This window comes from Albidovulum denitrificans, assembly GCF_002973535.1.
Taxonomy (GTDB): domain Bacteria; phylum Pseudomonadota; class Alphaproteobacteria; order Rhodobacterales; family Rhodobacteraceae; genus Albidovulum; species Albidovulum denitrificans.
The window spans coordinates 55,299-109,955 of sequence record NZ_PVEP01000003.1 but is presented as its reverse complement, the minus strand read 5'-3'; the positions used below and the strand labels follow the sequence as shown (position 1 = coordinate 109,955).

The 54,657-nt window shown below is 65.8% G+C and carries 61 protein-coding genes (2 of these 61 running past the window's edge); 31 read left to right on the top strand and 30 right to left on the bottom strand.

What is annotated here, in order from left to right; all coding sequences use genetic code 11:
* The 9 genes from LX70_RS09300 to LX70_RS09260 all read right to left on the bottom strand — a co-directional run.
* Positions 1-701, bottom strand: the 5' portion of a protein-coding gene (locus LX70_RS09300; RefSeq protein ID WP_105514397.1) for a DMT family transporter. It extends 265 nt beyond the left edge of the window; the window shows 701 of its 966 coding nt (coding positions 1-701); it begins with the start codon at positions 699-701; its stop codon lies off the left edge, out of view.
* Positions 702-793: 92 nt separating this feature from the next.
* A complete protein-coding gene (locus tag LX70_RS09295; protein ID WP_105514395.1) occupies positions 794-1,684 on the bottom strand; it encodes a DUF2167 domain-containing protein in 891 nt (296 codons plus the stop codon).
* Between the two features lie 69 nt (positions 1,685-1,753).
* Complete coding sequence (gene leuB / locus LX70_RS09290) at positions 1,754-2,860, bottom strand: 3-isopropylmalate dehydrogenase (protein ID WP_105514393.1); 1,107 nt, start codon at positions 2,858-2,860, stop codon at positions 1,754-1,756.
* A gap of 110 nt (positions 2,861-2,970) precedes the next feature.
* Entirely contained in the window at positions 2,971-3,951 is a 981-nt protein-coding gene (locus LX70_RS09285; RefSeq protein ID WP_105514390.1) for an FAD:protein FMN transferase, read from the bottom strand.
* The gene (locus LX70_RS09280; RefSeq protein WP_105514388.1) at positions 3,932-6,139 is read right to left on the bottom strand and encodes a PepSY domain-containing protein; all 2,208 of its coding nucleotides are present in this window, start codon (positions 6,137-6,139) and stop codon (positions 3,932-3,934) included. Before LX70_RS09280 ends, LX70_RS09285 begins: the two co-directional genes overlap by 20 nt.
* A gap of 15 nt (positions 6,140-6,154) precedes the next feature.
* On the bottom strand, positions 6,155-6,622 hold the full coding sequence (locus LX70_RS09275; RefSeq protein WP_105514386.1) for a DUF2271 domain-containing protein: 468 nt from the start codon (positions 6,620-6,622) through the stop codon (positions 6,155-6,157).
* 36 nt (positions 6,623-6,658) lie between these two features.
* Complete coding sequence (locus tag LX70_RS09270) at positions 6,659-7,042, bottom strand: hypothetical protein (RefSeq protein WP_105514384.1); 384 nt, start codon at positions 7,040-7,042, stop codon at positions 6,659-6,661.
* A 167-nt stretch (positions 7,043-7,209) separates the two neighbouring features.
* Positions 7,210-7,866 carry a cytochrome b/b6 domain-containing protein gene (locus LX70_RS09265; RefSeq protein WP_105514382.1) on the bottom strand — a complete coding sequence of 219 codons (657 nt, stop codon included), beginning with the start codon at positions 7,864-7,866 and terminating at the stop codon, positions 7,210-7,212.
* Positions 7,832-8,134: a PepSY domain-containing protein gene (locus LX70_RS09260; RefSeq protein ID WP_105514380.1), complete on the bottom strand. Its 303-nt coding sequence runs from the start codon at positions 8,132-8,134 to the stop codon at positions 7,832-7,834. Before LX70_RS09260 ends, LX70_RS09265 begins: the two co-directional genes overlap by 35 nt.
* 150 nt (positions 8,135-8,284) lie before the next feature.
* On the opposite strand from LX70_RS09260, the gene LX70_RS09255 reads away from it, so the two are divergent.
* From LX70_RS09255 to LX70_RS09205, 11 genes are all read left to right on the top strand, one after another.
* Positions 8,285-8,944, top strand: a complete 660-nt coding sequence (locus LX70_RS09255; protein ID WP_105514704.1) for a response regulator transcription factor — start codon at positions 8,285-8,287, stop codon at positions 8,942-8,944.
* Positions 8,941-10,284, top strand: coding sequence for a sensor histidine kinase (locus LX70_RS09250; RefSeq protein WP_105514378.1), 1,344 nt, complete (start codon positions 8,941-8,943; stop codon positions 10,282-10,284). Before LX70_RS09255 ends, LX70_RS09250 begins: the two co-directional genes overlap by 4 nt.
* Positions 10,285-10,695: 411 nt before the next feature.
* Positions 10,696-11,652: a TAXI family TRAP transporter solute-binding subunit gene (locus tag LX70_RS09245; RefSeq protein ID WP_105514376.1), complete on the top strand. Its 957-nt coding sequence runs from the start codon at positions 10,696-10,698 to the stop codon at positions 11,650-11,652.
* 122 nt (positions 11,653-11,774) lie between these two features.
* Positions 11,775-14,537: a TRAP transporter permease gene (locus LX70_RS09240; RefSeq protein WP_105514374.1), complete on the top strand. Its 2,763-nt coding sequence runs from the start codon at positions 11,775-11,777 to the stop codon at positions 14,535-14,537.
* Between the two features lie 12 nt (positions 14,538-14,549).
* Entirely contained in the window at positions 14,550-14,972 is a 423-nt protein-coding gene (locus LX70_RS09235; protein ID WP_105514372.1) for a universal stress protein, read from the top strand.
* Between the two features lie 52 nt (positions 14,973-15,024).
* Positions 15,025-16,002: a carbon-nitrogen hydrolase family protein gene (locus tag LX70_RS09230; protein WP_105514703.1), complete on the top strand. Its 978-nt coding sequence runs from the start codon at positions 15,025-15,027 to the stop codon at positions 16,000-16,002.
* Positions 16,003-16,068: 66 nt separating this feature from the next.
* Positions 16,069-18,801: an aminotransferase class I/II-fold pyridoxal phosphate-dependent enzyme gene (locus LX70_RS09225; protein WP_105514370.1), complete on the top strand. Its 2,733-nt coding sequence runs from the start codon at positions 16,069-16,071 to the stop codon at positions 18,799-18,801.
* An 18-nt stretch (positions 18,802-18,819) separates the two neighbouring features.
* Positions 18,820-20,280, top strand: a complete 1,461-nt coding sequence (locus tag LX70_RS09220) for a biotin carboxylase (RefSeq protein WP_028031988.1) — start codon at positions 18,820-18,822, stop codon at positions 20,278-20,280.
* Positions 20,280-21,269, top strand: coding sequence for a C45 family autoproteolytic acyltransferase/hydrolase (locus LX70_RS09215; RefSeq protein WP_105514368.1), 990 nt, complete (start codon positions 20,280-20,282; stop codon positions 21,267-21,269). Before LX70_RS09220 ends, LX70_RS09215 begins: the two co-directional genes overlap by 1 nt.
* A 37-nt stretch (positions 21,270-21,306) precedes the next feature.
* Positions 21,307-22,629, top strand: coding sequence for an aspartate aminotransferase family protein (locus LX70_RS09210; RefSeq protein WP_105514366.1), 1,323 nt, complete (start codon positions 21,307-21,309; stop codon positions 22,627-22,629).
* Between the two features lie 9 nt (positions 22,630-22,638).
* Complete coding sequence (locus LX70_RS09205; protein ID WP_105514363.1) at positions 22,639-23,193, top strand: carboxymuconolactone decarboxylase family protein; 555 nt, start codon at positions 22,639-22,641, stop codon at positions 23,191-23,193.
* Positions 23,194-23,199: 6 nt separating this feature from the next.
* On the opposite strand, the gene ychF is transcribed toward LX70_RS09205, so the two are convergent.
* Together ychF and LX70_RS09195 are read right to left on the bottom strand one after the other, a co-directional pair.
* Positions 23,200-24,297 (bottom strand): redox-regulated ATPase YchF, encoded by a 1,098-nt coding sequence (gene ychF / locus LX70_RS09200; RefSeq protein WP_105514361.1) that lies wholly within the window; start codon positions 24,295-24,297, stop codon positions 23,200-23,202.
* 61 nt (positions 24,298-24,358) lie between these two features.
* Positions 24,359-24,772 (bottom strand): CopD family protein, encoded by a 414-nt coding sequence (locus tag LX70_RS09195; RefSeq protein WP_105514702.1) that lies wholly within the window; start codon positions 24,770-24,772, stop codon positions 24,359-24,361.
* 117 nt (positions 24,773-24,889) lie between these two features.
* Between LX70_RS09195 and trpA the strand changes: the two genes are divergently transcribed.
* A complete protein-coding gene (gene trpA / locus LX70_RS09190) occupies positions 24,890-25,681 on the top strand; it encodes a tryptophan synthase subunit alpha (protein WP_105514358.1) in 792 nt (263 codons plus the stop codon).
* Positions 25,682-25,797: 116 nt separating this feature from the next.
* On the opposite strand, the gene LX70_RS09185 is transcribed toward trpA, so the two are convergent.
* Positions 25,798-26,571: a ZIP family metal transporter gene (locus LX70_RS09185; protein ID WP_105514356.1), complete on the bottom strand. Its 774-nt coding sequence runs from the start codon at positions 26,569-26,571 to the stop codon at positions 25,798-25,800.
* A 118-nt stretch (positions 26,572-26,689) separates the two neighbouring features.
* Between LX70_RS09185 and LX70_RS09180 the strand changes: the two genes are divergently transcribed.
* Entirely contained in the window at positions 26,690-27,853 is a 1,164-nt protein-coding gene (locus LX70_RS09180) for an alpha-hydroxy acid oxidase (RefSeq protein WP_105514354.1), read from the top strand.
* On the opposite strand, the gene LX70_RS09175 is transcribed toward LX70_RS09180, so the two are convergent.
* Positions 27,844-29,001 (bottom strand): MFS transporter, encoded by a 1,158-nt coding sequence (locus LX70_RS09175; protein WP_105514352.1) that lies wholly within the window; start codon positions 28,999-29,001, stop codon positions 27,844-27,846. The two genes, LX70_RS09180 and LX70_RS09175, sit on opposite strands and share 10 nt — an antisense overlap.
* Positions 29,002-29,201: 200 nt before the next feature.
* Here LX70_RS09175 and LX70_RS09170 point away from each other — a divergent pair, with 200 nt between their 5' ends.
* Both LX70_RS09170 and LX70_RS09165 read left to right on the top strand, forming a co-directional pair.
* Positions 29,202-29,834: a 50S ribosomal protein L25/general stress protein Ctc gene (locus tag LX70_RS09170; RefSeq protein ID WP_105514350.1), complete on the top strand. Its 633-nt coding sequence runs from the start codon at positions 29,202-29,204 to the stop codon at positions 29,832-29,834.
* 182 nt (positions 29,835-30,016) lie between these two features.
* Positions 30,017-30,265: a sulfurtransferase TusA family protein gene (locus LX70_RS09165; RefSeq protein ID WP_105514348.1), complete on the top strand. Its 249-nt coding sequence runs from the start codon at positions 30,017-30,019 to the stop codon at positions 30,263-30,265.
* A 42-nt stretch (positions 30,266-30,307) separates the two neighbouring features.
* On the opposite strand, the gene mobA is transcribed toward LX70_RS09165, so the two are convergent.
* Both mobA and LX70_RS09155 read right to left on the bottom strand, forming a co-directional pair.
* Complete coding sequence (gene mobA / locus LX70_RS09160) at positions 30,308-30,934, bottom strand: molybdenum cofactor guanylyltransferase MobA (RefSeq protein WP_105514346.1); 627 nt, start codon at positions 30,932-30,934, stop codon at positions 30,308-30,310.
* Positions 30,924-31,382 carry a GNAT family acetyltransferase gene (locus LX70_RS09155; RefSeq protein ID WP_105514701.1) on the bottom strand — a complete coding sequence of 153 codons (459 nt, stop codon included), beginning with the start codon at positions 31,380-31,382 and terminating at the stop codon, positions 30,924-30,926. Before LX70_RS09155 ends, mobA begins: the two co-directional genes overlap by 11 nt.
* An 81-nt stretch (positions 31,383-31,463) precedes the next feature.
* On the opposite strand from LX70_RS09155, the gene LX70_RS09150 reads away from it, so the two are divergent.
* The 8 genes from LX70_RS09150 to LX70_RS09115 all read left to right on the top strand — a co-directional run bounded on the left by LX70_RS09150 (position 31,464) and on the right by LX70_RS09115 (position 39,878).
* Positions 31,464-31,964 (top strand): DUF2478 domain-containing protein, encoded by a 501-nt coding sequence (locus tag LX70_RS09150; protein WP_105514344.1) that lies wholly within the window; start codon positions 31,464-31,466, stop codon positions 31,962-31,964.
* Between the two features lie 71 nt (positions 31,965-32,035).
* Entirely contained in the window at positions 32,036-33,079 is a 1,044-nt protein-coding gene (locus tag LX70_RS09145; RefSeq protein WP_105514342.1) for an N-acetylneuraminate synthase family protein, read from the top strand.
* Positions 33,072-34,229, top strand: coding sequence for a capsular polysaccharide export protein, LipB/KpsS family (locus LX70_RS09140; RefSeq protein WP_105514340.1), 1,158 nt, complete (start codon positions 33,072-33,074; stop codon positions 34,227-34,229). Before LX70_RS09145 ends, LX70_RS09140 begins: the two co-directional genes overlap by 8 nt.
* On the top strand, positions 34,226-35,356 hold the full coding sequence (locus LX70_RS09135; protein ID WP_170076163.1) for a rhamnan synthesis F family protein: 1,131 nt from the start codon (positions 34,226-34,228) through the stop codon (positions 35,354-35,356). Before LX70_RS09140 ends, LX70_RS09135 begins: the two co-directional genes overlap by 4 nt.
* 52 nt (positions 35,357-35,408) lie before the next feature.
* Positions 35,409-36,131: an FkbM family methyltransferase gene (locus tag LX70_RS09130; RefSeq protein WP_170076162.1), complete on the top strand. Its 723-nt coding sequence runs from the start codon at positions 35,409-35,411 to the stop codon at positions 36,129-36,131.
* A 12-nt stretch (positions 36,132-36,143) separates the two neighbouring features.
* The gene (gene neuC / locus LX70_RS09125; protein ID WP_105514335.1) at positions 36,144-37,277 is read left to right on the top strand and encodes a UDP-N-acetylglucosamine 2-epimerase; all 1,134 of its coding nucleotides are present in this window, start codon (positions 36,144-36,146) and stop codon (positions 37,275-37,277) included.
* Positions 37,274-38,548, top strand: a complete 1,275-nt coding sequence (locus tag LX70_RS09120; protein ID WP_105514333.1) for a 3-deoxy-D-manno-octulosonic acid transferase — start codon at positions 37,274-37,276, stop codon at positions 38,546-38,548. The genes neuC and LX70_RS09120 overlap by 4 nt, the downstream gene beginning before the upstream one ends.
* Complete coding sequence (locus tag LX70_RS09115) at positions 38,541-39,878, top strand: 3-deoxy-D-manno-octulosonic acid transferase (protein ID WP_105514331.1); 1,338 nt, start codon at positions 38,541-38,543, stop codon at positions 39,876-39,878. The genes LX70_RS09120 and LX70_RS09115 overlap by 8 nt, the downstream gene beginning before the upstream one ends.
* On the opposite strand, the gene LX70_RS09110 is transcribed toward LX70_RS09115, so the two are convergent.
* The 3 genes from LX70_RS09110 to LX70_RS09100 are packed head-to-tail and all read right to left on the bottom strand — an operon-like array spanning position 39,865 to position 42,282.
* On the bottom strand, positions 39,865-40,656 hold the full coding sequence (locus tag LX70_RS09110) for an SDR family NAD(P)-dependent oxidoreductase (RefSeq protein ID WP_105514329.1): 792 nt from the start codon (positions 40,654-40,656) through the stop codon (positions 39,865-39,867). The two genes, LX70_RS09115 and LX70_RS09110, sit on opposite strands and share 14 nt — an antisense overlap.
* A complete protein-coding gene (locus tag LX70_RS09105) occupies positions 40,649-41,356 on the bottom strand; it encodes an acylneuraminate cytidylyltransferase family protein (protein WP_105514327.1) in 708 nt (235 codons plus the stop codon). The genes LX70_RS09110 and LX70_RS09105 overlap by 8 nt, the downstream gene beginning before the upstream one ends.
* The gene (locus LX70_RS09100; RefSeq protein ID WP_146111574.1) at positions 41,356-42,282 is read right to left on the bottom strand and encodes a Gfo/Idh/MocA family protein; all 927 of its coding nucleotides are present in this window, start codon (positions 42,280-42,282) and stop codon (positions 41,356-41,358) included. Before LX70_RS09100 ends, LX70_RS09105 begins: the two co-directional genes overlap by 1 nt.
* A gap of 337 nt (positions 42,283-42,619) precedes the next feature.
* On the opposite strand from LX70_RS09100, the gene LX70_RS20730 reads away from it, so the two are divergent.
* Positions 42,620-42,778: a hypothetical protein gene (locus tag LX70_RS20730; protein WP_170076160.1), complete on the top strand. Its 159-nt coding sequence runs from the start codon at positions 42,620-42,622 to the stop codon at positions 42,776-42,778.
* A 13-nt stretch (positions 42,779-42,791) separates the two neighbouring features.
* Here LX70_RS20730 and LX70_RS09095 read toward each other — a convergent pair whose 3' ends face one another.
* The 11 genes from LX70_RS09095 to LX70_RS09050 all read right to left on the bottom strand — a co-directional run bounded on the left by LX70_RS09095 (position 42,792) and on the right by LX70_RS09050 (position 49,877).
* Entirely contained in the window at positions 42,792-43,601 is an 810-nt protein-coding gene (locus tag LX70_RS09095) for a division plane positioning ATPase MipZ (protein WP_105514323.1), read from the bottom strand.
* A gap of 105 nt (positions 43,602-43,706) precedes the next feature.
* Positions 43,707-43,928, bottom strand: coding sequence for a 50S ribosomal protein L31 (gene rpmE / locus LX70_RS09090; protein ID WP_105514321.1), 222 nt, complete (start codon positions 43,926-43,928; stop codon positions 43,707-43,709).
* Positions 43,929-43,939: 11 nt separating this feature from the next.
* Positions 43,940-44,314 (bottom strand): 50S ribosomal protein L19, encoded by a 375-nt coding sequence (gene rplS / locus LX70_RS09085; protein ID WP_105514320.1) that lies wholly within the window; start codon positions 44,312-44,314, stop codon positions 43,940-43,942.
* Positions 44,315-44,596: 282 nt separating this feature from the next.
* The gene (gene trmD, locus LX70_RS09080) at positions 44,597-45,325 is read right to left on the bottom strand and encodes a tRNA (guanosine(37)-N1)-methyltransferase TrmD (protein WP_105514318.1); all 729 of its coding nucleotides are present in this window, start codon (positions 45,323-45,325) and stop codon (positions 44,597-44,599) included.
* Between the two features lie 68 nt (positions 45,326-45,393).
* Positions 45,394-45,903 (bottom strand): ribosome maturation factor RimM, encoded by a 510-nt coding sequence (gene rimM, locus LX70_RS09075; protein ID WP_105514316.1) that lies wholly within the window; start codon positions 45,901-45,903, stop codon positions 45,394-45,396.
* The gene (locus LX70_RS20725; RefSeq protein ID WP_170076159.1) at positions 45,893-46,045 is read right to left on the bottom strand and encodes a hypothetical protein; all 153 of its coding nucleotides are present in this window, start codon (positions 46,043-46,045) and stop codon (positions 45,893-45,895) included. The genes rimM and LX70_RS20725 overlap by 11 nt, the downstream gene beginning before the upstream one ends.
* Before the next feature lie 14 nt (positions 46,046-46,059).
* Positions 46,060-46,464, bottom strand: a complete 405-nt coding sequence (gene rpsP / locus LX70_RS09070; protein ID WP_105514314.1) for a 30S ribosomal protein S16 — start codon at positions 46,462-46,464, stop codon at positions 46,060-46,062.
* Positions 46,465-46,523: 59 nt separating this feature from the next.
* A complete protein-coding gene (locus tag LX70_RS09065) occupies positions 46,524-46,820 on the bottom strand; it encodes a chorismate mutase (protein ID WP_105514313.1) in 297 nt (98 codons plus the stop codon).
* Positions 46,821-46,950: 130 nt separating this feature from the next.
* On the bottom strand, positions 46,951-47,460 hold the full coding sequence (locus LX70_RS09060; RefSeq protein WP_105514311.1) for a GNAT family N-acetyltransferase: 510 nt from the start codon (positions 47,458-47,460) through the stop codon (positions 46,951-46,953).
* A 76-nt stretch (positions 47,461-47,536) separates the two neighbouring features.
* On the bottom strand, positions 47,537-49,057 hold the full coding sequence (gene ffh, locus LX70_RS09055; protein WP_105514309.1) for a signal recognition particle protein: 1,521 nt from the start codon (positions 49,055-49,057) through the stop codon (positions 47,537-47,539).
* Positions 49,058-49,286: 229 nt separating this feature from the next.
* Positions 49,287-49,877 carry an FMN-dependent NADH-azoreductase gene (locus LX70_RS09050; protein ID WP_105514307.1) on the bottom strand — a complete coding sequence of 197 codons (591 nt, stop codon included), beginning with the start codon at positions 49,875-49,877 and terminating at the stop codon, positions 49,287-49,289.
* A gap of 107 nt (positions 49,878-49,984) precedes the next feature.
* Between LX70_RS09050 and LX70_RS09045 the strand changes: the two genes are divergently transcribed.
* From LX70_RS09045 to gloA2, 3 genes are read left to right on the top strand one after another with little or no spacing between them, the layout of a single operon-like run.
* On the top strand, positions 49,985-50,875 hold the full coding sequence (locus tag LX70_RS09045) for a LysR family transcriptional regulator (RefSeq protein WP_105514306.1): 891 nt from the start codon (positions 49,985-49,987) through the stop codon (positions 50,873-50,875).
* Between the two features lies 1 nt (position 50,876).
* A complete protein-coding gene (locus tag LX70_RS09040) occupies positions 50,877-51,758 on the top strand; it encodes a DMT family transporter (protein ID WP_105514304.1) in 882 nt (293 codons plus the stop codon).
* A complete protein-coding gene (gloA2, locus tag LX70_RS09035; RefSeq protein ID WP_105514302.1) occupies positions 51,758-52,141 on the top strand; it encodes an SMU1112c/YaeR family gloxylase I-like metalloprotein in 384 nt (127 codons plus the stop codon). Before LX70_RS09040 ends, gloA2 begins: the two co-directional genes overlap by 1 nt.
* 45 nt (positions 52,142-52,186) lie before the next feature.
* On the opposite strand, the gene LX70_RS09030 is transcribed toward gloA2, so the two are convergent.
* Positions 52,187-52,528 carry an ArsR/SmtB family transcription factor gene (locus LX70_RS09030; protein WP_105514300.1) on the bottom strand — a complete coding sequence of 114 codons (342 nt, stop codon included), beginning with the start codon at positions 52,526-52,528 and terminating at the stop codon, positions 52,187-52,189.
* Positions 52,529-52,757: 229 nt separating this feature from the next.
* Between LX70_RS09030 and LX70_RS09025 the strand changes: the two genes are divergently transcribed.
* The 4 genes from LX70_RS09025 to LX70_RS09010 all read left to right on the top strand — a co-directional run.
* A complete protein-coding gene (locus tag LX70_RS09025; RefSeq protein ID WP_105514298.1) occupies positions 52,758-53,087 on the top strand; it encodes an AtpZ/AtpI family protein in 330 nt (109 codons plus the stop codon).
* A gap of 2 nt (positions 53,088-53,089) precedes the next feature.
* Complete coding sequence (locus tag LX70_RS09020; protein WP_425430581.1) at positions 53,090-53,860, top strand: F0F1 ATP synthase subunit A; 771 nt, start codon at positions 53,090-53,092, stop codon at positions 53,858-53,860.
* Between the two features lie 47 nt (positions 53,861-53,907).
* Positions 53,908-54,147, top strand: a complete 240-nt coding sequence (locus LX70_RS09015) for a F0F1 ATP synthase subunit C (protein WP_105514294.1) — start codon at positions 53,908-53,910, stop codon at positions 54,145-54,147.
* Between the two features lie 80 nt (positions 54,148-54,227).
* A protein-coding gene (locus LX70_RS09010; protein WP_105514292.1) for a F0F1 ATP synthase subunit B' crosses the window boundary here: on the top strand, positions 54,228-54,657 show its 5' portion. 146 nt of this gene lie beyond the right edge of the window; only the first 430 of its 576 coding nucleotides appear in the window; the start codon lies at positions 54,228-54,230; its stop codon lies beyond the right edge, outside the window.

Here is a 54,657-nt window from a genome sequence, read left to right as displayed (position 1 = left end):
ATCGCCGCCTCGCCCGACCGATAGGCCAGGATCACGAGGAAGGACGCGGTCAGGCCAAAGACGGCGATGACGCCGAGAAGCCCCAGATGCTCGATCGGCATCGGCTTGTAGACGAAGGGCAGGGCAAGGCCCATGCCGACGAAGTTGCCGATCATCGGATAGAGAAGCAGCACGACCGACCGTTCCTCGGCCCCGATCTTGCGTACGATGACCGAGGCCGCCGCCCCGCAGACCGCCGCCACAAGGGCCGCGAGGTGGCCCGCCGACAGCGGGGCCTGACCCGGCCGCATCACGATGATGACGCCGATCAGCCCTGCCACGACCGCGGCCCAGCGGTGAAAGCCCACCCGTTCGCCCAGGATCGGGATAGCCAGGATGGTGACCAGCAGCGGCGAGGAAAAGAGGATCACATAGACCTGCGCCAACGGCAGGACCGAGAAGGCGTAAAAGGCCGTCACGCCGGTGATGACCGTCAGCACCATGCGAAACGACACCCACCACGGATGGCGCGGCCTGAGGTTCGCCTCTTTCCCGTCGTTCAGAAGGATCACGCTGACGATGGGAAAGCTGAGAAGGGCGGCAAAAAAGACGATCTGGACCGCCGAGTAATGCTCGCCCAGAGTTTTCACCACGACGTCATGGGTGGCGAATATGCCCATCGCGATCAGCGCCAGAAGGGCTCCTCTCACGTTGTGGGACATGCTCGCTCCTCCGCCGCGATACCGCTACCATCTCCGTTTGAACCTGTCTGCGGAAAGGTTCAACCCCTCTGGCTCGGTCGCGGGGCCGAGGGTCAGTCCTTGCCCCGGCGGGAGAAAAGCCTCTTCAGCCCGAGAAGCGGCAGCAGCAGGACCACGCCGAATTTCTTCAGAAACACGAGGCCCATCGCCAGTAGCCCGGTCTTGGCCAGAACCTTGCCCGCGATCAGCCCGCCGATGCCGACCGCCGCGACGGTGTCGATCTTCGGATCAAAGTCGCTATAGCGGTTGCCGTCGGTGAAGTTGACCATGGTCAGCACGTCCGGCACGGCCGCCTCGACATCGTCGAACTGGTCCATCCCGGCGATGAAATTGACCACCAGCACGCCCTTCCGCCCCAGGGCGCGGATGTTGTAGTTCAGCGTCTCGCCCTCGTTATCGGCGAATTTCAGGCGCTTGGCCCAGTAAAGCTTGCGGCTTTCCAGATCGTAATGCGGTTCCGCCGCCCAGCCCAGAAGATCGACACGGGCATAGCCGTTCTGGTCCCGCCATTTGTTGTCTTCCTTCGTGTCGGCCTGCATGTCGCGCAGCAGCGCGTCATAGTCATAGCCCTTGGCATCCTCGTCCGAGACATAGCCGATCTCGTCAAACGTGATCTCCGCGCCCCATGTGGCGCCGTCCACCGGGCTGCGGTCGCGCGGGAACAGCATGCCCAGCGTCTGCGAGGCGTCGGGATTGCCCCAAAGCGTCGTCAGGACGAACGCGGCATCCTTGGGGCCAAGGAAATAATACCCCTCAGGCACGTCGATGGAGGCGATCGCGCCGATCCGGGTGTGGCCCTGCTTCAGATCCATCGCCTCAAGACCCGGACGCAGGTCCTCGGGCATCTGTTCGGCCACGCCGGGGAACATCTCCTCGAAGCTGGCGGCAAGGGCCGCAGGGGCCGAAAGGACCGCGACAACGGCGGCGGCGAGAAGGGTTCTCATCAATGACCTCAAGAAAAAAGGGCGTCAGTAACGCCCTGTTCTCAGATCATTTTGTCCTGAATGTGAAATTCAGAGAGAGGTATCCAGCGCCTTGACGACCGCGTCGCCCATTTCCGAGGTCGAAACCGGCTTGCCGCCCTCAGGCCCCATCAGGTCGGCGGTGCGCAGACCGTCTGCCAAGACCTTCTCAACCGCCTTCTCGACCCGCGTCGCCTCATCCCCAAGGTCGAAGGAATAGCGCAGCGCCATCGCGAAGGACAGGATGCAGGCGATCGGGTTGGCCTTGCCCTGCCCGGCGATGTCGGGGGCAGAGCCGTGGACCGGCTCATAAAGCGCCTTGGGCCGACCGTTCGCCATCGGCGCGCCGAGGCTGGCCGAGGGCAGCATGCCAAGGCTGCCGGTCAGCATCGCGGCAAGGTCGGACAGCAGGTCGCCGAACAGGTTGTCGGTCACGATCACGTCGAACTGCTTCGGCCAGCGGGTCAATTGCATGGCGCCCGCGTCGGCATACATGTGCGACAGCTCCACATCCGGGTATTCCTTGTCGTGGACCTCTTGCACGACCTCGCGCCAGAGAACCCCGGATTCCATCACATTGGCCTTCTCCATCGAGCAGACCTTGTTGTCCCGCCGCTTCGCCAGTTCGAAGGCCGACCGCGCGACGCGCGCGATCTCGGATTCCGTATAGCGCTGGGTGTTGATGCCCACCCGTTCGTTGCCCTCGGTGAAGATGCCGCGCGGCTCGCCAAAATAGACGCCCGAGGTCAGTTCGCGCACGATCATGATGTCGAGGCCCGCGACGACGTCCTTTTTCAGCGAGGAAAAATCGGCCAGCGCGTCAAAGCACTGGGCCGGGCGCAGGTTGGCGTAAAGGTCCATCTCCTTGCGGAGCCGCAAGAGACCGCGTTCCGGTTTGACGGAGAAGTCGAGCTTGTCGTATTTCGGCCCGCCGACGGCGCCAAGCAACACCGCATCGACCTCTTGCGCCTTCGCCATCGTCTCATCCGCCAGCGGCGTGCCATGCTTGTCATAGGCGCAGCCGCCGACCAGATCCTCGCTGACGTCAAAGGCGATGTCGCGCTTGGCGCCGAACCAGCCAATGATCTTCTTGACCTCGGCCATCACCTCGGGGCCGATGCCGTCGCCGGCGAGAATGAGTAGGGAAGGATTGGCCATGGAAACCTCGCTGAAATGGGTTGCAGTCCGCGTAGCCGAGGCATGGGGCGAAGGTCAAGCATGTGGCGCGACGGGGGCCGGGCGGTGACGGGCCGCCCCGGCGGATCGGGTCACGCGGCGGGGGGCGGTGCCATCGTCCCGGCGTCACCCGAAAACAGGCGGCCGACGGGGTGGCTTTCCACCGCGCCATCGGGCGCGCGCAGAAGGAAGAGGGCGTCAAGCCCGGCCTGCTCCGCCATCCGCGCGCCTTTCTCGGCACCTGCGACCATCAGGGCCGTTGCCCAGGCGTCGGCCTCGGCACAGGTGGCGGCGATCACGGTGACCGAAGCGGGCGAGGACAACAGCGGCGCCCCCCGATGCGGGTCCATCGTATGCGACAGGCGGCGGCCCTGCACATCGACCCAGTGGCGATAATCGCCCGAGGTCGCGACGGCGGCATCCTGAAGCCCCAGGATCGAATGCGGCACGCGGCGGCCCGCGAACGGGGCCTCGACCGCGATGGTCCAGGGGGCGCCGTCGGGGCGCAGGCCAAGCGCCCGCATCTCTCCGTCGATCCCCACCAGCGCGTCACGGATGCCATGGGCGCGCAGCACCTCGGCCAGACGGTCGACGCCATGGCCTTTGGCGATCCCGTTCAGGTCCAGCGCCACAGGGGCGATCTTGCGCACCCGGTCGCCCTCCATCTCGATCACCTCATGCGCGGGCGCGCGCCGGGTGGCCATCGCGGCCCGGATCGCCTGCGGATCGGCGTCCTGCGGACCAAAGCCCCAGGCGCGCACCGCGTCACCCATCCCCATGTCGAACGCCCCGCCCGAGGCGCGCCCGATGGCGATCCCCAGCCCAAGGACGCGGGCCAGATCGGGCGGCACCTGCTGCCAGTCCCCCACCGGCGCCGCGTTCAGGCGCATCAGGTCACTGGCAGGCTTCCAAAGCGACATCTGCGCATCGACCGCATCGACGGCCGCCTGAAGTGCCGCCTGCAAAGGGGCGGGGTCAAGGCCGGGCTGCGCGAAGAACAGCGCCGACCAGCGGGTCCCCATCGTCGGCCCGTTCAGGGCGTGGCGGGCGGGATCAGTAAACATCTTCGACATAGCGCCCCTCGGCTTTCAGTGTTGCGGGGGTCAGGCCGAAGGGCGCAAGGATTTCGTCCAGCGCCTTCGCCACCCCCTGCGCCATGTCGCGCCCGCCACAGACCATGACCTTCGCGCCCTTGCGGATCGCCTCGGCCACCTGCGTGGCCTCCATCCTCAGCGCGTCCTGCACATAATGCGGGCGCGCCCCGCGCGAGACGGCGGTGGTCAGGCTGGCCAGCCGCCCGTCGTCCTGCCAGCCGCCCAGATCCTCGCGGTAGAGGAAATCGCTGTCCGGGTGGCGCATCCCGAAGAAAAGATGCACGGGCCGACCCCGATCATTGGCGCGGATGAACCCGGCAAGCGGCCCGATGCCGGTCCCCGCGCCGATCAGGATCAGCGGCGCGTCGCCACGCCCGGCGCGGAAGCCCGGATTGCGGCGCAGGAAGGCCTGCACGGTGTCCCCCGGCGCCAGGTCCATCAACTGACCGGAACAAAGCCCGCCCGGATGCTTCTTCACCACCACCTCGACAAACCCGTCCCGGCTGCCCGAGGCCAGCGAATAGAAACGCGGGACGGTCGCGCCCTCAGGCACGATGCCCAGAAGGTCGCCGGCCTGAAAGCGCGTGATCCCCCGCCCGGTGAGGCGCGCCCAAAGCCCCGCCCTCGGCAGCGCGAAGCGCAGGATCGCGGTCGGGGCCTGCACCTCGGCCCCATGGTCGCGGCGCGAGATCAGGGTCAGGCTTTCCGCCTCGGGCCGCGCGGGGTGATGGTCAAGCTCAAGCGTCAGGCCAATCGCCGCGCCAAGCGCACGGCCCCAGCGCGCGAAGTCCTGCGGCGACTGGCGGTCGACCGCGTCCATCGGCAGCAGCATCCCCCACCGCTTGTCGCGGGCGGCGGCCTCTACCTCTGCCGCGAAGGCGCAGAAGGCGGGAAAGCTGCGGTCGCCAAAGCCCAGAATGGCCACAGGGGCGCTGGGTGCCTGGTCCAGAGCGGTGAGGGCGTTCAGGAACCCCTTGGCCGAGGCGGGCGCGTCGCCCTCGCCATAGGTCGCGGCAAGGATCAGGTAGCGTTCGGCGCGCGGGTGCCGTGCCGGGTCGAAGCCCGCCATCGCTGCGACACGCACTGCCTGCCCGGCCGTCTGCAACGCCTTCGCCAGCGTCGCCGCGAACCCCCAGGTGCTGCCGCTTTCAGAGCCGACGAGGATTACCGTTTCGGCCCGTCCTGCCGCTGCATTCTGCGCAATCCGGGGTCGCCCGCGCCGCCCGGCGGCCCAGATCATGACCCCGGTCACGCCCATCACGGGAAGGCTCAGCGCGATCAGGCCAAGGATCAGGCCAAGAACCGCCGCGCCCTCGCCGGTGTGCAGCATGTAGACGATCTCCGATACCCGCTGCCCCGCTGTCTGATCCGTCCAGCCGACCAGCGCGCCGGTCCCCTGGTCGATCAGCCCGGTGCCGGTGTCGGTGTGCAGGGTGAAGACATCCTGCGCGTCATTCTCAAAGGGAAAGCTCAGCTTGCGCAGGGTATCGACCGGCACGTCGCGCAGCGCCGCCATCTGATCAAGCGGAAATCCCGTCTGGCCGCTGACGGTGGCGGGCGCGGCCGGAGGGGCGGCGTTGTCGGGCAGCAGGTTGAAGGTCGACGCCGTCATCCAAAGTGCCGTGGTCGCCGACAGCGACAGGCCAACGACCGCGATCCGCGCCAGTTCCACATGCAGCCGCCCGGCGCGCGGGCCGCGCAGCGGCGCGAACCAGCGCCGCCAGCCGCCGGTCCGCCGCGCAACCAGCGCCGCCCCCGACATCGCCAGGATCAGCATCGCGGCCGCCCCGGCCGCCATCGTCAGCCGCCCGGCATCGCCGAGGAAAAGCGAGCGGTGCAGGTTGGTCAGCCAGCGCTGCACCGGGTTGGGGTCGGCCGACCCCAGATCCGCGCCGGTCGCCGGGTCCACTACGGCAGATCCCGGCGTGCCGCCCGCGAACCACCAGGCGGTGATCTTGCCCGACGGCGCGCGGCGGATCTCCTCCAGCCCCGGATGGCGGGCGGCGACACGCGCCGCCAGATCGGCGACGCTCTGCCCCGCCATCGCCTGCGGCGCCGACATCCGCTCGGCCGCCGGGAAGACCGACAGCGCCGCGCCGCTCAGCGCGAGGACGGTGAGAAAGGCAAGGGCCAGAAGCCCCGGCCAGCGGTGAAGCGCGCGGATCATGGGATCGCCCCCGTCTTACTCGTAGGTGAAGCTTGAGATGTAGCGACGGCCCTGCACGGGCTTGCCAGCGCCATCGGCAGTCAGCGGTACCGCGATCTCATCCGGGCTTTCGCGCATATCCTCGACCGCGGCGTCGATATGCAGCGTGTAGCCCGCATCGAAGAGCGCATCGGCCAGATCCAGCGAGACCTTGAGCGTGCGGCCCGCGCCGACGCTGGCCCCGGTGATGCCGTTGATCTGCGCGGGGTCGCCGCCCGTCGCGGCATACCAGCCGCTCAGGTGCTGGTAGTATTTCGACTTTCCGCCCGCCATCCAAAGGCTGCCCACATAGGCGCCAGAGGTGTCGGTGACGTAAAGCGCAAGATAGGCCCCGTCGCCACCATAGCTGTTCATCGTGGTGGTCAGGGTGACGGGGCGCGCCATGGCAAGGCCCGGCAGCGTCAGGGCGGTGGAAAGGGCAAGCGTGGCAAGAAGGGATTTCATAAGCGGGTCCTTCGGTCTGAACTGCGATCAGGGGGGTCAGTTGGTCACGGCCTTCGGCGGGGCGCCGTTGCCGAACAGACCGTTGGCGGGCGGCGCCACCGTACCGGCCGGTGCGGGGTTGCCCCGGCCGCCTGCACCCTGACACCGGCCGTCGTCACAGTCGTCGTCGTCATCATCATCGTCGTCATCGTCATCGTCGTGCCCGTGACGGGTCCGGCCTCGGTGATCGTCGTCATCATCGTCGTCATCGCTGACACGGATCAGCGGCAGGGTTCCGTCGTCATCGCCCGGCATCGTGGCCGAGGACGCACGGCCGGACCCGTCGGCAACGCCCGCGAAAGGCGAGGCGGCAAAGGCCGGTAGCGAAAGCGCCATGGTCAGCGCGGTGGAGGCAAAGAGCAGCGGGGAAGGGGTCTTCATTATCAGGTCTCCTTGGATCAGATGCGGGCAATCTCGGCCCCCAAGCTGAGAGGTTCCTGACAGTCGGGACATTTCTGCTTCAGCTTGCCGTCAGGAAGAAAAAAGGCCCCGCCGGGACAGGGCGGGGCCAGTGGGACCACGAGTGGGACAAGTGGTCGGGACGAAAATCAGGCGATGTCGTCGCCGCCGGGCGCGCGCTTCCGGCCGGTGACCATGGCGCGGACAAGGTTTTCCCGGTGGCGAAGCGAAGACAGAAGAACCCCGCCGACATGAAACGCGACGAGGAGAAGCGTCAGATTGGCCAGCACCTCATGCAGATCCTCCAGCGCGCCCTCTTCACCCTCCTCTTCCCGGTCGTCATCGGCCCAGGCGGGGGTGACGATCTGCGGCATGGCGGGCAGCATCGCGACCCGCGCGGGGTCTGCCGACAGCCAACCGGTCAGTGCGGTCCCCGACAGGCTTAGCAACAGCGCGACGATCATCGCGGCCCCTGCCGGATTATGCCCGATATGGCGCCGCTCGGCCCCGCGCAGCATCGTGCGAAGATAGGCCAGCGTCGATCCCGGCCCTTTCACGAACTGCGAGAACCGCGCATAGCGCCCGCCGATCATCCCCCAGACCAGCCGGAAGGCAATCAGGCCCGCGACGACGTAGCCCGCGACCTCATGGACCGGCTGTACCTCATCCGCGCTAAGCCAGGCGATGGCGAAGGCTGCTACAAGCGACCAGTGGAACGCCCGCACCATCGGGTCCCAGACCCGCACCACGCCCGCCCCGGCCGATGCCCCGTCAGTCGTCGTCACGGTCCTTCCTCCCGCGTCCATCGTCGTCATACTCGAACTCGACGATCTGAAGGGTGCCGGGCTGAACCTTCACCTCGATCTTGCGCCCTTCGGCATCGCGGCCGTCGATCTTGTAGCAGCCATCGTCGATCTTGATCCGCCGCACGGTCCAGCCCTGACGGGCGGCCAGCGCCGCAACCTCTTCGCGCGGCTGCCAGTCGGCCATCGGGACAAAGCAGTCATCGTCCGCAAACGCCGCACCGGCGGGCAGAGAGGTCACAAAAGCTAGAATTGTCAGGGTCTTTCGCATACGCCAAACTCCGGGTCGCGGCCAGTCTTGGGGGCGTTATGCCCCGCGAAGCTGACAGCAGCCTGAAGAAGACCGCCGCCGGGCTTCAGCTTTTCGTCAGCGGGGGCGGGCATGGATAGCCACGGGCAAGGCAACGGGACGGCACGGAAGATGAGGATTTTGCTGATTGAGGATGACACCGTTCTGGGCGCCGCCGTGCGCGATCAGGTGGCGGCTGATGGCCATTCCGTCGACTGGGTGCAACGGCTGGACGCGGCGGGCGACGCGATCGCCGGGGCGGCCTTCGATCTTGTTCTCCTCGACCTGATGCTGCCCGACGGACGGGGCATCCCCTTCCTGCGCAAACTGCGCGCGAAGGGCGATGTCACCCCGGTCATCATCCTGACCGCGCTTGACCAGATCAGCGACCGGATCGAGGGGCTGAACGCGGGCGCCGACGACTATCTGGTCAAGCCCTTCGATCTGGCCGAACTGTCTGCCCGCATCGGCTCTGTCGCCCGGCGCTATGCCGGCAACCCCAACCCCATCGTCACGCACGGGCCGCTTGCCATCGACCTCGCCGCCCGCAGCATTCACCGCGACGGCCGCCCGGTGACCCTGACCGCGCGGGAATGGGCGCTGTTCGAGGCGTTCCTGTCGCGCCCCGGCCAGCTTCTGTCCAAGGCGCAGCTGGAAGACAAGCTTTACGCCTTCGGATCGGACGTCGAAAGCAACACGATCGAGGTCCATGTCAGCCGCCTGCGCAAGAAACTGGGCGCCGGGGTGATCGAGACAGAGCGCGGCCTCGGCTACCGGCTGGGGCGGGGATGAGGGCGCCGCGCAGCCTTCAGGGCCGTCTGGGCCTCTGGCTCGGCCTCGGCCTGACGCTGGTCTGGATCGCGGCTGCCAGCGTCACGGCGCTGATTGCGCGGACGGAGATGGAAGAGGTCTTCGACGCCGCCTTGCAGGAAACCGCGCAGCGTCTTCTGCCGCTTGCCGCCATTGATATCCTCAACCGCGAGGAAGAGGGGATCAGCCAGCGCCTCGCCGCCATCCGCAACCATGAGGAATTCTTCACCTACATCGTGCGAGACGATCAGGGGCGCGTCCTGCTGACCTCGCACAGCGCCGATCCGGCGAGCTTTCCCGCCTGGGACGGCACCGGCTTCCGTCAGACCGCGACGCACCGGCTTTACAACGATGAGGCGGTGCAAGGCACGGTCCGCATCACCGTGGCCGAACCGCTGGACCATCGCGCCAGCGTTGCGCGGGAACTTCAGATGGGCCTGGGTCTGCCGCTGCTGATCCTGCTTCCGGTGGCGCTGCTGACCATCGTCCTCGCCGTCCGCGCCAGCCTTGCGCCCCTGCGCCAGTTTCGCGACCGTCTGGCGGCGCGTGGGGCGCGCGATCTTGGCCCGGTGGCCGCCTCTGGCCTGCCGGTGGAAATCGCCCCCGTCGCCGATGCGATGAACGGCCTTCTCGCCCGCCTCTCCTCGGCCTTCGAGGCCGAGCGCAGCTTTGCCGCCAACGCCGCCCATGAACTGCGCACGCCGCTGGCCGGGGCCATCGCCCAGGCGCAGCGCTTGCAGGCGGAAACCCGCGATCCCGACGCCAGGGCCCGCGCGGCGGGGATCGAGGCCACGCTGAAACGCCTGACGCGCCTGTCGGAACGGCTGATGCAACTGGCCCGCGCCGAGGGCGGGCGGCTCAGGCGGGACAAGGCGGCGGACCTGCGCCCCGTGGCCGAGGTCGTGGCCGGGGACGTTTCCCGGACAGTGGGGCAGGGGCGCATCGCCCTGTCGCTGCCGGATGGCGCGGTGATGTCTGATCTGGACCCCGACGCCTTCGCCATCCTCCTGCGCAACCTGATCGAGAACGCCCTGCGCCACGGCGCGGCGGAAGCGCCGGTCGATGTCACGCTCACCGCCGACGGAACCCTGAGCGTCGCCAATGACGGCCCCACCGTCCCGGCGGGCAGGTTGGCCTCTCTGACCGATCGCTTCGAACGGGCCGGAACCGGCGACGACGGAATCGGCCTTGGCCTTGCCATCGTCGCTGCCATCGCCGAACGCACAGGCGCCCGGCTTGACCTACTCTCCCCGCGCGCGGGCCGGGATAGCGGGTTCGAGGCACGCTTCACCCTGCCGGGCGACCGCGTGCAACCAGACTGACAGATCGTGACAGGGCGCCAAAGATTCGTCCGCGGCACAGTGTTCCTGCCGCATTCCGAAGCGCCATGGCGTCACCTCTGTCCTCTTCCATGCGGATTTCCCTGAAAAGGCCGACCGAAGCTTCCGTTACGACAGGCGTTGAACTCTGCAAGTTTGGGCGCTACCGTATCCCTAATGGAATGTGCCAATGTTCCCAATCGGATCGTTTCCCGGCCTCGCCGGAGATCCAGCGCGGCCAGCCCGCGCACGGAATGTGGCATTGCTGCGAACAGACCCGATCCCGGCAGGCTGAAACTCTCGCTGCGGCGTGAGCTGTGCCGGGGCTATTGAGCGGCTGCAAAGGCGACAAACCGGGGCGGAAGATCCCGGACGTCATCGAGCATCATGGTTGGTACGACAGGGAGAAACGCAATGAGTTACCTCAAGACCTTTACCTTCGCGGGTGCGATGGCTCTGGCGACGGCTGCCGGCGCAGAGGAAAGGTTCATCACGATCGGAACGGGCGGCCAGACCGGCGTCTACTTCGTCGTCGGGCAGTCGATCTGCCGTCTGGTGAACCGCGACACCCCGACGACCGGGCTGAAATGCACCGCGCCGTCCACGGGCGGCTCCATCGCCAATATCAACGCCATCGCGGCGGGCGACATGGACATGGGTGTTGCCCAGTCCGACTGGCAGTACCACGCCTATAACGGCACCTCGGAATTCGAGGGCAAGCAGGTCGACAAGCTGCGCGCGGTCTTTTCCGTGCATGGCGAACCGTTCACCGTCGTCGCCCGCAAGGATGCGAACATCGCCAGCTTCGAGGATCTGAAGGGCAAGCGCGTCAATGTTGGCAATCCCGGTTCCGGCCAGCGCGCGACGATGGAGGTCGTGCTGGGTGCGATGGGCTGGAGCGACAGCGACTTTGCGCTGGCCTCGGAGCTCAAGCCCGCCGAACAGGCCGCCGCCCTTGGCGACAACAAGGTCGATGCGATCATCTACACCGTCGGCCACCCGAACGGCTCGATCCAGGAGGCGACCTCGACCGTCGAGGCCAATCTGGTTCCGGTGACCGGCGAAGCCATCGACAAGCTGGTCGCGGACAACCCCTATTATGCCAAGGCGACTATCCCCGGCGGCATGTATGCCGGCAGCCCGGACGACGTCGAGACCTTCGGCGTGAAGGCAACCTTCGTGACCTCGGCCGACGTCCCCGACGATGTGGTCTATGAGGTGGTCAAGGCCGTCTTCGACAATTTCGACCGCTTCAAGGGTCTGCATCCGGCCTTCGCCAACCTGAAGGAAGAGGACATGATCAAGGACGGTCTGTCCGCGCCGCTGCATCCGGGGGCGGAGAAATACTACAAGGAACGCGGCTGGATGTAAGCCAGCCCTTCGCGCCGTCCCGTCCGTGGGGCGGCGCCACGACCGGCCGATCTACCTTCGTCGACGCCGGACGATACTTTCATCTCAATCGGTGATGAACCCGGCAAGGGTCAGGGGGGGACATGACAGGACAGGACCAGCAGCAAGCCGCCGTGGTCGAAAATGAAGCCGCCGGACATGGTGGCCTCAGCCAGGCGGAGCTTGACGAACTCGTCGCGTCGTCGGACACCGGCGCGCGCGGTCAACAGGGGCCGGTCGGCGCCTTCATCGCGATCGTCGCACTGGCGTGGTCGCTGTTCCAGATCTGGATTGCCTCTCCGATCCCCTTCATGCTCGGCTTCGGCGTCTTCAACGATACCGAGGCGCGCTCCATCCACCTCGCCTTCGCGATCTTCCTGGCCTTCGCCGCCTTCCCGGCCGCGCGCACCAAGGTGCAGCTTGCGCTTGGCATCGGGGTGCCTGTGATCCTTGGCATCCTGTTCTTCGTCTCGGCCAAGGAAGGCACGCCGGTCTGGTGGATTCCGCTGGTGTCGCTGGCCATCGTCGCCGCGATCCTGCTTGGCTCACCCAAGGACCGGATACCGCCCTGGGAATGGGCGCTGGCCGTGGTGGGTGCCGCGACCGCGCTTTACCTCTATGTCTATTACAAGGACATCTCCGGCCGTGTCGGCGCGCCGATCTTGCAGGATTTCGTCGTTTCGGTGATCGGCCTCCTGATCCTTCTCGAAGCCACGCGCCGCGCGCTTGGCCCGGCGCTGATGATCGTGGCGAGCGTCTTTCTCGTCTACACGGTCCTTGGCCCCTACATGCCCGAGATCATCGCCCACAAGGGCAACAACCTGTCCGAAATCGTGAACCACCAATGGATCACGACCGAGGGGGTCTTTGGCATCGCGCTGGGCGTCTCGACCTCCTTCGTCTTCCTCTTCGTCCTCTTCGGCTCGCTCCTCGACAAGGCGGGTGCGGGGAACTACTTCATCCAGGTCGCCTTTTCCCTGATGGGCCATATGCGCGGCGGGCCTGCCAAGGCCGCTGTCGTCTCCTCGGCGATGACGGGCCTGATCTCGGGTTCGTCCATCGCCAACGTGGTCACGACCGGCACCTTCACCATCCCGCTGATGAAGAAGGTGGGCTTCTCGTCCGAAAAGGCCGGCGCGGTCGAGGTCGCGTCCTCGGTCAACGGCCAGATCATGCCGCCGGTGATGGGCGCGGCCGCCTTCCTGATGGTCGAATATGTCGGCATTCCCTATTTCGACGTGGTGCGCCATGCCTTCCTGCCCGCCGTCATCTCCTACATCGCGCTGGTCTATATCGTGCATCTTGAGGCGATGAAGGCGGGGATGGAGGGGCTGCCGCGCGCCTATACGCCCAAGCCTATCGTCCAGCGCCTGATCGGCATCGCCTTTACCATCGCCGCGATCTGCGCTGTCTCGCTGGCCGTGTATTATGGCATGGGCTGGGTCCGCCCGGCCTTCCCGGCAACGGCGGGCTACATCGTCTTCGCCTTCCTGACGCTGGTCTATGTCGGCCTCCTCTGGATCGCGTCGAAGGAAGAGCCGCTGCATCTGGACGATCCGAACGCGCCGGTCACGCAACTGCCGCTGCCGGGGCCGACGATCCGCGCGGGGCTGCATTACATCCTGCCGGTCGTGGTGCTGGTCTGGGCGCTGATGGTCGATCGCCTGTCGCCGGGCCTTTCCGCCTTCTGGGCGACCGCCTACATGATCTTCATCCTGCTGACCCAGCGCCCCCTGATGGCGATGATGCGCGGCGAGGGGGCGTTCGGCGGCGCTGTGCGCAAGGGCGTCAGCGACCTTTTCGACGGCCTCATCACCGGTGCGCGCAACATGATCGGCATCGGCATCGCCACCGCGACGGCGGGCATCATCGTCGGCGCCGTCAGCCAGACGGGCGTGGGGTCCGCGCTCGCCGATGTGGTTGAGGTCCTGTCGGGCGGCAATATCCTTGCCATCCTTGTCCTGACCGCCGTTCTGTCGCTGATCCTCGGGATGGGCCTGCCGACGACGGCGAATTATATCGTCGTGTCGGCCCTGCTTGCGCCGGTGATCGTCACGCTGGGCCAGCAGAACGGGCTGATCGTGCCGCTGATCGCGGTCCATCTCTTCGTCTTCTATTTCGGCATCATGGCCGACGTGACGCCGCCGGTCGGTCTGGCAAGCTTTGCCGCCGCCGCCGTGTCGGGGGGCGATCCGATCAAGACCGGCGTCGTGGCCTTCTTCTATTCGCTCAGAACCGCCGCGCTGCCGTTCCTGTTCATCTTCAACACGGACCTCCTGCTCATCAACGTGGACTGGCTGCACGGCATCTTCATCTTCTGCGTCGCCACCATCGCCATGCTCCTCTTCGCGGCGGCGACGCAGGGGTGGTTCCTTGCAAGGAACCGCTTCCATGAAGGGATCGCCCTGCTGCTTGTTGCCTTCACTCTGTTCCGGCCCGGCTTCTGGATGGACATGATCTATCCGCCCTTCACCGAGGTCGCCCCGTCCGAGATCGCCGCCGCCGCCGCCGATACGCCTGCGGGTGAAAACCTTCGTGTCCGGGTGGCGGGCGTCAACGATCTGGGCGATCCGATCCAGTTTGTCGCCCTGGTCCCGATGGGCGCCGAGGCGACGGGGGACGAAAAGCTGGCCGCCGCCGGTCTTGCCTTCCGGCAGGACGGCGACAAGATGATCATCGACGATGCCGCCTATGACTCGCCCGCGCAGAAGGCAGGGCTCGACTGGGATCAGGAGGTGCTGCGCGTCCTGAAACCGGCCTCGGTGCCGTCGAAATACTGGATGTTCATCCCCGCGCTTCTGGTTCTGGCGGGTGTGGTGATGCTGCAACGGGGCCGCGCGCCGAAGCCGCGCCGGGCCGAAGCCTGAGGAGGGCAAGAGATGTACAAGACCATCCTCCTGACCGTCGATCTGGGCGATGCCGCCTCATGGCAAAAGGCGCTGCCCACGGCGATGGAAATCGCGCGCGACTCCGCCGCCGCGCTTCATGTCCTGTCGGTCGTGCCGGATTACGGGGCGGCCCTTGTGGCGGCGGACTTTCCGCCGGACTTTCAGAAAAACGCGCTGAAAGCGGCCAAGGAAAAGCTTGACGCGCTGCTTGACGGGGCGGGGGCGCGAGAGGCCATCAGCCATGTCGCGGTGGGCCGGGTGCATGACGTTGTCCTTGACCACATCACCTCGACCGGGGCGGACCTTGTGGTGATGGCCAGCCACGCGCCCGACCGGGTCAGGGAGTTCCTGGTCGGATCGCGCGCCGACAGGGTTGTCCGGCGCTCGCCGGTTTCCGTTCTGGTCGTGCGGTGATATGGCGAGGGAACGGCCCGCAGCAGGGGCCGGGAACGATACAGGCCCGCATATGACCCCTTTCGCTATCGCCGGCGTGCAGATGTACGTCAACGCGCTTCAGTCCAACACCGATGGCATGCTTCACCGGCTGGACATCCTGATGGCGCGGTTTCCCTGGACGCAGATGGTGCTGTTTTCGGAACTCGCACCCTTTGGGCCGCTGCCGAAATTCGCGCTGCCGTTCCACAATGACAGCCTGTCGCGGTTTCAGGACGCCGCGCGCAAGCACAATATCTGGCTGATCCCCGGTTCGATGTTCGAAAGAACCGAGGATGGCCGCATCTTCAACACCGCCGCCGTCATCAATCCCGCGGGCGAGATCGTGGCGAGCTATCGCAAGATGTTTCCTTTCCGGCCCTATGAGACGGAGGTCGAGGCGGGGACGGAGTTCTGCGTCTTCGACGTGCCGGATGTCGGGCGTTTCGGCCTGTCGATCTGTTATGACATCTGGTTCCCGGAAACCACGCGGCAACTGACCGCGCAGGGGGTGGAGGTGCTGCTGCACCCGGTCCTGACCGGCACCACGGATCGCGACGCGGAACTGGCCATCGCGCGGGCGACGGCGGCGCAGTTCCAGTGCTATGTTGTCGACGTGAACGGCCTTGGCGCCGGGGGCAACGGCCGGTCCTGTGTTGTCGACCCGTCGGCCACGGTGCTGCACCAGTCGGCGGGGCAGGAGGATATGTTCCCGATCGAGGTCGACCTCGCCCTTGTCCGGCGGACGCGCGAGACGGGGATGAAGGGCCTTGGTCAGGTGCTGAAAAGCTTCCGCGACAGGTCGGTCGATTTCCCGGTCTATGACCGGGCCAGCGGGGCGGATGCCTATCTTCACAGCCTTGGCGCGCTTGAAATGCCACGGCAGGGGTCGCTGTCCGGCATCAACCCGCGCGAGACAACCGTGATCGGTGAGGCGCACAAGTCGATGGGTCCGCCGTTCCGCGATGATGACGGCGTGCCGCCGCTGGCGGGGCGTATTTCCACGGGCTGACACCGGCCGAGGCGTCCGGGAGGACGGCGCATCGGCTGGCGGACGCCTCTGCATGAGGAGGAACGAATGCAGTCGATGGGCGACTACTACTCGGCGGTGCAACTGCGGTCCGACCGCTGGAGCGCCTTGCGCGAAAAGCTGGATCAGCTTGAGCGTGAGCCGGAGGGAAGGCGCTCGAAACAGATCAGGGCCGAGGCGGCGGCGCTTTTCGAGGCGCTGGCGGTCATCGAACGCTACTGGGCCTTTCCCGGCGTATCCGCCTTTGACCACATGCGGCGGCAGTTCGATCACGGGCTGATCGAAGAGGTCGCATTCGCCGCCCGCCGTGTGACCCGTGGCCTTGGCACCGGCGCCTATCGCCGTCGGCATATCCCGCTGGAGCGCGGCAGCCTTGACGAGGAGCAGGAAGAAGAGGCGCTTCTGCCGCCCGAGGCGCGGGCGCTGACGAAGCCCTATTTCGAGGTGCTGATCGTCGATGACGTGAATGAGCATCAGGAACGCTGGCTGAAGGCCAACATGACCTCGATGCGCAGGCCCGAGGATGCCTTCATCTACGAACCCGTCGTGGTGCCAAGCCTCAAGGACGCGCTGATCGGGATCCTCTTCAACTACAACATCCAGGCCATCGTTGTGCGGCCGGGCCTACGGCTTGAATCCGATGTCGATCTGCCGATCCTGACGCGCTACCTGAACCGCGCGGGCGGCGAGGACCGGATCGAGGACATCCCGCCCGAGGATTACGGGCCGGAACTGTGCCGCCTGATCGCGCGGGTGCGGCCGGAACTTGACGCTTATCTGGTGACCGACCGCTCGGTCGAGGACATCGCAGGTCTCGATCTGGGGATCTGCCGCAGGGTTTTCTACAATCAGGAAGACTTCATGGAACTGCATCTGAACATCCTTCGCGGCGTTCAGTCACGGTTCAAGACGCCGTTCTTCACCGCGCTGGTGGAATATTCCAAACAGCCCACCGGCGTCTTCCATGCGATGCCGATCAGCCGGGGCAAGTCCATTTCCCGTTCGCACTGGATTCAGGACATGGGCGCCTTTTATGGCCCCAACATCTTCCTGGCCGAAACATCGGCGACATCGGGCGGGCTGGACAGCCTTCTGGAACCGACCGGGCCGATCAAGAAGGCGCAGGAATACGCCGCCCGCGCCTTCGGGTCGAAGCAGACCTTCTTTGCCACCAACGGCACCTCGACCTGCAACAAGATCGTCGTGCAGGCGCTGGTCCGGCCGGGGGATATCGTGCTGATCGACCGCGACTGCCACAAGTCGCACCATTACGGGATGGTGCTGGCCGGCGCGCAGGTGCGTTACCTCGACAGTTATCCGCTGAACGAATACTCGATGTATGGTGCGGTGCCGCTGCGGGAGATCAAGCATCAGCTTCTGAAGCTGAAGGCGGCGGGCAAGCTCGACAAGGTCAGGATGCTTCTGCTGACCAACTGCACCTTCGATGGCATCGTCTATAACGTCGAACGGGTGATGGAGGAATGCCTCGCCATCAAGCCCGACCTGATCTTCCTGTGGGACGAGGCATGGTTCGCCTTCGCCCGCTTCGGCCCGACCTACCGCCAGCGTACCGGCATGAACGCCGCCAATGTGCTGCGTGAACGGCTGCGGTCGCCCGAACACGCCAAGGCCCATGCCAAACAGGCCGAAAAGCTGGAGGATGCCGATGAGGCGACGCTGCTGAAAACCCGACTGATCCCGCCGCCCACGGCGCGGGTGCGGGTTTACACCACACAATCGACGCACAAGACGCTGACTGCGCTCAGGCAGGGGTCGATGATCCATGTCAACGATCAGGACTTCAAGGGCGAGGTGGAGCAAAGCTTCCACGAAGCCTATATGACCCACACCTCGACCAGCCCGAATTACCAGATCATCGCCTCGCTCGACGTCGGGCGGCGGCAGGTGGAACTGGAAGGGTTCGAATTCGTCCAGCGCCAGGTTGAGGCGGCGATGGCCATGCGCCGCGCGATCTCTACCCACCCGCTCTTGCAGAAATACTTCAAGGTCCTTGCCGCAGGCGACATGATCCCCGAGGATTTCCGCGAAAGCGGGGTGGAAAGCTATTACGACCCCGATCAGGGCTGGACCGATATCTGGGAGTGCTGGGAAAAGGACGAATTCGTCCTTGATGCTACGCGGGTCACGCTGGCCGTGGGGGGAACCGGATGGGACGGTGACACGTTCAAGACGCAAGTTCTCATGGATAAATACGGCATCCAGATCAACAAGACCTCGCGCAACACGGTCCTTTTCATGACCAATATCGGGACCACGCGATCCTCGGTCGCCTATCTGATCGAGGTTCTGGTGGAGATCGCGAAGGAACTGGACGACCGGCTTGACGATGCCTCGAAGATGGAGCGGCTGGCCTTCGAGCGGCGCGTCAGGAACCTGATGCAGGACCTGCCGCCCTTGCCCGACTTCTCGCAGTTCCACCCGGCCTTCTGCACCGATGCTGAGACCGGCGAAGGCGACATCCGCAGCGCCTTCTTCCTGTCCTACGATGAAAACAAGTGCGACTACCTCGAACTGGAAGGCGGGATCGAGAAGGAGATGGACAAGGGCCGCGCGGTCGTCTCGGCGTCTTTCATCATCCCCTATCCGCCGGGCTTCCCGATCCTTGTCCCCGGACAGGTCGTGAGCCGGGAAATCCTTGCCTTCATGCGCGCGCTCGACGTGAACGAGATCCACGGCTACCGCGCCGAACTTGGTCTCAGGGTGTTCACCGAGGATGCGCTGGCCAGCCAGATGACCAAACTCGCCACCGCGGCGGAATAGAGAGGGAGAGAGTAAGACATGTCCAAGACAAAGCTGAACAACATCTCGGAAATCCGCCGCTTCTTTCACCGTAACGAGGACCCGGTCTATTTCGTCTCGGCCACGAACTTCAACCTTCTGGGGATTGATGAGTGGTGCAAGAACTTCAAGTATATCTGCTACATAGATTGCTATGACGGACGTCACCCCAACGTCTTCTGCCCCTCCGAGCAGCCGCATGCCGAATTCCAGTCGATCGAGGACATCAACAACTACCTCCTCCAGCACAAGGAGGTGATCGACCTCATCAAGCGGCGCGGCGGCAAGCCGAAATTCGTCTTCCTGATGTTCGATGAGGAGACGGAGCGCCTGGCAAAGGAACTGGGTGGCGATGTCTGGTTCCCGAAGGCGAAGCTTCGCACCAAGATGGACAACAAGATCGAGACGGTGCGCGTCGGCAACAAGGCCGGTGTGCCATCGGTGCCGAATACGCTGGCCGAGGTCAAAAGCTATGAGGACCTGAAGAAGACCTGCGAGAAGGCCGGGCTTGGCCATGACCTCGTCCTGCAATCGGCCTTTGGCGACAGCGGTCACACCACCTTCTTCATCAAGTCCGAGGCCGATTTCCGCCGCCATGAACATGAGATCGTCGGCGAGGGCGAGATCAAGATCATGAAGCGGATCGACTGTCGCGGCTCCGCCATCGAGGGCTGCGCGACCAGCGAAGGCACCATCGTCGGCCCCCTGATGACAGAGCTTGTGGGCTTCAGGGAACTGACCCCCTATCGCGGCGGCTGGTGCGGGAATGAGATCTTCGCCACCGCCTTCGCGCCCAAGGTTCGGCAGAAGGCCCGCGACCTGACCTTCAAGTTTGGCGAACAGCTTCGCAAGGAAGGCTATCGTGGTTATTTCGAGCTTGATTTCCTGATTGACAAGAAGACCGGCGACATCTGGCTGGGGGAGTTGAACCCGCGCATCACCGGCGCCTCTTCCATGACCAACCACGCCGCCTTCGCCCATGCGGACGCGCCCCTGTTCCTGTTCCACCTGCTCGAATTCTCCAAAGCGCAGTTCAAGCTGGACGTGGATGAGCTGAACGCCCGCTGGGCCGACCCGGACATGATCGACGGCTGGAGCCAGATGGTCATCAAGCATACCGAGGATTCGGTGGACCGGCTGACGGGCGCGCCGCAGACGGGCATCTACCGGATGCTGGAAGATGGTCGCGTGGTCTTCGACCGCTTCGACTATCACCGCCGCGCGGTGGAATCGGAGAATGAGGCCTTCTTCCTGCGCATCCTGAAGCCCGGCGATTATCGCTATGAAGGCGCCGATCTTGGTATCCTCGTCACGCGCGGCCGGTCGATGACCAACGGGTTCCGGCTGAACGAACGCGCGCTGAAGTGGATCCACGGGATCAAGTCCGCCTTCTCGGCCGATCCATTGCCGATGACGGCGGCCGGTCCGGCGCTTTCCGATCCCGCGTTCAAGATCATGTAATGGACCTCTGGTGGCGGGCCATAAGCGAAGACCGGCCCGGCCCGAAATGGGCCGCGCTTTTCGAGGAGCTTTGGCCCGCCTACCGCACATGGTGGCTGCGGGAAGGGGAGGATGCGCGCCCGACCTACCGCGAAAGTCTGCGGGCGCTTGAAACCCACATGCCCGAAATCCTGCCGCTTTACGAAGAGCTTTGCGCGCTGGCCGGTGGCGGCGATCTGGCCGCCCGTTTCCTCAGCTTATACCGCCCGCCGCCCTATCTGTCGGGATGCAGTCAGGCGATCTGGCCCGGCAGGGAACCCGTTCTGGTGCGCAACTACGACTACGATCCGCGGTCCTTCGAAGGGATCGTGCTGCATACCGGCTGGCAGGGGCGGACCGTCATGGGGACCTCGGACGGTCTCTGGGGGCTGGTCGACGGGGTCAACGACGCCGGGCTTGCGGTGTCGCTGACCTTTGGCGGGCGGCGCGTGGTGGGGGACGGGTTCGGCGTGCCGCTGATCCTGCGCTATGTGCTTCAGACCTGTACAACGGCCGAGGAGGCCGGCCGCGCCCTGGTCCGCATCCCCACGCATATGAGCTACAATGTCACCGTTCTGGACCGGAAGCGGAATTTCCTGACCGCACTGATGGCCCCGGATCGCGCCACCCTCCTGACCCATGCGGCGGTCGCCACCAACCATCAGGAGCGGGTCGAATGGGATGCCCATGCCCGCATGACCGCGACGGTGGAACGCGAACGTTTCCTCTTGCAGCGCCTCACCCTGCATGTGGAGCCGGAGGACAAGTTCATTTCGGCCTTCCTGCGCCGCCCGATCTACTCCACCGCCTTCGATCGCGGTTTCGGAACGCTTTACACGGCGGTATATCGTCCCCGACTGGGGGAGATGGAACTGCGCTGGCCGCGCGCGACCTGGCCTCTGACCCTGAATGCCTTCGCCGAGGGCGCGCGGCGGATCGTCATGCCCGAACCGCAGCCCCACGCATCCTGAGGCCCGCCGCGGGCCAGTGAAACGGTAGGAGCCGATCATGTCCCATATCTTCCCCCGGCACACGAAATCCGCCCCGCCCGTCGCTGTGGGCGGCGAAGGTTGCTATCTGCTCGACAGCACCGGCAAGCGTTATCTCGACGGGTCGGGCGGCGCGGCGGTGTCGTGCCTGGGCCATGGCGACACGGCGGTGACCGAGGCGATCAAGGCGCAGCTGGACAAGCTCGCCTTCGCGCATACCGGCTTTCTGACCTCGGAACCGGCCGAGGCGCTCGCCGATCTGCTGATCGCCCACGCGCCGGGCAGGCTCGACCGGGTCTACCTTGTCTCCGGCGGGTCCGAGGCGACCGAAGCGGCGATCAAGCTGGCGCGGCAATACTGGGTCGAGAAGGGCGAACCGCAGCGCGGCCGCCTGATCGCGCGCAAGCAAAGTTATCACGGCAATACCATCGGCGCCCTGTCGGCCGGTGGCAACGAATGGCGCCGGGCGCAGTTCGGGCCGCTCCTGCTGGATGTCAGCCATATCGACCCCTGCTACGACTACCGCTACCGCGCCGAGGGGGAAAGCCCAGAGGCCTATGGCCGCCGCGCCGCCGACGCGCTTGAGGCGGAAATCCTGCGCCTTGGGCCGGAAACGGTGATGGCTTTCATGGCCGAACCCGTCGTCGGCGCGACGGCGGGTGCGCTCCCGCCCGCGCCGGGATACTTCCGCCGTATCCGTGAGATCTGCGACACATACGGCGTCCTCCTCATCCTTGATGAGGTCATGTGCGGCATGGGCCGGACCGGGACGCTTTTCGCCTGCGAACAGGACGATGTCGCGCCCGATATCCTTTGCATCGCCAAGGGCCTTGGCGCGGGCTACCAGCCGATCGGGGCGATGCTGTGTACCTCCGACATCTACGATGCCATTGCGGGCGGGTCGGGCTTCTTCCAGCACGGTCACACCTATATCGGCCATCCGGTCGCGGCGGCGGCGGGGCATGCGGTGGTTTCGGCCATTCTCGACCGCGGGCTGGTCGACCGGGTGAAGGTACAGGGCGACAAGCTGATGGCGCGGCTTCAGGACCGTTTCGGCCAGCACCCCCATATCGGTGACCTGCGCGGGCGGGGTCTGTTCCGGGGCATCGAACTGGTCGATGACCGGGACAGCAAGGCCCCCTTCGACCCGTCGCGCGGCATTGCGGGAAAGATCAAGAAGGCCGCGTTCGAGGCCGGGCTGATCTGCTACCCGATGGCGGGGACCATCGACGGGCGGAGCGGCGATCACGTCCTGCTCGCGCCGCCCTTCATCATCGAGGACGCGCAACTGGATGAGCTTGTCGACAAGCTTTCAGGCGCGATAGACGTGGCGCTGGGCTGAGGAACGAATATGGCCAACGACAATCCCATGCTGCCGGTCTCCGATGAGGACTGGCCCGAGTCGATCCCCGAGATGCGCAGCGGCTTTGCCGGGGGCCTGAACGTCTATCGCGTGATGGCCCACCATCCGGCACTTCTGAAGGCATGGTCGGACCTTCGCGAACACGTCGTCAACCGGACCTCGCTGGGCCGCGACCGGTCCGAAGTGGTGATCTTGCGCACCGGGGTGCGACTGGGGTCCGCCTATGAATGGGCGCAGCACGTTGTCCGCGCGCGCACATGCGGGCTGGATGACACGCGCATCCGGTCGATGCGGGGATCGCCCGACCAGATGGCCCCCGCCGACGCGCTGCTTGCCACGGCGGTGGACGAGCTTCTGGACGGTGCGGAATTGACCCCGGCGACGAAGGCGCGGCTATTGGCGGAGATGGGCGCGGAAGGCGCGCTCGACCTGATCGCGACGGTCGGGTTCTACTCCACCCTCGCCTTCATCCTGAAATCCTTTGCCACCCCGCTGGATGGCGACATCGCCGCCGCCCTGCGGGCTGACCCCATCGACCCGTAGCCCGGTTCAGGCGTTGAAAAGGAAGTGCAGGACGTCGCCGTCCTTGACCTCATAGGTCTTGCCCTCGACACGGAACTTGCCCGCCTCGCGCGCGCCCGCCTCGCCGTTCCCGGCGACATAATCGGCAAAGGCGATGGTCTCGGCCCGGATGAAGCCACGTTCGAAATCGCCGTGGATCACACCGGCGGCCTGCGGGGCCAGCGTCCCCTTCTCGATGGTCCAGGCGCGGGCCTCTTTCGGGCCGACGGTGAAATAGGTTTGAAGGCCCAGAAGGTCGTAGCCCGCGCGGATCAGGCGATCCAGCCCCGCCTCATGCAGCCCCATCTCTTCCAGGAACATCTCCGCATCACCGGCATCCATCTGCGCCAGCTCTTCCTCGATCTTGGCCGAGATCACGACCGAGGCCGCGCCCTGCCGTGCGGCCATCTCCGCCACCTTCGCCGACAGCGAATTGCCCGATGCGGCCGAGCTTTCCTCGACATTGCAGACGAAGAGAACGGGTTTTGAGGTCAGAAGCTGAAGCATCCGCCACGCCTTCTCATCCTCTGCCGCGACCTCGACGTTGCGCGCGGGCTTGCCTGATTCAAGCGCCGCAAGCGCCTGTTTCATCAGCTTTTCCTGCGCCACGGCCTCCTTGTCGCCACCCTTGATCTTGCGGGCGATATTGGCCAGTCGCCGCTCGATGCTTTCCATATCGGCGATCATCAGCTCGGTCTCGATCGTCTCGGCATCGGCGATCGGGTCGATCTTGCCCTCGACATGGGTGACGTCGTCATCCTCGAAGCAGCGCAGGACGTGGGCGATGGCGTCGACCTCACGAATATTGGCAAGGAACTGGTTGCCCAGCCCTTCGCCCTTGGACGCGCCGCGCACAAGGCCCGCGATGTCGACGAAGGTGATCCGCGTCGGGATCGTCTGTTTCGACCCGGCAATGGCGGCCAACTGGTCCAGACGCGGGTCCGGCACGGCCACGTCGCCCACGTTCGGCTCGATGGTGCAGAAGGGGAAATTCGCGGCCTGCGCGGCGGCGGTTTTCGTCAGCGCATTGAAAAGGGTGGACTTGCCCACGTTCGGCAGCCCGACGATGCCCATCCTGAAACCCATCTTACCCTCCGGCGCTAAGGTCGGTCGCGCTTCTAGGGCAGGCAGGGGGGCGAGGCAAGCGTCAGAACGGCTTGACCACCACGACCCAAAGGATCGCGATCACGGCGACCACGCTGATCTCGTTGAAAATGCGCAGGAAAAGGTCGGATTCGCGAAACTCCCCCCGCTTCGCGCGCCGGACCAGAACGCCGGTCCAGATGTAATGCAGCGCCAGCAGCAGGACCAGCGTCAGCTTGACATGCACCCAGGGCGCAAAGGACCAGACCTGCCAGCCAAGCCAGAGCCCGGTCGCCACCGCGATCACGCCCAGCCCTGCGGAAAAGCGGTAAAGTCGGATGGTCAGGTCGCCCAGCGGCCCGAACCCGCCCAGCTTCGCATGTTCGCGCTTCCAGTAGATCAGCGCGCGCGGCACCGCGAAGATAGAGGTCATCCACCCCATCACGCAGAGAATATGTATGATCTTCAGCCAGTCCATCCGGCTTGGATGCCCTTTCGCCGCGCGCGGCGCAAGGGGGCGCGACACTGCGCGCCGCCCCTTGATTTTCCCGCCCGGCCCGTGCAAGGCCATGCGAGTGTAAGGACGGGGACCGCCATGACCAGAATTGACGACTGCTTCGCCCGGCTGCGCGCGCAAGGGCGCAAGGCCTTTGTCTCTTACATCATGGCAGGCGACCCCGATGTCGCCACCTCGCTTGAACTGATGAAGGGCCTGCCCGCCGCCGGTGTCGACGTGATCGAGCTTGGGATGCCCTTCACCGACCCGATGGCCGACGGCCCGACGATCCAGCTTGCCGGTCAGCGCGCGCTGGAAGGCGGCCAGACGCTGCAAAAGACGCTCGACATGGTGGCGGAGTTCCGCAAGGGCGATAACACCACGCCCATCGTGATGATGGGCTATTACAACCCGATCTACTCGCGCGGCGTGGAAAGGTTCCTCGCCGACGCCACCGCCGCGGGCGTCGATGGCCTGATCGTCGTCGACCTGCCGCCGGAAGAGGATGAGGAGCTTTGCATCCCGGCCAACCGCGCGGGCATGAACTTCATCCGCCTCGCGACGCCCACGACCGATGACCGGCGCCTGCCGAAGGTGCTGCAAAACACCTCCGGCTTCGTCTACTATGTCTCGATCACCGGCATCACCGGCGCGGCGGCGGCCGAGGCCACCGATGTCGCCCCCGAGGTCGCCCGGATCAAGGCCGCGACCGATCTGCCGGTCATCGTCGGCTTCGGCATCCGCAGCCCCGAGACGGCAAAGGCCATCGCCTCGGTCGCCGACGGCGCCGTGGTCGGCACCGCGATCGTGAAACTGGTCGAGGAAAAGCGCCCGGTCGCCGAGATCCTCGCCTTCGTCAAGGGCCTCGCCGACGGCGCCCATTCCGCCTGAAGCGTTTCGGGTTTGCGTTGATTCATCGTAAACCCGAAATGCCATAGGGCTTCTTCGTTGCCCAAATACTCCCGCCGGAGGCCGGCCGGGCGCGAAGGGCCGGGTTCAGGCGCGGTTCAGCCCAGCGTCACGTCGAGGATCATCATCAGGATCAACCCGAAGATCAGCCCCGCCGTCGCGCGGTCCTGATGGCCGTTGCGATGCGTCTCGGGCAGGATCTCATGGCTGATGATGTATAGCATTGCGCCCGCGGCGAAGGTCAGCCCCCAGGGCAGAAGCGCGCCGGAAACGGACACCGCCGCGGCGCCGATCAGGCTGCCCACGGGTTCCACGACGCCGGTCAGCAGCGCGACCAGGAAGGCGCGGGGACGCGAATAGCCGCGCCCGACCAGCGCCACGGCGACGGCCAGCCCCTCGGGCATGTCCTGAAGCGAGATGCCGGTCATCACCGACAGCCCGTTTGAGAGATTGCCGCCGCCAAAAGAGACGCCGATCGACAGGCCCTCGGGGAAGTTGTGGATGGTGATGGCGATCACGAACAGCCAGATCCGCGCCATCGCCGCCGCTTCGGCTCCCTCGCGGCCCGAGGTGAAATGCTCATGCGGCAGCGCGCTGTTCAGCCAGGCGACGAAGCCCGCGCCAAGGGCGATGCCCAGCCCGGCGACCAGTGCCGCGGCGAGGAGAGAGCCATAAAGCCCCTCGGCCGCGTCGATACCCGGCAGGATCAGCGAGAAGTATGAGGCCGACAGCATGACCCCGGCGGCGAAGCCCAGCATCGTGTCCGAGGTCCGCTGCGACATGGTCCGCCCGATCAGGGCAGGTACCGCGCCAAGCGTCGTCGCCATGGCGGCCACGCATCCGCCCAGAAACCCCCACCAGATCGTATCCATGTGCCCCTCTTTCGCGGGCAGTCGATACTGCCCGTGCGGGCAGCGCAAGTGCGAAAGCGCATTGCGATGGCGGTGGTGAATTGGTAAGTAAAAATGACCAATGAACGGAGATCCCGCCATGCCCGTCATCACCTGTATCGAGGATCTGAAGCGCATCTACCGCCGCCGGGTTCCGAAGATGTTTTACGATTATGCCGAAACGGGAAGCTGGACCGAGCAGACCTTCCGCGAAAACTCCTCGGATTTCGCGCAGATCCGGCTGCGGCAACGGATCGCCGTCGACATGACCGGGCGCGGCACGCGCTCGGCGATGATCGGACAGGACGTGGCGATGCCGGTCGCGCTGGCGCCGGTGGGGCTGACCGGCATGCAAAGCGCGGATGGGGAGATCAAGGCAGCACGCGCGGCCGAGAAGTTCGGCGTACCTTTCACGCTGTCCACCATGTCGATCTGCTCGATCGAGGATGTGGCCGCGCATGTGACGAAACCCTTCTGGTTTCAGATCTACACGCTGAACGACGACGATTTTAACCGCCGCATTCTCGACCGGGCGCGGGCGGCGGGCTGTTCGGCCCTTGTCATCACCGTCGATCTTCAGATCCTTGGCCAGCGTCACAAGGATATCAAGAACGGCATGTCCGCGCCGCCGAAATTCACCCTGCCGGTCCTGATGGACCTTGCGACCAAATGGGGCTGGGGGATCGAGATGCTTCAGACCAAGCGCCGTTTCTTCGGCAATATCGTCGGCCATGTCGAGGGGATCAGCGATCCTTCCTCGCTTTCCGCCTGGACGGCGGAAAAGTTCGACCCGGCGCTGAACTGGGACAAGATCAAGAAGCTGATGGACATGTGGGGCGGCAAGGTGATCCTGAAGGGCATCCTTGACCCCGAGGATGCGGAAAAGGCCGCAAGCGCCGGGGCCGACGCCATCGTGGTGTCGAACCACGGCGGGCGGCAGCTGGACGGTGCGCTGTCCTCGATCCGCATGCTGCCGCAGATCGCCGCAGCGGTGGGGGGCGGGACCGAGGTCTGGATGGATGGCGGTATCCGGTCGGGCCAGGACGTGCTGAAGGCGCTGGCACTGGGGGCAAAGGGCGTGATGATCGGCCGTGCCTTCGTCTATGGTCTGGGCGCGATGGGCGAGGCGGGCGTGACCCGCGCGCTTGAGGTGATCCAGAAGGAACTGGAAACCTCCATGGCTCTCTCAGGCGAGACGCAGGTCTCCGGCCTTGGCCGTCACAACGTCCTTGTGCCGAACGGCTTCCTTGACGGTTACAGCTGACGCCCGCCTGCCCGCGCCTTCATCAGAAGGACAAGCGGCACGATCGCGGCCAGCATGACCGCGACGGTGACGAAGACCACCCGCAGCCCCTCGGTCTGCGCGATCAGGCCCATCAGCGAAGGGCCAAGGAAAAAGCCCGTGAAGCCGACCATCCAGGCGCGCGAGATCGCCAGCGAACGCTGATCGGGACGGACGAGCTTGCCAAGGATCGAGTTCGCCGAAGGCACCGTGACGGCAACCCCCAGACCCAGCAGGCCGACGCCAAGGACCGCAATCGCGGGCGTCGGGGCAAGGGCGATGACGGCGGCGCCCAGAACGCCCACGACGGCGGACCACATGACCAGCCCCGCCTCACCCAGACGGCGCGCGGCGACCTGACCGGCCAGCCGCCCGAAGCCCATCGTCAGGCCAAGGGCGACGGGGCCGAACCCGCCATGCCCCGCTGCGCCGCCCAGCGTGCGCTCGATATGCAGCGCCGACCATGTCTCCGTCGTGTTCTCGCTGACGAAGGAGATGAAGAGGATCGCGGCGGTCATGGCGATCGGTCCCCAGGGATTGCGGATATCCGACCCTTCGGGGGCGGCCTCATCGGGCTGCCAGTCACGCCGCTGACGCATCGGCGGCACCAGCACCAGCGCGACGGCGGCCAGAAGCGCGAAGGCGGCAGGCGCCGACAGCCCCGCGCTGCGCAGCAGGCTCGCCACCAGCGCCGAGCCCGCGAAGGCGAAGGAAAACATCGCGTGGGAGAAGTTCATCAGGTGGCGGTCGAACCGCGCCTCCATCACCGACAGGCGCATGTTGGCCCCGATGTCGAGAAGCGAGACGCTGGCCCCCACCAGGGCCATGGCGACGCCAAAGCCTGCGATCCCGCGCGCGGCCACCGGATAGGCGAAGGCCAAGACCAGCAAAAGCCCCGCCACCCAAAGCCCGTTCGCCCCCAGGCGCGCCATGATCCGTGGCGCCAGCGCCATCGCGGTGATACCGCCCACGGCCGACATCATCATCGCAAGGCCGAAGGCCGCGTCCGGCGCCTCGATCCCGGCCTTGATCGCGGGGACATAGGCCGAAAACCCGCCCCAGAAGACCCCGACGGCGGCAAGGGCCGCATTCGGGGCGCGCGCGATCCGTGCGGCCTCGGCAAAAGACATGGTGTTCCTGCTCGTCTGGTTCTGTCGCGGTTCAAGCGCTAACACAGGGCCTCGCCGGGGGGGAGTCACGAAATGCGACCGTTCGCGACAGCCGCGCGCGGGGCAGAATCCGCTTTCCTTTCGGATCAAAGCGCCGTATAGCCCGCGCCTCATGGGCATGCACCCTTGGAGGATGCCCTTAAACATCTATGGAGAGACCAATGGCTGGTAAGATCCCTGATCTTGTCGCCGAGGTACGGACGGGGACAGGCAAGGGGGCCGCTCGTCAAGCTCGTCGTGAGGGCTACGTACCCGGCATCGTTTATGGCGGTGGGGAAGACCCGCTCGCGATCAACGTGAACTACTACGCGCTTCTGAAAAAGCTGAAGGCAGGCCGCTTCCTGTCCACGCTCTTCAACCTCAAGGTCGAAGGCAAGGACGATGTCCGCGTCATCTGCCGTGGCGTTCAGCGCGACGTCGTGAAGGACCTTCCGACGCATCTCGACCTGATGCGGCTGAAGCGGACCTCGCGCATCAACCTCTTCATCCACGTTACCTTCGAGAATCACGAGAAGGCACCGGGGCTGAAGAAGGGCGGTACGCTTGTGATCGTGCGCCCGGAGGTGGAACTGGAAGTGACCGCGGGCGACATCCCCGATCACATCACCGTCGACCTGACCGGCCGTGAAATCGGTGACGTCATCCACATCGGCGATATCGAGCTGCCGAAGGGCGCCACGCCGACCATCAAGCGTAACTTCGTCATCGCCAACCTTGCGGCCCCGTCGGGCCTGCGGTCGGCCGAGGCCGAGGACGGCGCGGAAGAAGCCGAAGGCGAGGCCGAGGAAGAGTGATCTTCCGGGCGATGCCAGAGACAGGGGGCGGAACCGCAGGGTTCCGCCCTTTTAGTTTGTGGCCATGGGCCTAGGCGCCTGAAGCATTTCGGGTTTACCCTGACTCAGAATTCGAACTTATTTCGTTCGAATTCTGATACTTACTTTCTTAACGAAAACCCGAAACGCTATAGGGAAACGTCATGGAGTTTGATGAGGATATCGACGCGCGCGGGCTGATCTGCCCGCTGCCGGTGCTGAGGGCGCGCAAGCGCCTGCTGGCGATGGCGCCGGGCAGGGTTCTGCGGCTTCGCGCCACCGATCCCGCCGCCGTGGTCGATGTCCCGCATTTCTGCCGCGAGGCGGGGCATCAGTTCCTTACCGACACGCCGGATGGTGCCGGGATGGCCTATTTCATCCGGCGCGGTGACGGCCCGGCGGGTGAGGGTTGATCGGAAGCGCGTGGTCGGGGGGACCATCGGTCAAGGACGTCTTCAAAGCCCGGCGCCAAGCCGTTCTGCCTCGGCAAGATCCTCGGGCGTGTTGATGTTGAAGAACGGATCGAAGGGCGTGGCGCCAAACTCCGCGACCGTCGCCCCCTGCGCCTCGGCCCAGAGCATCACCTTCCGCTCCCCTGTGTTCAGCGCCGCCCGCAGCGGCCCGCGCAAGCGCACCGGCCAGAGGCCGAAGGTCGGGTGCCGCCGCATCCGGCCGGTGTCGTCGGCGCTGGCGGCGATGGCAAGGCCGGACGGCCCCGCCGCCCGTCGCAGGCGGTCGGCAAGGTCGGCGGGCAGGAACGGCGTGTCCACGGCGGCGGTCACGACACAACCGGCCCCCAGCGCCGCCGCCCAGTCCATCGCGGCAAGGATACCGGCCAGCGGTCCGGGCTGCCCCGCGACGCTGTCGGACAGCACCGGCAACTGGGTAAAGGCAAAGCGTCCGGCCTCTCCGCCCGCGTTGATGGCCAGCGGCGCGCATTGCCGCCCCAGCCGGTCGATCAGATGCGCGATCATTGGCCGCCCGGCAAGGCGCAGGAACGCCTTGTCCGCCCCGCCCATCCGCGTACCGCGCCCGCCCGCAAGGATCACGGCGGGCAGGATGCCACCCGGATCAGTGGACATCGGGATTGTCGCGAAAGGCCTTCTCGCGCGCCGGGTCGAGCCATTTCTGAAGCACCTTCACCGCGCTCTCCTCATAGCCAAGCGCGTCATAGAAGGACAGGACCGGCGCGTTGGAGTTGCGGACCAGCAATTGCAGCTTCGTATGGCCGCTGGCCCGCGCCCATTCCTCTGCCGCGGCCATCGCGCGCCGCCCCCAGCCCTGACCGCGCAAGCCGGGATCGGCGCAAAGGTAATAGACCCAGGCGCGGTGGCCGCCATCCTCGACCGCGACGCTTGCCACCGCGCGCCCGTCCCGTAGCGCCACCAGCAGGGCGGATTTCGGATTGGCGCGGATCGCCGCGATGTCCGCCTCTGGCGGGTTCCATGGCCGCGTCATGCCCGCGCGCTGCCAAAGGTCCAGCACGGCGGGAATGTCGTCATCGGTCGCGGGGCGGAAATCAGCGGTCATCGTCACCTCATGCGGCCCCGTCTTTCAAGGCCCGCGGCGATCCTGTATGGCTCTGCCCGAAGGTTCAAGCGGAAGCGGGCGATGTTCGGATATGTGACGGCCGAGGCGACACGCGGCGGCATCGACCGGCTTCTGGCCGAGGTGGCCGAAACCCTTGCGGCCGAGGGCTGGGCGCTGGCCGGTGCGGTGCAGGTGAACGCAGGCAGGTGCGATACCGGCGATTGCGACATGGACCTGCGGCTTCTCGACGGGTCCGGCACGATCCGCATCAGCCAGACGCTTGGCCGCGGAGCGAATGGCTGCAAGCTTGACACCGCCGGGCTGGAAGAGGCGGCGGGGCGCGTGGCGGTCGCGCTCGGGCAGCGGCCCCGGCTTCTCATCGTCAACAAGTTCGGTCGGCAAGAGGCCGAGGGACGCGGTTTCCGCCCGCTGATCGCCGAGGCGCTGGGCGCGGGCATCCCCGTCCTGACCGGCGTCAGCCATGACCACCGGGCGGCGTTCGCCGCCTTCGCCGAAGACCTCGCCACCGCCTTGCCCGCCGATGCCGCCGCGATCCTCAACTGGTGTCGCGCGCCCGCCTGACCCTGGCCTGTTCAACGCAGGGCAGAGCGTGTAAGCACGGCAAAAGACACCGTCCCACCCGTGAGAGCCCCATGAAGATCGCCCACCGCGAGATCGGCCCCGCCCATCCACCCCTTGTGATCGCCGAGATCGGCATCAACCATGGCGGCGATCTTGCCGTCGCGAAGGACATGGTGCGCCTTGCCGCCGGGGCGGGGTGTGAGATGATCAAGCATCAGACCCATATCCTTGAAGACGAGATGACGGATGAGGCGAAGTCGATCTTCCCGCCCAATGCCGATGTCTCGATCTGGGACGTGATGGCCGCCTGCGCCCTGTCGCAGGAGGATGAGGCAGAGCTGAAACGCTATACCGAATCCCTGGGCATGATCTGGATTTCCACGCCGTTTTCCCGCGCGGCGGCCGATTTTCTGGAAGAACTGGACATGCCAGCCTACAAGATCGGCTCGGGCGAGGCGGACAATCTGCCGCTGATCCGTCACATCGCGCGAAAGGGCAAGCCGGTGATTATGTCGACCGGGATGCAGACCATCGAGACGATCCGCGCCAGCGTCGCGATCCTGGATGAGGCGGGCGTGGACTACGCGCTGCTGGAATGCACCAATCTTTACCCCAGCCCGGCCGAGATCGTGTCGCTGAAGGGCGTGACGGAGCTGCGCAACGCCTTCCCCCGCGCCGTCGTCGGGTTTTCGGACCATTCCATCGGGCCGGAAATGGCGCTGGCCTCGGTCGCGCTGGGCGCCTCGATCCTGGAACGGCACTACACCGACACGCGCTATCGCAAGGGGCCGGATATCATCAATTCCATGGACCCGGCGGAACTGCGGTTCCTCATCGACCGTTCGAAGGAAATCTGGATCGCCGCGAACAACCCCAAGCAACGGACCGAGGCCGAGGAACCCGTCTACCGCTTCGCCCGCGCCTCGGTCGTTGCCGACCGCGACCTGCCCGAAGGCCATGTGATCGAAGAAGCCGACATCTGGGCGCGTCGCCCCGGTTCAGGAGAGATCGCGGGCTATGACTTCGACAAGGTCGTGGGCAAGCGGCTGACACGGGCGGTGACGCGGAACACGCAGTTGAAATGGGGGGATTTGGAGGGCGGTGCCAATGGCTGAGGCGCTCCGCTTCTTCTGCCTTGATCCGCGCAAGGCAAAGCGCGCGACGGTCGAAAGGACGCTTTCGCCGCTGGGGCAGTTCCGCTGGCTGAAGGTGCCGCCGATGCGGGTCAGGGGATATCCCGAAACACGCGACCGTGCTGCCGCGGCCTTCGAAACCGCTACGAAGAAGCCCGCCGAAGGTGCCAAAGCTGCGGCCAAGCGGGTTCTTCTGCGGCTGCAATACAACGGCGCCCGCGCGCTGTTCGAGGCCAATCGCGATGCCGTCGCGGTGGCGTGGAACGGCCTGAACGGCAGCCGAAGGGTCTATATGGACGGCGCCCGCGATGCCGGCGCCCGCACACTATATTTCGAACTCTGTCCGTTTCCCGGCCGCGTAACGGTGGACCCTTGCGGCGTAAACTTCCAGAACGGCCTGCCGCGTGATGGGGCCTTCTATCTGGACTGGGCGAAAGACAACGGGGCCGAAAGCTGGCGAACGGTGCGCGAAACGATCCGCGCCCGTACCCGCGCTATCCCGCGCGAGGAGACTGCGGGCGACCGGCCTTTGACCGAGCCTTTCGTCTTTGTCCCGCTTCAGGTTCCGGGCGACAGTCAGCTTCGCCTTTTCGGCGGCGCCTTCCGCACTGTCGAGGCGGTGATCGAGGCGATGGCAGAGGCGGCGAAACGTCTCCCCGACGGCTGGCACCTCAGGCTTAAGGAACACCCGACCTCGCCGGTGGCGTTCGGGGATTTGATCGACCGCCTCAAGCACCCAAAACTTGTCCTCGACAATGCCACGGACACCTTCGCCCAGGTTGCCGCCTCGCGTGCGGTGGTAACGGTGAATTCCTCCGTGGGCCTCGAGGCGATGTTTTACGAAAAGCCTGTCGTCGCGCTGGGCCAGTGTTTCTGGGCGATCCCCGGCATTGCCGGGTACTGCCCGACGCCCGAAGCGCTCTCATCCGCGCTTTCGGACCCCGGGGCGCTGTCCTTCGATCCCGCTGCCCGCGCCGCGTTCCTGAGCTTTCTGGCGGATGCCTACTATCCGATGTTGAACCGCGACGCGGCGGACGGCACGCTGCACCCGGACGAGGCCGCCAAGGTCACCGCCCGCCTCCACGGCCCCGATCCGCGCGGGTTGTGGGCCTGCACGGAGGCCCTGTCGTGATCCCGGCCTGGAAACTCCGTCGCGAGATCGGGCGGTTGCGCCAGCACTTCTGGGCTTTGTCGGGCCTGGCCTACGAACCGATCCTCAAGCTGCGCCACGACCGCTGGCGCCGGGCCTTGCCGCAACCCGAGGATGGCGGCGTGCCGCTGGGGCCGAAGGTGGCGGTCTTTCTGCTTTACCAGCCGAGGGGTATCGCGCGCTCAGTGTTGATCACGCTGCGACATCTGGTTGATAATGGCTATACCCCGCTTATCATTTCCAATGCGCCGCTCTCGGCTGTTGATCGCGATACGCTGCATCCCCTGGTCTGGCGGATGATCGAACGGCCGAATTTCGGCTATGACTTTGGCGGCTATCGCGACGGTATCCTGCTGCTGGACCAATGGGGGGTGCGGCCTGAACGGCTTCTGGTTCTCAATGACAGTATCTGGCTTCCGCTTGCGCCCGGATCGACGCTGATCACCCGGATGGAAACGGCAAGCGGCGACGTGATCGGGACAATCCTCCACCCGGACAAGGAACGCCGCAGGGTGGTCAAGTCTGTTCGTCGCGGCTTCGTGGAATCCTATCTCTATGCCATCGACGGCGCGGCGATGCAGAGCCCGGTATTCAAGTCTTACTGGCAGCGCTACCGCGTCTCCAGCAACAAGTTCAACGCCGTTAGGCTGGGCGAACGCGGCTTTTCGAAGGCCATGCGCAAGGGGGGGCTGCGGGTCGTTGGCCTCTTCTCTGCCGATACGCTTGTCGAAGCGCTGGACCGGGCGGATGATGACACCCTGTCCCTGACGCTTAAATACGGTGTCTATACTGAAGATGACCTTGCCGCCCAAGGGGCGGCCCTTCGCGCCCGCACCCCGGATGAAACGTGGCGGCGCGAGGTGCTTGCCCATGTGCGGCGGACGACGACACGGCGCAGGTTCAACGCCTCTTTCCCCTATCCGTCACTCTCCCTGCTCGGTATGGACTTTATGAAACGTTCGACAGGCCCTACCGGCGCCGGGGCGCAATCGCTTCACGTCCAAATGCGGATGCGCTATCTCGACGCCGTTGCGGCAGGAGACCTCCCCCCGCCATATAAGGACGTGCTGGACGAGATCAGGGCCTCGATCCCGGGGAATGGTGCTTGACGCGGACAAGGGGAAAAGGGACGACCCCGCCAGAGGATTGGAGCCAACGATAATGAATAAGCTGATCGCCCGCATAATGTACTACACGCGCTTTTTGCGGTCTTCGCTGCCGTTCTACGGCATCAGGGTTCCCTTTGACGGGTTCCATCTGGGCCGGACGACCTGGACAACGTTCAAGTTCGTATACCGCGGCGATTACGAGGGACCCGAAGTGAACGCCCTTCTGGGTCTTGTCCGCAAGGGCGACAGGCTGCTTGAGCTAGGGGGCGGTCTTGGCATCGTCTCGGGTGTTGCCGCAAATGCCGCGGATAACGCGCATCTTCTGATCTTCGAGGCCAACCCGGCGCTGATTCCCCACATCAAGACGCTGCACAAGCTCAATGGCCTGACCAATACGGAAATCCGCAACCAACTCGTGTTTCCGAAGGCTGATGCGCAGGGCCGCTCCTTCTTCGTTCACAACAGTTTTGGCGCCAGTTCCGTCGTCGAACACAAGAAAGTGGCTGGCACGGTCGAAGTTCCCGTCGTCGCCTTCCCCGACGTTGTGGCCGAGTTCCGTCCCGACATTCTTATCTGTGACATCGAGGGGGCCGAAGCGGAACTGTTCGACGGCATCGACCTGTCGGGCTTCCGTGCTGCGGTGATTGAGGTTCATCCCTCGCTCGTCTCCCCCGAGAAGATCAAGCGGCTGTTCGAGACCTGCCTGTCCGCGGGCCTGTCTCCGCGTGTGGATCTGTTCGGGGGGACGGTCGTCGCATTCGAGCGACAGGAATAAAGAGCTGGCTCCATGACCCGCTCCCTCCTCTTCGTGACCGGCACCCGTGCTGATTTCGGCAAGATCGAACCCCTGGCGATCGCGGCCCGTGATGCGGGCTATGGCGTGGGCTTCTTCGTCACCGGGATGCATATGCTCGACCGCTACGGGCTGACCAAGAATGAGGTTCACCGGGTCGAAGGTGTGCGGGTCCACGAATTCCTCAACCAGCGCGCGGGCGATCCGCAGGACATTGTGCTGGCCAAGACCGTGACCGGCTTTTCCGACTATGTCGCCGAACACCGCCCCGACCTCGTCGTCGTCCATGGCGACCGGGTCGAGGCGCTGGCGACCGCGCTGGTGGCGGCGACGAATTACATCCGTTCCGCCCATATCGAGGGGGGGGAGGTCTCCGGCACCATTGACGAGGTCTTTCGCCACTGCAACACCAAGCTCGCCAGCCACCATTTCGTGTCCTCCGAGGCCGCGGCCGACCGGGTGCGGACATTGGGGGAGCCGTCGGAGCGTATCCATGTCATCGGCTCGCCCGAGCTGGACTTTCACGCCGCGCCCTCGGGTGTCGGCATCGACGCGGTCCGCGCGCGCTATGACATTCCCTTCGCGGATTACGGCGTCTGCGTCTTTCATCCCGTGACCTCCGAGGCCGAGACGATGGGCCGGCAGGCGGCGGCGCTTTTTGATGCGCTCGATGCCTCGGGGCGCAATTTCGTGGTCATCGCGCCGAACAACGATCCCGGATCAGCGGCGGTGTTCAAGGCGCTCGACGCGCTGCCCTCGGACCGCTTCCGGGTGCTGCCCTCGATGCGGTTTTCGCATTTCTCCGAACTGATGAAGAACGCCAAGGCGATGGTCGGCAATTCCTCGGCCGGGGTGCGGGAGGCGCCGTTCCTGGGCATCCCCTCGCTTGACATCGGCACCCGGCAGACCAACCGCTCTGACGCGCCCTCGATCACTTCGGCTACGGCCGACGACGCGGCGACCATCGCGCGGTTTTTGCGTGACGACTGGGGCCGCAGCTTCCCCCGCCATGAAGCCTTTGGCGCGGGCCGCGCGGCGGCGCGGTTCGTGGAGGTGTTGAACGATCCCGCCTTCTGGGACGGGACGCTTCAGAAGAAATTCCACGACCACAACCGGGACGGCGCATGAGCGCACCGACCGGCATGGCCCTTCGGGTCTATGGCTGGGCGGCGCGGGGCCTTGGGCTGATCGCGCCCATGGTGCTGAGGCGACGGCTGGCACGCGGCAAGGAGGACCCAACGCGCTGGCGCGAGAAGCTGGCGGAAACGGGGCTGGCGCGGCCCACGGGGCCGCTCGTCTGGCTCCACGCCGTGGGGCTGGGGGAGGTCATGGCGCTGCGCGGGCTGATCGCCGAGATGGCCGGGCTGCGGCCGGATCTGCATTTCCTCATCACCTCTACCGCGCGTTCCTCGGCCGAAGTCGTGGCCGCGAACCTGCCGCCCCGGACGGTGCATCAATTCCTGCCCGTCGATGCGCCGCGTTTTGTCGGCGCCTTTCTTGACCACTGGCGGCCCGATCTGTCGGTCTGGTCGGAACAGGACCTGTGGCCCAATTTCGTGCGGGCGATCCATGACCGGGGCATCCCTCTGGCGCTGGTCAATGCGCGGATGAATGATCGGGCGGGCCGGTCGCGGGCGCGGGCGGGGCGGCTTTACGCCGATCTCTACGCCCGCTTTTCCCTGATCGCGGCGCAGGATGAGGGCAGCGCACAGGCGTTGGAGGCGCTGGGCGCGCCGGGGCCGGTATTGCGGCACCGTTCGCTGAAAGTCGCGGCGCCGCCGCTGGCTGCCGATCCGCAGGCGCTCGCGGCGCTTGAGGCGGCGCTGGGCGCGCGCGCGCGCTGGTGTCTGGCCTCCTCCCACCCCGAGGATGAGGGGGTGGCGTTCAAGGCCCTTGCCGCCCTGCGACGGGCGGGGGACGGCGCGCTCCTCATCCTCGCGCCGCGCCGGGTTGAGCGGGGGGCAGAGATTGCCGATGCCGCCGGGCGCGCGGGGTTCAGTGTCGCGCAACGCGCCACCGGCGCGGGGCCGGAGGGGGTGGATGTCTATATCGCCGACACCTTCGGCGAGATGGGGCTATGGTACAGGCTTTGCGACCGGGTGCTGATGGGCGGCACCTTCGGGCCGGTAGAGGGGCATAACCCATGGGAACCGGCGCGGCTGGGGGCGGCGGTGTTGCACGGCCCGCGCGTGGCGAATTTCGCGGCGGATTACGCGGTGCTGGACGCGGCGGATGCGGCGCGCCCGGTGCAGGATGCTGACGGCGTCGTGGCGGAACTGTCCGGCGATCTGGCCCCCGTCGCGGCGCGCGCCGGGGCGTTGGCTAAGGAGGGCGCCGCCGACATCGCCGATCTTGCCGACAGGCTCGTCGCACTGTTGGGGGAGGGGGCGCATGGCTGATCCTGCCTTCCCGTCGCCGCGGTTGCGGATCGCGCTTTGGGCCTATCGCGCGCTTTGGTGGATCGGGCTGCCCTTCGTGCTGCTCTACCTGCGCAAGCGCGGCCGCAAGGATGCCGACTACACCCGCCACCTGTCCGAACGCTTCGGCCGCCACACGCCGATGGCGGGCGATCCGCCGGTCTGGGTCCATGCCGTCTCGCTGGGCGAAATGCGGTCCGCCGCGCCGCTGGTGCGGGCGTTCCTTGAGGGCGGCGCGCATGTCGTCCTGACCCATTTCACCCCCGCCGGGCGGCGCGAGGCGGAAAAGGTCTTCGCCCCGGAGATCGCCGCCGGAACGGTTCGCACCGTCTGGGTGCCGTTCGAATTCGGCTTTGCCTGGCGGCGTTTCTTCCGCGCCTTCCGCCCGTTCTTCGGTCTGGTGATGGAGATCGAGATCTGGCCCGCGATGATCATGGAATGCCGCAAGGCGGGCGTGCCGCTTTTCATGTGCAACGCGCAGTATCCGTCGAAATCCTATGCGCGGGACCGGCAGGGCCTTGGCCTTCGCGCCGAGCTGATGCGCGGTTTCGCCGGGGCGCTGGTGAAATCGAATCTTCAGCGCGACCGCTTCGCCTCGGTGGGTGTCGCGCCCATCGCGGTGACGGGTGAGACGCGCTTTGATCAGCCGATCCCGCCCGCGCTTCTGGCGGCGGCACCGGCCGCGCGCGCCGCACTTGCCGCCGACAGGCCGGTGGTAACGCTGGCCAGCGTGGTGGAGGGGGAGGATGACCTTTACCTTGACGCCATCGAACGCAGCCTTGCCGCCCATGACGCCGCCGGTCTGCCGCGCCCGGTCTTCGTCTATGTCCCCCGCGCGCCCGAACGCTTCGCCACGGTCGCAGGGCTTCTTTCAACGCGCGGGCTGCCCTTCGCGCGGCGCAGCGCGATGTTCGGCACCGATCTGGCTGTGACGCAGGCGGCGCCCGCCGACATCCTTCTGGGCGACAGTCTGGGGGAGATGTATTTCTACCTCGCCCTGGCCGACCGGGTGATCGTCGGCGGCGGCTTTACCCCCCACGGCGCGCATAACATCATCGAGCCGCTGGCGGTGAAAAAGCCCGTTATCGTCGGGCCGGACATTCACACCATCGAATATCCGGCGGTCGAGGCGATCGCCGCCGGTGTCTGCCTGCATGTGCAGACCCCCGCCGAACTGGATGCGGCCCTTGCCCCCGGCGCGGGTTTCGCGCCGACCGATGCGCAGATCGCCGCCTTCTTCGCGGCCCATGCCGGGGCGACGGAACGGACGCTGGCGGCGATTCCAAAGCTTCTGGCCGCTACCAGCCGCTGAACCCGCCGTCGACGTTCACAAGCTGGCCGGTCATATAGCCCGCTTCCTTCGAGCAAAGAAACAGCATCACGTCCGCAATCTCATCCGGCGCGCCCATCCGGCCGGCCATGATAAGCTCCCCCACCCGGCGCTGGAATTCGTCAGAATGGCCGTTGAAGACGGCGCCCGGCGCGATGGTGTTGACCGTCGCCTGCCGCTTGGCCCAGTACCCCGCCAGCCACAGCGTCAGCCCGTGAATGCCCGCCTTGGTCGTCGAATAGGCCGAGAAGCTCTTGAACGGCATCCCTTCGTAGATCTGGTGATGCGGGCCATTGAGCGCGTACATAGACGCCACGTTGATCAGCGCCGCCGGGTAGCGCCCGACGATGTCGCGGTCCATCTGGCGGGCGATCATGAAGGCGCCGGTCAGGTTGGTGCGCAGCGTCTTTTCCCAGTCCGCGACCGAGGTATTGGCGAAGTCGGGAAAGCTCTTGCCCGCGCCCATCAGAAGCTCGCCCGTGATGGCGGCGTTGTTCAGGACGACGTTCGGTTCCCACCCGTCCGCCATGATGCGCTTGAAGATACCCTCCACCTGCGCCTCGTCGCCGACGTCGAGGTCGTAGAAACGAAAGTTCCCGTTCCCCTCATGCGCGGCCTTCAGCGCGTCCGCCCGATGCCCCGGCAGGTCCGAGGACACCACCCGCGCCCCCGCCGTCAGCATCCGGCGCACATAGGTGGACCCCAGCACACCGCCCGAGCCGGTGATGAAGACGGTGCGGCCTTTCAATTGCTCAGACATGGGCCTGACCTTTCAGCTTTTCGGACATGAGGAATTCCACCAGACGGAAGTCGAACTCGCTGTCGATATCGACGCAGCGCTCCGGGTCCATCAGGTAGGGGATGACGCGGCCTTCATAAAGGCCCTTCGCGCGGCGCAGGTAGCCGGTCGCCACGACATAGGTCGATGCCGCATGTTCATAGACCACCGGGGCCTGCTGACGCGCGACGACGCCGCCGGGCAGGGGTTTGGAGACATGAAGCGCACCGGTTTCATCCGGTTCCACCAGGTTGAAATAGGGGTTCTTGCGTGCCTCGCAGCAGGACATCACCATGTCCGGGCGCTGATCGTGGAAAAGCGCCAGCGCCCTTGTGATGTCCTCTGGGTCGCGCAGCGGTGATGTCGCGTCGAGGTCAAGGAAGGCCCCGGCCTTGCCCGCCAGCGCCTCGGCCGCGTCAAGCGCGTGCTGCCAGACGCCCCATTTCCCGGCGCTGTCGGTCGCCAGATGGGCCGGGCGCAACCCGATGTCGAGACAGCCGCGCTTGACGGCATGGGCCAGGATTTCCTCGCTGTCGGTGGAAACGACGACGGTATCGACCTCTGGGTGGTCCAGAAGCTGATCGAGCGACCAGTCGATCAGCGGGCGGCCGCAGAGCGGGCGGAAGTTCTTGCCCGGAACGCCCTTCGATCCCTTGCGCACACCGATATGGCCGATGATCATCAGTAATCCCCCGCGATGGTGCCGGTGAAATGCCGGGCCTCATAGGCTTCTACGATCCTGCGGGCCGACGGCAAGGCCAGATCGAAGCGCGGCAGGTGTTCAACGTCCGACACGGTTTCCCCCGCGATCAGGGCAAGGAAATCGGCCATCGCCGCCAGAAACATCGCATTGCGTTCGAAGGGCAGGGACAGCTGTTCCCACACCCCATGCGTCGCGATCAGGTAGTTTTCGGCGTGAAGATCGAATTCGACCGTATGCGTGGTGCCGCGCAGGTTCAGCCGACGCAGGAAGGCGGGGGAGAGATAGTCCATCGACACGGTCGCGGCGGCATTACCCCCGGACAGCGCGATCTCATCGGAAAAATCGACGCCGGGATAGCGATCATGCCCAAGGCTCGTCACGCTGTCGGGCGTCAGGGCCGGGAACAGCGTGACCGCCATGTCAAGCTCATGACACAGGTCCAGAAGAACGCCGCCGCCGCCCGACCGGGCCGCGTAGCTGTCGGCGAAGTTCCAGTTCTCGCGCCACTGCCGGACGTCATGGCCGATCTCGAACCGGGCGCGGTAGATGTCGGACAGGTCCATACGGGCAAGGTACCGGAAGGCCGGGTGATAGCGCATCATATAGCCGATCATCGACCGTTCGGCGACCGTGGCGGCGGCGGCCTCGATCGCGGCCAGTTCGGCGCGGTCATGGCTGAGCGGCTTTTCGACGTAGAAGGGCAGGCCGCGCGCCGCCGCAAGTTCGATCAATGGGCGGCGGATCTGGGTGGCGGTGGCGACGACCACACCGTCGCAACCCTCAAGCTGGCTGCCGTCTGGCCGGAACTCCCGATAAGGGATCAGGACCGCCTTTGCCCCCAGCGTTTCCAGATTGCCGTGGTGGCGGCGCCCGATCGAGCCCGCGCCGATCACTGCGATTCGCATGGTTTTCGCCCTCTCCCCGCGTTGAGGTCCCGTCTTCGTGTCGGCCAGCGGGGCGGGAAATGCAAGCCGGGGCCTGGCCCATGGTCGACCGGTTGGGGGTCGGGGGGGCGTGACAAAATAAGGCCCGGATTCGCGCTCCGATTGTGTTTTACCCGTGACGTTGTACCCGATGGCAGCCGGATCACGGCGCTTTCGCCCTATTGTTGCGGTCACCCGGAACAATAACCCCTTCAACCGCCGCGATAAATCCCGTGTATTTCCGCTTCCGCGCCACGTTTTCGCCACCCCGCATCAGCATCTTTGATCCAACGACAACGATCACCACGGGACGGAAGACATGAAACTCGCAGAAAAGATCATCAGCCAGTTCTCTCGCACCAAGTCGGACAAGCCCGACGCGTTCGAAAAGCGTCTGTCCAACCTCGGCAAGGAAGCGCAGCGCCGCAAGCGCATGGTCGCCCCCTCGCTCTTCGTGCGTCACGCGCAGGCTATCTGAGGCCGCCTTGGCCTCAGAAGTTGACGGTGACGCCGGGCAGGTGAAGCTCCTTCATCAGGTCCCGGACCTCCTGACGCGCGGCGACGTTCGAGATGTTGAGGTTTTCGACCCCGACATCCTTCAGATCCAGAAGCGTCAGGCCGCGGGGAAACAGCTCGCGGAAGATCACCCGCTCTGAAAAACCGGGCGCGACGCGGAACCCGATCCGCTTCGACAGCTGCTCAAGCGCCGCGCCGACCTTCCGCTTGTTGTGCATCTGCTGCGCGCCAAGGCGGTTTCTCACCACGATCCAGTCGATGGGCTTCAGCCCGGCCCGCGCGCGCAACTGCCGCGCATGCCAGACCATTTCCGAATAGATCGACGGGCCGATGACGCGGCTGGTATCGGGATCGACCCGCGCCAGCAGGTCGAAGTCGATGAAACTGTCATTCAGCGGCGTGATGAGTGTATCGGCCAGCGAATGCGCCACCTGGCTTAGCCGCGTATGCGAACCGGGGCAGTCGATGATGATGAAGTCTGCCTCATGCTCAAGCGTCGCGACGGCGGCCGACAGGCGGTGGTCAAAGGCGTTCTCCCCCTCGGCCAGCGTGGACTGGTCCACCTCCGGCAGGTCGCGGTAATCGGCCAGCGGCAGGTCGATGCCTTCCTTGCGGATGAAGGCGCGGCGGTTCTCGATATAGCGCCCGAAACTGCGCTGCCGAAGGTCGAGATCCAGCGCACCGACCTTGTGGCCCATCCGCGCAAGGGCCGTCGCCACATGCATGCAGGTGGTGGATTTCCCCGAACCGCCCTTTTCGTTCCCCACGACGATGATATGTGCCACGCGACTGTCCCCGACTTTTTCCGGCCTGCCGGAATCAAAAGGCGCGCTGTTTCCAGCGCGCCCCTACTATATGTTGTGCGCTTCGACTTGCAAAGCGCGGCAGGCTCAGAATCCGAGGCCCGCGTACTTGTTCTTGAACTTCGACACGCGGCCGCCGGTATCCATCAGCTTGGCATTGCCGCCGGTCCAGGCCGGATGCGCCAGCGGGTCGATGTCGAGCGACATGGTGTCGCCTTCCTTGCCCCAGGTCGAACGGGTCTGATAGATCGTCCCGTCGGTCATCTTGACCGAGATCGTGTGGTATTCGGGATGGATGTCTTTTTTCATGGTCCCGCTCCTCAGGCTTCGGCCTTGGGTTTGTAGTTGGTGACTTCCGCGATCCGGGCGGATTTGCCGCGACGGCTGCGCAGGTAGTAAAGCTTGGCGCGGCGGACACGGCCGCGGCGCACGACCTCGATCGAGTCGATGTTGGTCGCGTAAAGCGGGAAGACGCGTTCGACGCCCTCACCGAAGGAAATCTTGCGGACGGTGAACGAGGCCGCGATGCCGCCGCCCTTGCGGGAGATGCAGACGCCTTCGTACATCTGGACGCGCGAGCGCGTGCCTTCCGTCACCTTGTAGCCGACACGGACCGTGTCGCCCGCCTTGAAGTCCGGGATGGACTTGCCGAGAGCGGCGATCTGCTCGGCCTCCAGTTGCGCGATCAGGTTCATCGCGTGATCCTTTCCAGTTGCTCGCGGTGGGTCCGCGATGGTGTTCGCGCCTCAGAGCTCCGCGTCTTCATCGGGTCCGCATGCCGCGCCCGCCGGAGGTTCAGGTCATCGTTCCTTTTCATGCCGCCCTGTGGCCGACCTTGCCGAAGAAAGCGAAGGGCATGGGCCAACGGACAACAGCCCGGACGACTCGTCAAAGCCCCGGACGGGCGGGGTATAGTTGTGGTGGAGGGGTGGGTCAAGGGCCGGGAGGCCTATGTAGGATGGGCAATATTGCCCATCCTACGGCCCACGCCGTTTTGCCCACAAATCCGGCCGCCTCTCCCGCGTCAGCCGTTCCGCTTCCGTCCGCCGCCATTTCTCCACCTCGGCGTGATTGCCGGAGGTGAGGACGGATGGGATCTCCCGTCCCTCCCAGACTGCCGGTCTTGTATACTGCGGATGCTCCAGAAGGCCGTGGGAATGGCTTTCTTCCTCGGTGGAAGAGGCATTGCCAAGGACGCCGGGCAAAAGCCGCACCGTGGCGTCTATCATCGCCTGCGCGGCGATCTCGCCGCCGGTCAGGACGAAGTCGCCAAGGCTCACCTCCTCGATCGCGTAATGGTCCAGCACGCGCTGGTCCACACCCTCGAACCTTCCGCAAAGCAGCGTGATGCCCTCGGCCGCGGCCCAGCGGCGGGCCATGGCCTGGTCGAAGGGCTTTCCCCGCGGCGACAGGTAGACGACCGGCCAGGCGGCGCGGTCGGGGGGCGTGCCGATGGCGGCCTGATCGAGCGCGGCGGCCACGACATCGGCGCGCAGCACCATGCCCGCGCCGCCACCGGCGGGCGTGTCATCGACGTTGCGATGCTTGCCGATGCCGAAGGGCCGCAGGTCGATGGTTTCCAGCGACCAAAGCCCCTGATCCAGCGCCTTGCCGGTAAGGGAAAGGCCGAGCGTGCCGGGAAACGCCTCGGGGAACAACGTGACGATCCGCGCGGCCCAGGCGCCCTTGACCCGCTGCGGCGCCATCAGGTCACGCGGCTGAGCCGAGACAGACACCCGCAAACGTCCGTGGGACTTGGGTTTTTCCTCCCCGCTCACGCCTCGGATTCCTCCGGTGGGTCGGCGACGATGCGGCCTGCGGTCAGGTCCACGGTCGGAACGATCGCGCGGGTGAAGGGCAGCAGAAGCGCGGTCTTGCGGCCGGGCGCGTAGATCTCAAGAATATCGCCCGCGCCGTGATTGAAGATCGCGCGGACGGTGCCGAGCCTTGCGCCGCCGGTGTCGAAAACCTCAAGCCCGATCAGGTCGGCGTGGTAGAATTCGTCGTCCGGCAGGTTCGGCAGCATCGCCCGGTCGGCGTAAAGGTTGACGTTGCGCAGCGCGTCGGCCTCTTCCTTGGTCGCGATGCCAGAGAGCCGCGCGGCGAAGCCGTTCGGGATGGTGCGGGTGATGCGGACGGTGAAGCTGCGGCTGCCATCCTCGGTATAAAGCGGCGCATAGGCCGCGATCGCCTCGGGCTGGGCGCAGAAGCTTTTCAGCCGCACCTCGCCGCGCACGCCGAAGGCGCCGCCAATGGCGCCGACGCAGACCCGGTCAGTTGCCATCGGTGGTCCCCCCGCAATCGGCCGCCACCGGGGCGGCGGCCGGGTTTGCCGTGAACAGCCGGTCGGTCTTGATCCCCAGCCAGAACGATCCCGCACACAGCGTGACGGTGACGATCCGGCGCAGGAAGAAGCCGACCAGCATGTGTTTTCAAAGCCTTATTCGGAGGCCGCTTCTTCGGCAGCGGGCGCTTCCTCGGCTGGGGCGGCAGCGGCTTCGCTGGCCTGGGCCGATTTCGCGGCCTTTTCCTCGGCCCGCTTCTTGGCCTTGTCGCCCGGCTCGGCCTTCTTCATGTTGGCGCGCGTGGCCTTCTCGCGGACGCCGGCGGCCTCAAGCATGCGGGCGATGCGGTCGGTCGGCTGGGCGCCCTGGGAAAGCCAGTATTGCACGCGCTCCATGTTCATCTTGACGCGATCCTCGCTGTCTTTCGGCAAGAGCGGGTTGTAGGTGCCGAGCTTTTCGATGAAGCGGCCGTCGCGCGGCATGCGCGAGTCGGAGGCGACGATCGAATAATGCGGGCGCTTCTTGGAACCCCCACGGGCGAGACGGATCTTCATAGCCATGTCAGTTTCTCCTATTTATGGCTGCGTAGGATGGGCAATATTGCCCATCCTACGGCGTTTCATTTTTGCAGTTTCTCGTGATGCCTGATGACTTCGCTGATGACGAAGTTCAGGAATTTCCTGGCGAATTCGGGGTCGAGATCGGCCTCATCCGAAAGCTTTTCCAGACGCTCGATCTGGCTTGCCTCACGCGCCGGGTCGGAGGGCGGAAGATCGTGTTCGGCCTTGAGCCGGCCGACCGCCTGGGTGTGCTTGAACCGTTCGGCAAGCGTGAAGACGAGGATGGCGTCGAGGCGGTCGATCGACTCCCGGTGGCCCTTGAGAAGGGCCGCGGCGCGGGTCGTTGCGTCAGTCATTCGGACCTCCTGAAACCGTAGGGGATGCGTCGGGTTCGCGTAGGGTATCTGTAGCGACATGCCACCGACCGGCGGGCTGCGGCGGGGGCGGTGCCGTTTGAGTATTTGGGCAACGAAGAAGCCGGGACGATCATGCCAGCGCCCTCAGGTCATGCAGGATCACCACGTCGCCTTCGTCGAGGCCGGGGCGGTTGGAATGGACGCCGCCGAGGCGGCGGGCCAGCGCGATGGAGCGGGTGTTGGCGGGGGCGATGATGTTGATGATGTGGTCCCAGCCGAAACGCGCGCGCGCCCAGCGCATGACGGCCAGCGCGGCCTCGGCCGCATAACCCTTGCCCTCTGCCTCCGGCGTCACGAACCAGCCGAGTTCGGGTTCGGGGAAGCCGACGGGGTTGTAGATCCCGACCTCGCCCAGATAGGCGGCGGTCTTGCGATCCTCGACCGAGAAGGGGCCGTAGCCCAGAAGCGGCCATTGGCCGACCTCGGAGGCCCAGATCCGCCAGGCCATCGCGCGGTTCACCGGCCCGTCCTCATGCGCGGCGCGGGGGCTGGCATAGAAGGCGGCGCGGTGTTCGAAATCCTCAAGCCGGGGCATGCGCAGGCGCAGCCGGTCGGTCATCAGATCGGGGGCGCGGCCCATGCCCGCTGCCGCACGATCCGCGGGTGCGGGATCGTGCTTATTGCGGGCGATTCTGGACCAGGGTGACCGCATGCGGCTACTTCTTCTTCCCGAAGCCGCCAAGACCCGAAAGCCCGCCGGGAAGGTTCATGCCGCCAAGGCCGCCAAGGCCCGGCAGCTTGCCGCCCGCGCCAAGGCTTTCCTGCATGCCCTTGGACATGGCTTCCAGTTCGGCGGGCGACATCTTCGACGGGTCGGGCATGCCACCCTTGCCGAACATGCCCTTCATGGCCTGTTTCAGCATTCCGCCTTTGCCCATCTTGCCCATCTTCTTCATCATGTCCGCCATCTGGCGGTGCATCTTGAGAAGCTTGTTGAGATCGGACACCTCAAGCCCCGCGCCCGCCGCGATGCGTTTCTTGCGGCTGGCTTGCAGCAGGTCGGGGTTGGCGCGTTCCTTCTTGGTCATCGAGTTGATGAGGGCGATCTGGCGGCGCAGGACGCCGTCGTCGAAACCGGCCTCTTCGGCCTGCTTCTGCATCTTGCCCATGCCGGGCATCATGCCCATCAGCCCCTGCATGCCGCCCATCTTCAGCATCTGCTCAAGCTGGGATTTCAGGTCGTTCATGTTGAAGAGGCCCTTCTGGAACCGCTTCATCATGCGCTCGGCCTGCTCCATCTCGAGCGTTTCCTGGGCCTTTTCGACCAGCGCCACGATGTCGCCCATGCCGAGAATGCGGCCCGCGACGCGGGAGGCCTCGAACGTCTCAAGCGCGTCCATCTTCTCGCCCAGGCCGACGAAGCGGATCGGCTTGCCGGTGACGGCGCGCATGGAAAGCGCAGCACCGCCGCGCCCGTCGCCGTCCATCCGGGTCAGCACGACGCCGGTGATGCCGACCTTGCCGTCGAATTCGGTGGCGACGTTCACGGCGTCCTGACCCGTCAGGCCATCGACGACCAGAAGCGTTTCGCGCGGGCTGGCGACATCGCGGACCGCCTGCACCTCATCCATCAGGACTTCGTCGATATGGAGGCGCCCGGCGGTGTCGAGCATGTAGACGTCGTAACCGCCCAGCGTCGCCTGCTGCTTCGCGCGTTTCGCGATCTGGACGGCGCTTTCGCCCTTCACGATCGGCAGGGTATCGACGCCGATCTGGGTGCCGAGGATGGCAAGCTGTTCCATCGCCGCCGGGCGGTTGGTGTCGAGCGAGGCCATGAGGACGCGCTTTTTCTCGCGCTCCTTCAGGCGGCGGGCGAGCTTGGCGGTGGTGGTGGTCTTGCCCGAGCCCTGGAGGCCGACCATCAGGATCGGCGCGGGCGGGTTGTCGATCTTCAGCGTGCCGGGGTCGGTGTCGCCGGAAAGGACCTTGACCAGCTCGTCATGGACGATCTTCACGACCTGCTGGCCGGGCGTGACAGAGCGGGTGACGGCCTGGCCGGTGGCCTTGGTTTCGACCGCCTTCACGAAGTCGCGCGCGACGGGGAGGGAGACGTCGGCCTCAAGAAGCGCCACGCGCACCTCGCGCAGCGCGACGCGCACATCGTCTTCGGACAGGGCGCCCTGCTTCGTCAGCCGGTCGAAGACGCCGCCAAGGCGTTCTGACAGGGTTTCGAACATCGCAGGCCCTCCTTGGCCGGTTACCTTTGCCCGCAAGATAGTCAGCGGACGTCCAAACGACAAACGCACCCGTGGGCGCAACGCGCTGACGGATGGCGATCCCGGCTGGGGCGCCGGGACCGGAAGCTGTGACACCTCCGGGAATCCGGGGTCGTTTAGGGGAGAGGGCCGCGCGAGTCAAGCGCGGGCGGGGAAGGGGCGGCCCCGGCGGGCGGGGCCGCGCCGGGGGTCAGGCGGCCAGCGCGTCGATCTGCGCCTCGGCCTTTTGCAGCGTTTCTTCGGGGCCGAAGACCATCTGGTCGGCGGCAATGAAATCCACGTCCGTGATGCCGAAGAAGCCGAGCATGTGGCGGATATAGCCCGAGGCGAAGTCGATCTCGGACCCGATCTTTGTGCCGTCGGAGGACAGCGCGACGATGGCGCGCTTGCCTTTCAGAAGGCCCTCCGGCCCGGCTTCGGTATACTGGAACGTCTCCCCCTTGCGGGCGAGGTGGTCGATCCAGCCCTTCAACGGCGCGGGGACGCCGAAATTGTAGACCGGCAGCGCGATGACGAGCGTGTCGGCGGCGCGCACCTCGGCAAGAAGCGCGTCGGAATAGGCGGCGCGGTCGGCCTGCTCGGGGGTCCGGGTCCCGGCCGGGGTGAAGACGGCACCCATCCAGGCGCCGTCGATATGCGGGACGCCGGTGGAAAGGTCGCGCAGCGTGACGGTGGCGTCGGGATCGGCGGCGGTGAGGCGGGCGATGATACGGTCGGTCAGCTTGCGCGAGACCGAAGCCTCGCCCTTGATGGAGCTTTCGACGCGGAGGATGTTGGTCATGTCAGGGGTCCTTGCGGGGAGTGGTTGCGTTTCGCAGAAGATGAGCCTTGCGCTGGCAAACACAACGCGATTTGATGCACCTGAACTGTGAATGGATGCACATAAGAATGGCTTTCGAGAACTGGGACGAGGTACGCACCGCCTATCAGGTGGCGCGGATCGGGACGGTCAGCGGCGCGGCCGAGGTGTTGGGCGTTCATCATGCGACCGTCATCCGCCATATCGACGCGCTGGAGCAGCGGCTGGGCGCGAAGCTGTTTCAGCGCCACCCGCGCGGCTACACGCCGACCGAGGCGGGGCAGGAGCTTTTGAAGGTCGCGCAGACGACAGAGGATCAGTTCGCCCATCTCGCCGCGCGGATCACCGGGGCGACGACGGAAGTGTCGGGCGAACTTGTCGTCACCTCGCTGCCCGGCCTGACCGATGTGGTCCTGCCGACGCTGGCGCGGCTTCAGGTGGACTATCCCGATCTGAGGGTGCGCTATGTCTCGGACTCGCGGCTTTTCCGGCTGGAATATGGCGAGGCGCATGTGGCGATCCGGGCCGGCGGGCGGCCGCAGGAGCCGGACAACGTGGTCCAGCCGCTTTGCACCTATCATGTCGGACTTTACGCCTCGGCCGCCTATGTCGACCGCCATGGCCTGCCGAAGGGTGAGGAGGATCTGAAGGCCCACCGTTTCGTCGGGCCGGTCGATCTGGACAGCCGCGCGCCCTATATGGTCTGGCTCAGGTCGCGGGTCGATGAGGATGCCGTCACCTTCCGCAGCAACGAAGCCGTGGCGCTGCGCGACGCGATCGGGGCGGGGGTGGGGCTTGGCTTCGTCTCGGTCCTGTCGGCAAAGCGCGACCCGGATCTGGTCGAGGCGCTGGCGCACCGGCCGGACTGGGATTCGACCCTGTGGCTTGTCACCCATGTCGACCTGCACCGCACGCCGCGCGTCCAGACCTTCGTCAAGGCGCTGCGCGAGGATGCGCGGGTGCAATGCACGCTGGACTGAGATGAGCGAGGCGGCGAAGGGCCATCTGGCGATGCTGGTCTTTTCGGCGCTGGTCGCGGGGTCCTTCGCGCTGGGCGCGATGATGGCCAATGAGGTGGCGCCGATAGCCTTCACGGCGCTGCGCTTTGCCCTGGCGGCGGTGCTGCTTGGCATCGCGGCGATGGCCACGGGCGGGATCGCCGCGCGCGATGCCGCGGCCCCCTGGCGCTATCTTCTGCTGGGCGGGCTGTTCAGCAGCTATTTCGTGCTGATGTTCGAGGGGTTGAAGACCGCGCCCCCGGTTTCCGCGGCGGCGGTCTTTACCCTGACGCCGATCCTCTCGGCGCTTTTCGGCTGGGTCCTGCTGCGGCAGGTGACGACGGCGCGGATGGCGCTGGCGCTGGCCGTGGGGGCGGCGGGGGCGCTGTGGGTGATCTTCCGCGCCGATCTTGGTGCGCTTCTGCGGTTCGACATCGGGCGGGGGGAGGCGATCTATTTCGTCGGCTGCATGGTCCATGCGGCCTATGTTCCCTTCGTCCGCCTGATGAACCGGGGCGAGCGGCCGCTGGTCTTCACCTTCGGCATGGTCGTGGCGGGGACGCTGGTCCTGACGGTGCTGGGCTGGAGTGCGATCCGGGCGACGGACTGGGCGGCGCTGCCGGGCATCGTCTGGGTGACGCTGGCCTATACGGTCGTCTTCGCCACGGCGGGGTCCTTCGTGCTGACCCAATACGCCGCACTCCGCCTGCCCTCGGCCAAGGTCATGGCCTATACCTACCTGACGCCCGCCTGGGTGATCCTGTGGCAGATCGCGCTGGGCCATGGCGCACCGGCGGGGCGGGTTATACTGGGCGTCGTCGCGGTGATGATCGCGCTCTGGCTTTTGTTGAAGGACGAACACTGATGCTGAAGCGTATTCACCATGTCGCGGTGATCTGTTCCGATTATGCGGCGTCGAAACGGTTCTATACCGAAGTGCTGGGCCTGCCGGTGCTGGCCGAGAACCACCGCGCCGCGCGGGAAAGCTGGAAGCTGGACCTTGGGCTGCCCGATGGCGGGCAGATCGAGCTGTTTTCCTTTCCTGCCCCGCCTTTGCGCCCGTCGCGGCCCGAGGCCTGCGGCGCGCGGCATCTGTGCTTTGCCGTCGATGATGTCGAGGCCGCGAAGGCCGCGCTTGAGGCCAAGGGGCAGGCGGTGGAACCGGTGCGGGTGGATGAATATACCGGGCGGAAGTTCACCTTCCTGCCTGACCCCGACGGGCTGCCCATCGAGCTTTACGAGGGCTGAGGGGGCGGGACGCCTCCGGCGGAGGTATTTCGGGCAAGATGAAGCTCAGGCCGGGTCGCCGAGTTCCTGATCGAGAAACCGTTCGAAGGCGTCGAAATCCACCGGGTCGAACTGGCCGAAGCCCTGAATCCAGACCGTGGCCGCGCGCATCGCGTCGGGTTCGAGCTTGCACCATTTCACCCTTCCGCGCTTTTCCTGGCTGATGAGCCCCGCCTCGGCCAGCGCGGCGAGGTGTTTGGAGATCGCGGCCAGCGACATCTCGAACGGTTCGGCGACGTCGGTCACGGCCATGTCGTCTTCCAGAAGCATGGTCAGGATCGCCCGCCGCGTGGGGTCGGCGAGGGCGGCGAAGATCGCGTCGAGTGAGGGCGGCCGGGCCGGGATCATGGCCCTTCTCTGCTACGGGCCGGGAAAATCGTCAACCGGAAGGTTGAATATGCGAAAACGCCGGATTTCGTGATCCGGCGTGAGGGCGGGCGGCGGGCGGCGCCGGGCGGGATTCGGAAAGTCTTTTTGTTTCAGGCGGTTGCGGCGCTTGCGCCCGCCGCGCAGCCGCATTGACTCAGGCCGCCGCGGCGGCTAGCTATCGCGCGACTGTCCGAGGGGGCCTTTCGCCATGTCCGACGCGCCCGATCCCGACCGCCTCAAGGCGCTCGAGGAGCGGTTGGCGGCGGCGAGGAAGGTCCGTGCTCCGAAGCCGACGGTGGAGGATCATTACTCGGCCGCGAGCCAGGGCTGGCGGATGGTGATTGAGCTGGTGGCGGGCCTCGCCATCGGTTTCGGTATCGGGTACGGGCTGGATTCCCTTTTCGGGACCATGCCGATCTTCCTGGTGCTGTTCATACTTCTGGGCTTCGCGGCCGGGGTGAAGACGATGCTTCGCACCGCGACCGAGATCCAGGCGAAAAATGCGGCGGGCGCGCCCGCCAGGGACGAAGGGGAATAGCCGTGGCGACTGAAGGGCAAAGCGAAGGTCTGGTCTTTCACCCGATGGATCAGTTCAAGATCCAGCCGCTGTTCGGCGACGGGCCGATCCATTGGTACACGCCGACCAACGCGACGCTCTGGATGGGTATCGCGATCCTCTGCATCATCGGTCTTTTCGTGATCGGTACCCGTGGCCGCGCCACCATCCCGAGCCGCATCCAGTCGATCGCCGAGCTTGGCTATGGCTTCGTTCACAAGATGGTCGAGGACGTGACCGGCAAGGAAGGGCTGAAGTTCTTTCCTTATGTCTTCACGCTGTTCTGCTTCATCGTCTTCTCGAACTTCCTGGGCCTGATCCCCGGCGCGCTGACCACGACGAGCCATATCGCCGTCACCGGCATCCTTGCCATGGCCGTTTTCCTGACCGTGACGATCTTCGGCTTTATCAAGAACGGCGCGCATTTCCTTGAGCTGTTCTGGGTCAAGTCGGCGCCGCTGCCGCTGCGCCCGGTGCTGGCGCTGATCGAGGTGATTTCCTACTTCGTGCGCCCGGTCAGCCACTCCATCCGACTTGCGGGCAACATGATGGCCGGTCACGCGGTCATCAAGGTCTTTGCCGCCTTCGCGCCGCTGATCCTGATGTCGGGCATCGGCATCGCGGTGACGCCGCTGTCGATCCTGGCGATCGTCGCGATGTACGCGCTGGAAATCCTCGTGGCCTTCATCCAGGCCTATGTCTTCACCATCCTGACTTGCGTCTATCTGAAGGACGCGCTGCATCCCTCGCACTGAGGGACGTCAGAAACCTCTGCAACTCTTCCAACCGTAAGGAGATCAACATGGAAATCGCAGCAGCAGCAGCTCTCGGCAAGTTCATCGGCGCGGGCCTCGCCTGCATCGGCATGGGCGGCTCGGCCATGGGTGTGGGCAACGTCGCCGGCAACTTCCTCGCCGGTGCGCTTCGCAACCCGTCGGCGGCTGCCGGCCAGACCGCCACGCTCTTCATCGGCATCGCCTTCGCCGAAGCGCTCGGGATCTTCTCGTTCCTCGTCGCGCTTCTGCTGATGTTCGCCGTCTGAGCCTCGACTGACCATCCTTACGGCCGGATGGGTGCAGGCGCGCCCATCCGGGTTGTAATCAAGGTTTCGAGGGGGCCGAGATGGCAAACACAACGACAGAAGCCGCCGGGGCCGTGACCGAGGTCGCGGGCCACGCCGCCGAGGCGGGCGGACATGCGGCGCAAAGCGCCGGTATGCCCCAGCTCAACTGGGAAACCTTCCCGAACCAGATTTTCTGGCTCGTGGTGGCGCTTGTCCTGATCTACCTGATCCTCAGCAAGGTCGCGCTGCCCCGTATCGGCGGCATCCTTGCCGACCGTCAGGGCGCGATCACCAATGACATCGCCGCCGCCGAAGAGCTTAAGGCCAAGGCCGTCGAGGCCGAGAAGGCCTATAATCAGGCGCTGATCGACGCGCGCGAAGAGGCGAACAAGATCGTCGCCGAGGCGCGGGCCGAGATCCAGAAAGACCTCGACAAGGCGACGGCCAAGGCCGATGCCGAGATCGCCGCGAAGACCGCCGAATCCGCCA

Coding starts and splice junctions, on each gene's coding strand:
- LX70_RS09015 (WP_105514294.1), top strand. CDS start 53,908: ATGGAAATCGCAGCAGCAGCAGCTCTCGGCAAGTTCATCGGCGCGGGC.
- LX70_RS09060 (WP_105514311.1), bottom strand. CDS start 47,460: ATGGGCCGCGCCCCCGATCTGATGACCGACCGGCTGCGCCTGCGCATG.
- LX70_RS09100 (WP_146111574.1), bottom strand. CDS start 42,282: ATGCGAATCGCAGTGATCGGCGCGGGCTCGATCGGGCGCCGCCACCAC.
- trmD (WP_105514318.1), bottom strand. CDS start 45,325: ATGGCGCCGCAGCGGGTCAAGGGCGCCTGGGCCGCGCGGATCGTCACG.
- LX70_RS09145 (WP_105514342.1), top strand. CDS start 32,036: ATGAAGATCGCCCACCGCGAGATCGGCCCCGCCCATCCACCCCTTGTG.
- rimM (WP_105514316.1), bottom strand. CDS start 45,903: ATGGCAACTGACCGGGTCTGCGTCGGCGCCATTGGCGGCGCCTTCGGC.
- LX70_RS20730 (WP_170076160.1), top strand. CDS start 42,620: ATGAAACTCGCAGAAAAGATCATCAGCCAGTTCTCTCGCACCAAGTCG.
- rplS (WP_105514320.1), bottom strand. CDS start 44,314: ATGAACCTGATCGCGCAACTGGAGGCCGAGCAGATCGCCGCTCTCGGC.
- LX70_RS09250 (WP_105514378.1), top strand. CDS start 8,941: ATGAGGGCGCCGCGCAGCCTTCAGGGCCGTCTGGGCCTCTGGCTCGGC.
- LX70_RS09240 (WP_105514374.1), top strand. CDS start 11,775: ATGACAGGACAGGACCAGCAGCAAGCCGCCGTGGTCGAAAATGAAGCC.
- LX70_RS09045 (WP_105514306.1), top strand. CDS start 49,985: ATGGCTTTCGAGAACTGGGACGAGGTACGCACCGCCTATCAGGTGGCG.
- LX70_RS09170 (WP_105514350.1), top strand. CDS start 29,202: ATGGCTGGTAAGATCCCTGATCTTGTCGCCGAGGTACGGACGGGGACA.
- LX70_RS09050 (WP_105514307.1), bottom strand. CDS start 49,877: ATGACCAACATCCTCCGCGTCGAAAGCTCCATCAAGGGCGAGGCTTCG.
- LX70_RS09265 (WP_105514382.1), bottom strand. CDS start 7,866: ATGGACGCGGGAGGAAGGACCGTGACGACGACTGACGGGGCATCGGCC.
- LX70_RS09040 (WP_105514304.1), top strand. CDS start 50,877: ATGAGCGAGGCGGCGAAGGGCCATCTGGCGATGCTGGTCTTTTCGGCG.
- leuB (WP_105514393.1), bottom strand. CDS start 2,860: ATGGCCAATCCTTCCCTACTCATTCTCGCCGGCGACGGCATCGGCCCC.
- LX70_RS09230 (WP_105514703.1), top strand. CDS start 15,025: ATGACCCCTTTCGCTATCGCCGGCGTGCAGATGTACGTCAACGCGCTT.
- LX70_RS09185 (WP_105514356.1), bottom strand. CDS start 26,571: ATGGATACGATCTGGTGGGGGTTTCTGGGCGGATGCGTGGCCGCCATG.
- neuC (WP_105514335.1), top strand. CDS start 36,144: ATGACCCGCTCCCTCCTCTTCGTGACCGGCACCCGTGCTGATTTCGGC.
- LX70_RS09220 (WP_028031988.1), top strand. CDS start 18,820: ATGTCCAAGACAAAGCTGAACAACATCTCGGAAATCCGCCGCTTCTTT.
- LX70_RS09280 (WP_105514388.1), bottom strand. CDS start 6,139: ATGATCCGCGCGCTTCACCGCTGGCCGGGGCTTCTGGCCCTTGCCTTT.
- LX70_RS09210 (WP_105514366.1), top strand. CDS start 21,307: ATGTCCCATATCTTCCCCCGGCACACGAAATCCGCCCCGCCCGTCGCT.
- LX70_RS09225 (WP_105514370.1), top strand. CDS start 16,069: ATGCAGTCGATGGGCGACTACTACTCGGCGGTGCAACTGCGGTCCGAC.
- LX70_RS09030 (WP_105514300.1), bottom strand. CDS start 52,528: ATGATCCCGGCCCGGCCGCCCTCACTCGACGCGATCTTCGCCGCCCTC.
- LX70_RS09180 (WP_105514354.1), top strand. CDS start 26,690: ATGCCCGTCATCACCTGTATCGAGGATCTGAAGCGCATCTACCGCCGC.
- LX70_RS09065 (WP_105514313.1), bottom strand. CDS start 46,820: ATGACTGACGCAACGACCCGCGCCGCGGCCCTTCTCAAGGGCCACCGG.
- LX70_RS09205 (WP_105514363.1), top strand. CDS start 22,639: ATGGCCAACGACAATCCCATGCTGCCGGTCTCCGATGAGGACTGGCCC.
- LX70_RS09235 (WP_105514372.1), top strand. CDS start 14,550: ATGTACAAGACCATCCTCCTGACCGTCGATCTGGGCGATGCCGCCTCA.
- LX70_RS09130 (WP_170076162.1), top strand. CDS start 35,409: ATGAATAAGCTGATCGCCCGCATAATGTACTACACGCGCTTTTTGCGG.
- LX70_RS09115 (WP_105514331.1), top strand. CDS start 38,541: ATGGCTGATCCTGCCTTCCCGTCGCCGCGGTTGCGGATCGCGCTTTGG.
- ychF (WP_105514361.1), bottom strand. CDS start 24,297: ATGGGTTTCAGGATGGGCATCGTCGGGCTGCCGAACGTGGGCAAGTCC.
- LX70_RS09255 (WP_105514704.1), top strand. CDS start 8,285: ATGAGGATTTTGCTGATTGAGGATGACACCGTTCTGGGCGCCGCCGTG.
- LX70_RS09105 (WP_105514327.1), bottom strand. CDS start 41,356: ATGATCATCGGCCATATCGGTGTGCGCAAGGGATCGAAGGGCGTTCCG.
- gloA2 (WP_105514302.1), top strand. CDS start 51,758: ATGCTGAAGCGTATTCACCATGTCGCGGTGATCTGTTCCGATTATGCG.
- LX70_RS09110 (WP_105514329.1), bottom strand. CDS start 40,656: ATGTCTGAGCAATTGAAAGGCCGCACCGTCTTCATCACCGGCTCGGGC.
- LX70_RS09195 (WP_105514702.1), bottom strand. CDS start 24,772: ATGGACTGGCTGAAGATCATACATATTCTCTGCGTGATGGGGTGGATG.
- LX70_RS09260 (WP_105514380.1), bottom strand. CDS start 8,134: ATGCGAAAGACCCTGACAATTCTAGCTTTTGTGACCTCTCTGCCCGCC.
- ffh (WP_105514309.1), bottom strand. CDS start 49,057: ATGTTCGAAACCCTGTCAGAACGCCTTGGCGGCGTCTTCGACCGGCTG.
- LX70_RS09270 (WP_105514384.1), bottom strand. CDS start 7,042: ATGAAGACCCCTTCCCCGCTGCTCTTTGCCTCCACCGCGCTGACCATG.
- mobA (WP_105514346.1), bottom strand. CDS start 30,934: ATGTCCACTGATCCGGGTGGCATCCTGCCCGCCGTGATCCTTGCGGGC.
- trpA (WP_105514358.1), top strand. CDS start 24,890: ATGACCAGAATTGACGACTGCTTCGCCCGGCTGCGCGCGCAAGGGCGC.
- LX70_RS09165 (WP_105514348.1), top strand. CDS start 30,017: ATGGAGTTTGATGAGGATATCGACGCGCGCGGGCTGATCTGCCCGCTG.
- LX70_RS09140 (WP_105514340.1), top strand. CDS start 33,072: ATGGCTGAGGCGCTCCGCTTCTTCTGCCTTGATCCGCGCAAGGCAAAG.
- LX70_RS20725 (WP_170076159.1), bottom strand. CDS start 46,045: ATGCTGGTCGGCTTCTTCCTGCGCCGGATCGTCACCGTCACGCTGTGT.
- LX70_RS09150 (WP_105514344.1), top strand. CDS start 31,464: ATGTTCGGATATGTGACGGCCGAGGCGACACGCGGCGGCATCGACCGG.
- LX70_RS09215 (WP_105514368.1), top strand. CDS start 20,280: ATGGACCTCTGGTGGCGGGCCATAAGCGAAGACCGGCCCGGCCCGAAA.
- LX70_RS09245 (WP_105514376.1), top strand. CDS start 10,696: ATGAGTTACCTCAAGACCTTTACCTTCGCGGGTGCGATGGCTCTGGCG.
- LX70_RS09275 (WP_105514386.1), bottom strand. CDS start 6,622: ATGAAATCCCTTCTTGCCACGCTTGCCCTTTCCACCGCCCTGACGCTG.
- LX70_RS09025 (WP_105514298.1), top strand. CDS start 52,758: ATGTCCGACGCGCCCGATCCCGACCGCCTCAAGGCGCTCGAGGAGCGG.
- rpsP (WP_105514314.1), bottom strand. CDS start 46,464: ATGGCTATGAAGATCCGTCTCGCCCGTGGGGGTTCCAAGAAGCGCCCG.
- LX70_RS09285 (WP_105514390.1), bottom strand. CDS start 3,951: ATGTCGAAGATGTTTACTGATCCCGCCCGCCACGCCCTGAACGGGCCG.
- LX70_RS09295 (WP_105514395.1), bottom strand. CDS start 1,684: ATGAGAACCCTTCTCGCCGCCGCCGTTGTCGCGGTCCTTTCGGCCCCT.
- LX70_RS09155 (WP_105514701.1), bottom strand. CDS start 31,382: ATGACCGCTGATTTCCGCCCCGCGACCGATGACGACATTCCCGCCGTG.
- rpmE (WP_105514321.1), bottom strand. CDS start 43,928: ATGAAAAAAGACATCCATCCCGAATACCACACGATCTCGGTCAAGATG.
- LX70_RS09120 (WP_105514333.1), top strand. CDS start 37,274: ATGAGCGCACCGACCGGCATGGCCCTTCGGGTCTATGGCTGGGCGGCG.
- LX70_RS09175 (WP_105514352.1), bottom strand. CDS start 29,001: ATGTCTTTTGCCGAGGCCGCACGGATCGCGCGCGCCCCGAATGCGGCC.